This is a genomic window from Burkholderia sp. NRF60-BP8, assembly GCF_001522585.2.
GTDB lineage: Bacteria > Pseudomonadota > Gammaproteobacteria > Burkholderiales > Burkholderiaceae > Burkholderia.
In genome coordinates this window covers 1,932,520-1,989,105 of record NZ_CP013373.1, presented here as the reverse complement: position 1 = coordinate 1,989,105, position 56,586 = coordinate 1,932,520, and the positions used below count along the sequence as shown (strand labels likewise).

The window sequence follows — 56,586 nt, the reverse complement described above, 5'->3', positions numbered from 1 at the left end:
ATGATGGGCCTGCCGATCGCGAAGCTCGTCGTGGCGACCAACGAGAACGACGTGCTCGACGAGTTCTTCCGCACCGGCGCGTATCGCGTGCGCAGCGCCGAGAACACCTATCACACGAGCAGCCCGAGCATGGACATCTCGAAGGCATCCAACTTCGAGCGCTTCGTGTTCGACCTGCTCGGCCGCGATCCGGCCCGCGTGATGCAACTGTTCCGCGACGTCGAGGAGAAGGGCGGGTTCGATCTCGCGGCGAGCGGCGATTTCGCGCGCGTCGCCGAATTCGGTTTCGTGTCCGGCCGCAGCAGCCACGCCGACCGTATCGCGACGATTCGCGACGTGTTCTCGCGCTACGACACGATGATCGATACGCATACGGCCGACGGCGTGAAGGTCGCGCGCGAGCATCTGGAGGCCGGCGTGCCGATGGTCGTGCTCGAGACGGCGCAGCCGATCAAGTTCGGCGAGACGATCCGCGAAGCGCTCGATCGCGAAGCCGAGCGGCCGGCCGCATTCGACGGGCTCGAGGCGCTGCCGCAGCGCTTCGAGGTTGTGAAGGCCGATGCGCAGCAGGTGAAGGACTTCATCGCCGCCCATACGGGCGCATGACGCGCGGCCGGGCCTGCGGGCCCGGTCGTGCAGGACGGCCGGAATGCCGATTCGTCGAACGGATCGGGTTCCGGCCGTTTCGTTTGGCCCGCGGCATCGCAGGTGGCGCGAAACGCGTGCCAAATCCGCGGGTTCGCGCCGATCACAGTCTTCGCATGTCCGCCATATCGCACGCCCGCGTGGCGGCGTCGCTACAATGACGTACTGACTCCAACGATTCCCGATTCCATCGATGTCGAACCCGAATCCCGCGGCGCCGCGCGCGCCGATGCTGTCGACCGCCGAGGCGCTCGCCGCGCTGCTCGATGCCGCGCAGCCGCTGCCCGGCGCCGAAACCGTCGCCACGCTCGACGCGCTCGGCCGCGTGCTGGCGGCCGACGTGAGTTCGCCGCTCGACGTGCCGCCGATGCATACGAGCGCGATGGACGGTTATGCGGTGCGCGTCGCCGACCTGCTGCACGGCGATCGACGCTTGCCGGTGTCGCAGCGCATTCCGGCCGGCCATCCGGCCGCGCCGCTCGCGGCCGGCACGGCCGCGCGGATCTTCACCGGCGCGACGGTGCCGCCCGGCGCCGATGCCGTCGTGATGCAGGAGCAGACGTCGGCCGACGGCGACGCGGTCGAGATCCTCCACACGCCGAAGGCCGGCGAATGGATCACCGCGCAGGGCGCGGACATCCGGCAGGGTGCGGTGATCCTGCCGGCCGGCACGCGGCTCACGCCGCAGGCGCTCGGCCTGGCCGCATCGGTCGGCTGCGCGCAACTGTCGGTCGCGCGGCGGATTCGCGTGGCGGTGTTCTTCACCGGCGACGAACTGACGATGCCCGGCGAGCCGCTGAAGCCCGGTGCGATCTACAACTCGAACCGCTTCACGCTGCGCGGGCTGCTCGAGCGGCTCGGCTGCCACGTGACCGACTACGGGATCGTGCCCGACTCGCTGGCCGCGACGCGCGACACGCTGCGCGAGGCCGCCCGCGATCACGACGTGATCCTGACGAGCGGCGGCGTGTCGGTCGGCGACGAGGACCACGTGAAGCCGGCCGTCGAGGCCGAAGGGCGGCTCGCGCTGTGGCAGATCGCGATGAAGCCCGGCAAGCCGCTCGCGTACGGCGCGGTGCGCCGCGGCGACGAGCGCGCCGACGCGCATTTCATCGGGCTGCCCGGCAATCCCGTCTCGAGCTTCGTCACGTTCCTGCTGTTCGTGCGGCCGTTCCTGCTGCGCCTGTCCGGTGTGCGCGACGTCGCGCCGCGCGCGTTGTCGCTGCGTGCCGATTTTTCGCAGAGCAAGGGCGACCGGCGCAACGAATTCCTGCGTGCGCGCGTCAATGCGGCCGGCGGCCTCGACCTGTTCCCGAACCAGAGCTCGGCCGTGCTCACGTCGACGGTCTGGGGCGACGGCCTGATCGACAATCCGCCGCAGCACGCGATCAGCGCAGGCGAGACCGTGCGTTTCATCCCGTTTTCCGAATTGCTGTCGTAACGCGGCGGCTCCCCGAACCATGAAGATTCAGCTGAAATTTTTTGCAAGCGTGCGTGAAGCACTGGGCGTGGCCGACGAAGAAGCCGACGTGCCGGACAGCGTGACGACCGTCGGCGACGTGCGCGCGTGGCTGCGCGTGCGCGGCGGCGCGTGGGCCGACACGCTCGCCGAAGGGCGCGCACTGCGCATGGCCTGCAACCACGAGATGACCGACCCCGACACGCGGCTTACCGAAGGTTGCGAGGTCGCGTTCTTCCCGCCGGTGACGGGCGGTTGAGGCTTGCAAGGGGCCCGGGCAAGCGCTGAAGCGCTCACTCGGGTCGACCGCGAAGCATGGGACCCGAGTAAGCGCTAAAGCGCTAACTCGGGTCGACAGCGATGCATGGGACCCGAGTAAGCGCTAAAGCGCCAACTCGGGTCGACAGGAGCAGACGATGGCTATGGTGCGAGTCCAGACCGACGATTTCGATCTGAATGCCGAAGTGGCGGCGTTGCGCGCGCGCAACCCGAAGATCGGCGCGGTCGCGTGCTTCGTCGGCACGGTGCGTGACCTGAACGAAGGCGATGCGGTCGCCGTCATGGAACTCGAGCACTATCCGGGCATGACCGAGAAGGCGCTCGAGAAGATCGCGGCCGAGGCCGGCCGCCGCTGGCCGGGCATCGACGTCGCGATCGTGCATCGGGTCGGCAGGCTGCTGCCCCTCGACCAGATCGTGATGGTCGCGACGGTCGCGTCGCACCGCGGCGATGCGTTCGCGTCGTGCGAGTTCGTGATGGACTATCTGAAGACCGAGGCGCCGTTCTGGAAAAAGGAAACGACGCCGGACGGCGAGCGCTGGGTCGATGCGCGCAATACCGACGACGCCGCGCTCGCGCGCTGGGGCCTCGAGTCGGGCAACACGCCGCGCTGAGCGCGGCACCCGGGCGATGCGGCGACGTGCCGCATGCACGCCATCGTCGTGCGTGACGGGCGTTACGCGTCCGGGTCGACGCCGCGCCCGATGATCTTCGTCGGAAACGGCTCGCCGCGGGCGCGCGACGGCAACCCATGCGGATCGTCGTCCGTGTCGCGGCGGCGCGGCGCGATCGCGTCGAGGAGCGCCTGCTGCTCGGGTGGAATCCGGTAGTCCCAACCGAACCGGCTCAACTGCAGGCTCTGCGCGATCCGCAATGCGGGCTCCATGAAACGGATCGCCGCGGGCGGCGCGTAGCGCGCGTCGACGGTCTTCAGGAACAGCGACAGCCAGCGGCTGAAATGGGCCGGCTCGATCCCCTCGAGCGGCTGGTGCGCTTGCTGCACGTTGCCGCGATAGCCCTTGGTGCCGAGCACGAGGCTCGACCAGAACGTCACCATCTTCGGCAGATGATCGTCCCAGCGCCCGGCCAGCTTCGCGTCGAACACGGGCCCGAGCAGCGGATCGGCGCGCACGCGGTCGTAGAACGCGTAGACGAGGTCGCGGATGTTGTCTTCGGTCGGCTCGGCGTCGCGAGGGCGGGCCGGTGCGGGTTCGGGCGAGGCGGGCAGGGCAGTCATGACAAAAAAGGGGCCGGTGGATCGGGGCGGCGGCGCGGGAGACGAGCAGGACGCCGGCCGGATTTTGACGCAAAATAGCGTCCTGTAACCCCTGAAAACGTGTAGATACTGCGCATCTTATTGCGCGCACGCGCTTCCGGCAACCCGCGGCCGCGCCACGGCACCATCATCGGCCCTGCACGCATCGAGAGCCGCCCGGCTGAGGTAATCGGGGCACGATCGATCTTTTCCGTATTCGCTCATGAGACTCACCGACTACACCGACTATTCGCTACGCGTGATGCTGTACCTGGCCGTGCGCGGTGACGGGCTCGCGACGATCCAGGAGATCTCGGACGCCTACGGCATCTCGAAGAACCATCTGATGAAAGTCGTCCAGCGACTCGGCGAACTGGGCTGGGTCGACACCGTTCGCGGCCGCAACGGCGGGTTGCGGCTGTTTGCCGATTCGCTGGAACTGACGGTCGGCCAGGTCGTGCGGGCGACCGAGAACGACTTCGCGCTGGTCGGCTGCTTTTCGCCCGACGGCAGCGAGTCGCGCGGCTGCGTGATCGAGCCGCAGTGCCGGCTGAAGGGCGTGCTGGCGGCCGCGCGCGATGCGTTCTTCGCGGAACTCGATCGTCACACGCTCGGCAACCTGGCCGAGCCCGCGTCACCGCTCATGGCGCTGCTCGGCATCCGTCCGGTCGCGCTCGTGCGTTCCGCACCAATGCCGGACGACGCGCCGGCCGCCGCCGAGCCGTCGTCGAAGGCCCACTGACACACGGGCGCCGCGCGCCGACTCCGCCCCCTCATCACACCGCTGGACCGTTTTCAGGCTATCCGGCAATTTTTGCGCTGAATCAACCCGAATTTCGCTTGAAAGCCGCATGACCATCCTCATCTTGGTGGTAATCGAAAATTGGAGGTCTCGACTAAATGAGAATCGACAAGCTCACCACCAAGTTCCAGGAAGCACTCGCGGACGCGCAAAGCCTTGCGGCCGGCCGCGACAATCAATACATCGAACCCGTTCACGTGCTGGCGGCGCTCGTCGCGCAGCAGGACGGCTCGGCCCGCTCGCTGATGTCGCGCGCGGGCGTGCACGTGCAGGCGCTGCAAGGCGCGCTGAACGAAGCGATCTCGCGCCTGCCGCAAGTGACGGGCACGGGCGGCGACATCCAGATCGGCCGTGAGTTGGCCGGGCTGCTGAACCAGGCCGACAAGGAAGCGCAGAAGCTCAACGACACGTTCATCGCGAGCGAGATGTTCCTGCTCGCCGTGTCCGACGACAAGGGCGAGGCCGGCAAGCTCGCACGCCAGCACGGCCTCACGCGCAAGTCGCTCGAAGCCGCGATCGCCGCGGTGCGCGGCGGCTCGCAGGTGCACAGCCAGGACGCGGAAAGCCAGCGCGAGGCGCTGAAGAAATACACGGTCGACCTGACCGAGCGCGCCCGCGCGGGCAAGCTCGATCCGGTGATCGGCCGCGACGACGAAATCCGCCGCTCGATCCAGATCCTGCAGCGCCGCACCAAGAACAACCCGGTGCTGATCGGCGAGCCGGGTGTCGGCAAGACCGCGATCGTCGAAGGGCTCGCGCAGCGGATCGTCAACGGCGAAGTGCCCGAGACGCTGAAGGGCAAGCGCGTGCTGTCGCTCGACATGGCCGCGCTGCTCGCCGGCGCGAAGTATCGCGGCGAGTTCGAGGAGCGCCTGAAGGCGGTGCTCAACGACATCGCGAAGGACGAAGGGCAGACGATCGTGTTCATCGATGAGATCCACACGATGGTCGGGGCAGGCAAGGCCGAAGGCGCGATGGACGCGGGCAACATGCTGAAGCCGGCGCTGTCGCGCGGCGAGCTGCACTGCATCGGCGCGACCACGCTCGACGAATACCGCAAATACATCGAGAAGGACGCCGCGCTCGAGCGCCGCTTCCAGAAGGTGCTCGTCGACGAGCCGAGCGTCGAGGCGACGATCGCGATCCTGCGCGGGCTGCAGGAGAAGTACGAACTGCACCACGGCGTGGACATCACCGACCCGGCGATCGTCGCCGCGGCCGAGCTGTCGCATCGCTACATCACCGACCGCTTCCTGCCCGACAAGGCCATCGACCTGATCGACGAAGCCGCTTCGAAGATCAAGATGGAAATCGATTCGAAGCCCGAAGAGATGGACAAGCTCGACCGCCGTCTGATCCAGCTGAAGATCGAGCGCGAAGCGGTGAAGAAGGAGCAGGACGAAGCGTCGCAGAAGCGCCTGCAGCTGATCGAGGAAGAGATCGACCGCCTCGGCCGCGAATATGCGGACCTGGAGGAGATCTGGACCGCCGAGAAGGCCGCGGTGCAGGGCAGCGCGCAGCTCAAGGAAGAGATCGAGAAGGTGCGGGCGGACATCGCGCGCCTGCAGCGTGAAGGCAAGCTGGAAAAGGTCGCCGAGCTGCAGTACGGCAAGCTGCCGCAGCTCGAGTCGCAACTGAAGCAGGTCACGCAGGCCGAAGAGCAGGAGCAGCACAACCCGACCCGCCCGCGCCTGCTGCGCACGCAGGTCGGCGCCGAGGAAATCGCGGAGGTCGTGTCGCGTTCGACGGGCATTCCCGTGTCGCGGATGATGCAGGGCGAACGCGAGAAGCTGCTGCACATCGAGGAAAAGCTGCACGAGCGCGTGGTCGGCCAGGACGAAGCGATCAGCGCGGTGGCCGATGCGATCCGTCGCTCGCGCGCAGGTCTCGCCGATCCGAACCGTCCGTACGGCTCGTTCCTGTTCCTCGGCCCGACGGGGGTCGGCAAGACCGAGCTGTGCAAGGCGCTGGCGTCGTTCCTGTTCGATTCGGAAGAGCACCTGATTCGCATCGACATGAGCGAGTTCATGGAGAAGCACAGCGTCGCGCGGCTGATCGGCGCGCCGCCGGGCTATGTCGGCTACGAGGAAGGCGGCTACCTGACGGAAGCCGTGCGTCGCAAGCCGTACAGCGTGATCCTGCTCGACGAGATCGAGAAGGCGCATCCGGACGTGTTCAACGTGCTGCTGCAGGTGCTCGACGACGGCCGCATGACCGACGGGCAGGGGCGCACGGTCGACTTCAAGAACACGGTGATCGTGATGACGTCGAACCTCGGCTCGCAGGTGATCCAGGCGATGACGGGGGCGCCGCAGGAAGAGATCAAGGACGCCGTGTGGCTCGAGGTGAAGCAGCATTTCCGTCCCGAGTTCCTGAACCGGATCGACGACGTCGTCGTGTTCCATGCGCTCGACCGCAGCAACATCGAGTCGATCGCGAAGATCCAGCTCGCGCGCCTGCACGACCGGCTCGCGAAGCTCGACATGGCGCTCGACGTGTCGCCCGCGGCGCTCGAGCAGATCGGGAAGGTCGGCTACGATCCGCTGTTCGGCGCCCGGCCGCTGAAGCGCGCGATCCAGCAGGAGATCGAGAACCCGGTCGCGAAGCTGATCCTCGCCGGCCGCTTCGGCCCGAAGGACGTGATCCCGGTCGACGTCAACGACGGCCAGTTCGTGTTCGACCGCGTCGTTCACTGATCGCCTGCCGATCGGCAGCGTGCCCGGTTCGCACCGGGCGCAAAAACGAACACCCCGCCTCGGCGGGGTGTTTGCTTATGGAGCGGCCGAACGGGCCGTCCGGTCGCGGCGGGCGCTCAGGCCTGCTTGTTGCCGCCGAACATGCCGGCGAGCTGCGTGAGCGTGCCGAGCACGTTCGACGTGTCGACCTGGCCGCCGGCCGGGACTTCGCCGTTCGGCGTCGCATGGTTCACGACGTGCGGCAGCACCTGCGCGAGGATCGACGAGGCCTGCGCCGGATCGATGCCGACCTTGCTCGCGAGCGAGCCGATGACGTCCGAGCCCAGCACGTTCTGCAGCGTGTCCGGCGAGATCGGCTGGTTTTCGCCGTTGCCGACCCACGAACCGATCACGTCGCCGGCGCCGCCGGCCTTGAACTTCTCGATCAGCCCGTTCAGGCCGCCCGGCTGGTTGTTGATGAATTCGAGCGCGGTCGCGATCAGCGCGCTTTGCGAGTTGCCGCCGGCCTGGCCGCCGATCAGACCGCCAACGATGTCGAGGAGACCCATGGTTCTTCACCTTCACTGAAAAGGGCGCCGTGACGACGGCGCCCGTTGAACGAATGCCGCGCGCACGCCGTCGCGCGCGCGGCGCACATCAGGCGCCCGACGCCGCGGCGGCGGAGGCTGCCTTGTCCTTCTTGCTCTTCTTCTTACCCTTCGTCGCCTTCGTAGACGACGCGGCCGCCGGTGCGCTCGCACCCGCGTCGGCGGATGCCGCGGCAGCCGCTGCCGCCTTTTCCTTCTTCGATGCACGCTTGGTCTTGGCCGGCTTGGCCGCCGCTTCCGGTGCGCTCGCCGTCGGCGCGGGCGCCGCGGTCGTCGTGCCGGCCGTCGCGGTCGTGGACGTCGATGCGGTGCCTGCCGACGTCGTGGTCGACGTGGTCGCGGACGTCGTCGCGGCCGGCTTCGACAGCTTCACGCCCTTCGGCGGCGTCGACGCGCCGCCGATCGTCAGGCCGTTTTCCTCGAGATGCCCGACCGACTTCGTGCCGAGGCCCTTCACGCGGTTTGCGAGATCGTCGGCGTCCTTGAACGGGCCGTTCTTGGTGCGTTCGTCGATGATCGCCTTCGACTTCACGGGCCCGAGACCCTTCACGGATTCGAGCGCGGCCTGGTCGGCCGTGTTGACTTCGACGGCCGCGGCGAGGCCGGCGGCGAGCGACAGCGATAGCGCGACGAACAGCATCAGCAGCTTTTTCAGCATGGCAAGGGCTCCCTGGTTCTGACGGATGAATGGCTGTTGCAACGGACGACGGGGCGCGAGATGGCCGGGCGTCGCCGTTAAGCATAGGACAAATGCGTGCCCTTTTTAAGACAAGCTGACCGAATCTTGCTGAAGGCTTGCGGTGCTGTAAAGGCCGAAACCGATGCCATGCGCCGATTTTGACCATTCTTTACGGTGTCGCCGGTTGTCGCGACGCTGGCCGTTCGACAACGCTTGACTTAGAGTGAACTCTAACTCCTAACCTTGTTCCTGCCATGTCGAAAACCGTTTCCCAACCCACCGCCGCCGGTCCGCTGACGATCGGGCAAGTCGCCGAACTGACGGGCGTGTCGACGCACACCTTGCGGTATTACGAGCAGGCCGGCCTGCTGCGCGCGATTTCGCGCACGGCGGCCGGGCACCGGCTCTATGCGCCGGCCGACCTCGACTGGCTGGACTTCGTGATGCGCCTGAAGGCGACCGGCATGCCGATCGCGCAGATGCAGGCGTTCGCGGTGCTGCGCGAGCAGGGCGAATCGACGTTCGGCGCGCGGCGCGACTTGCTGGTCGCGCATCGCGACGCGGTGCGCGCGCATATCGCGGAGCTGCAGGCGAGCCTCGATGCGATCGGCGAGAAGATCGCGTACTACGAGGCGCGGGAACGGGAAACGGCACGACGGGCGAATCCTTCTCACGCTTTATCGGAACAGGACGGACACGATGGAACAACTCGTTGAGGATCGCTACACGCGCGGCTGGAACAAACTCAAGGAAATCGACGGCGAAGTGGGCGAACGCGTGATCGCGGCGCTTGCGCCGATCGCGCCGGACTTCGCGCGGCTGCTGGTCGAATTCAGCTTCGGCGACATCTACAGCCGGCCGCAACTCGACCTGAGGGCGCGCGAAATCGCGACGATCGCCGCGCTGGCCGCGCTCGGCAACGCGCAGCCGCAATTGAAGGTGCATATCGAGGCCGCGCTGAACGTCGGCTGCACGCGCGACGAGATCGTCGAGGTGTTCATGCAGATGGCCGTGTACGCGGGGATGCCGGCCGCGCTCAACGCGCTGTTCGCCGCGCGCGAAGTGTTCACGCGCCGCGACGAGGCGGCCGGCGTGGCGGACGACGCGAACGAAGCGGCCGGGCAGCCCGCCTGACGAAGCGTGCGCGCGTGCGTCACGCACGGTGCGGCGCGACGATCCGGTACTTCGCGATGCGCCGGTACAGTGTCGCGCGCGACATGCCGAGCGCGCGGGCGGCCGCGTCGGGCCGCCAGCGATGCGCGGTGAGCGCGGCGACGATGCGGCCGCGCTCGTCGTCCGGCAGCGCGCCCGCCGGGGCGCCGCCGAGTTGCGCGGCGAGGTCGGCCGGCAGGTCGCGCCGCGTCACGCGCGCGGCGTCGCATACCGCGCACGCATAGCGCAACACGTTGCGCAGTTGGCGCACGTTGCCCGGCCATGGGTACGCGGCGAGCTGTTCGGCGAGCGTCGCGTCGAGCGTGAGCACGTGGCCGGTCGCCTGCGCTTCCTCGGCGAATACGGCGGCGATCACGTCGCGCACGTCCGCGCGTTCGCGCAACGGCGGCAGGTCGAACGTCGCGCCGCTCAACCGGTAGTACAGGTCTTCGCGGAACGTGCCGTCGGCCACCATCCGGGGGAGATCGCGGTGGGTCGCGCAGATCACGTCGAGGTCGACGCGCACGGGCGTATCGCTGCCGAGCGGCACCACCTCGCCGTCGGCCAGTACGCGCAACAGACGCGTCTGCAGCGCGAGCGGCATGTCGCCGATTTCATCGAGAAACAGCGTACCGCCGTCGGCGAGCGCGATCTTGCCGCGCGCGCCGTGCTTGCGTGCGCCGGTGAACGCGCCGGCCGCATAACCGAACAGTTCGCTCTCGATCAGCGCTTCCGGCAGCGCGCCGCAGTTGACGGCGACGAACGGCCGCGCGCGCCGTGCGCCGGCGTCGTGGATCGCGCGGGCGAACACTTCCTTGCCCGCGCCGGTTTCGCCGAGCACGAGGATCGGCAGCCGCTTGCTCGCGACCCGCAGCGCGAGTTCCGCCTGTTGCGCGATGCGCGGGTCGCTGCTGTTCAGGAACGGCGTGAGCGCGCCGACGTGACGCGGCACGGCGGTGCCCGGGCGGCGCGATGCCGCGCCGGGTTCGCGGCCGGCGCGCCGTAGCGGCGCACGCAGCCGCGCGTAGAGCGGCGCGCCGGTCGCGCGCAGCCGCAGCGCGACGATCGCATCGAGCCGCGCGGCGTCGCGCAGCGGCATCTCGGTCGCATCGAAGATCTCGTCGATATGGCGCGGCTCGCGCAGCGCCGGCAGCGCGTCGCGCGCGTGCCGGTTCGCGGCGACGATGTTGCCGCATTCGTCGAACGCGATCAGCCACTCGGGCTGCGCCTCGACGTAGTGACGGTTCGGATGCCCGAACAATATCCAGTGCTGCGCGGTGCTGTGCACGAAGTAGCCGTCCTCGATCAGCGCCGCGCTCTGTCGCACGAGCTGGTAGACGAGGCGCTGGCTGTCGCGGCCGTCCGGCGAGTGCACGGCCGACGCGTCGAGCACGCCGATCAGTTCGCCGCCCGGCGAGAAGATCGGCGCCGCGCTGCACGTGAGCGTCGTGAACGCCGCGCGAAAGTGATCGGTCTTGTGCACGGTGATGGGTGCGAGATCGGTCAGCACGCTCGCGACGCCGCAGGTGCCTTCCTCGCTTTCCGACCAGCACGAGCCGATGTGCAGCCCCGCGTGACGGAAGTCGTTGCGGCGTTCGCGGTCGATCCGGTAGTCGATCGTCACGCCGTGCGCGTCGGTCAGCATCACGCAGTAGTCGGCGACGCGGATCATGTCGTGCAGCCGCGTCAGGCACTGGCCCGACGCGCGCAGGAAGGCTTCTTCCTTGTCGCGTACTTCGCGCAGCTCCGCCGCGGTCAGCACGCGCGGGCCGATCGACGAAGCGGGGTCGAGACGGTAGCGCTCCAGCGACCGCTGCCACGACGACACGAGGCGCGCGGAATCCGCCGGCGCGGGCAGGCGTCCGGCGAGCGCGCCAAGGACACGGTCGGCGTGCTGGGCCTGGGGGACGGCGTAGGGCATGGTCGGCTCCGGTTCCGTACGGCGGGATGTCGCCGTTCTTGTAGCACATCCGGTCCGGCGGATCACATTGCATCGCAGCACGCGATGCGCGTGAGACGGTCGTCTCACCGATATCGCAGCACGTCTCGCGCCATTGAGACGGCCGGATGCATGGCGTGCGGCCCGACGCCGCCTGCGCGACGCCGCGCGAACGCTGGGTTTGCGGCGGAACGTCGCGCAGGCGCGAGCGCCGCGCAGGCGCGAGCGCCGCGACGATCGCGTTCGCCCTATCGGCGACGTGAGACGTCCCGGCGAATTCGATGCGCGCCGTGTCGTCACGGTCGCGCATTCCGAACCCGCGCAGGCCCGCCGCGCCAGTGCGGACGCGGGTTTCGCGGCCGTCGCACGCACGATGGCACGCCGCTTGCAGAGATGAGGGCAAGCCGGCGCGATTGCATCGGCAACGACGATCCGCCGCCCGTCGATGGCGGCGGACGAAACAGGCGGAGCCGGCGCGTGCCAATGCGCGGGCCCTGTCGACTGGATGGAGACAAACCCGTGACGACGCCCGTTACCGTCGGCGTGATCGCGAACCCCGCGTCGGGGCGCGACATCCGCCGCCTCACGACGCATGCATCCGTGTTTCCGACCGCGGAGAAGGCGAACATGATCGTGCGCCTGCTGGCCGGCCTCGGCGCGATGGGCGTCGAGCGCGTGCTGACGCTGCGCGACCGCACGGGCATCGCGACGCTGCTGCTGCGCGCGATCGACACGCATCGCGCGGTCGCGCCGCACGAGCGCTGGCCCGAGGTCGAATTCGTCGACCTGCCGATCACCGATACCGTCGCCGATACGCAGGCCGGCGCGGCCTATCTGCACCGGATGGACGTGTCGCTGATCGTCGTGCTCGGCGGCGACGGCACCCATCGCGCGGTGGCCGCGCATTGCGGCGCGACGCCGCTCGTCGCGCTGTCCACCGGCACCAACAACGCGTTCCCCGAACATCGCGAGGCGACCGTCGCCGGCGTCGCGGCAGGGCTCGCCGCGAGCGGCGCGGTGCCGGCCGAGGTCGCGTTCGTGCGCAACAAGCGGCTCGTCGTGCGCTGTGTCGCGGGCGCGCAGCCGGGGCGCGAAGAGATCGCGCTCGTCGACGTGTGCGCCGCGCGGCAGCGCTTCGTCGGCGCGCGCGCGATCTCCGGCTCCGACGACATCGACTCGCTCTACCTGACGTTCGCCGAACCGGACGGCATCGGCCTGTCCGCGCTCGGCGGCGCATGGGCGCCGTTGGAACGCAGCGCGCCGCACGGGCTTGCGATGCGGTTCGCGCAAGCCGGCAACGCGGCCGGCACGCCGCTCGTCGCGCCGATCGCGCCAGGGCGCGTCGACCGTGTCGTGATGCGCAGTTGCGAGCGGCTCGAGCCGGGTGCGTGGCACGCGGTTCCGTTCGAGCGCGGCACGCTTGCGTTCGACGGCGAGCGCGAGATCGAGGTCGCGCGCGGGGATCGCTACGAGATTTCGCTCGATTGGCGCGGGCCGTTGACGGTCGACGTCGGCCGCACGCTGCGCTACGCATCGTCGCGGCAATTGCTGCGCGACGCCGGTGCGCGGCACGAGTGAACGCCAAAGTCCGCCGCCGCGGCATGGCCGGGGCGGCATTCGCAGTCAGACCTACCCAGGAGACACACATGACCGCTTCGACCCAGCTCAGCAGGGACACGCTGCTGGACGCCTATCGGCTGATGCGCACGATCCGCGAATTCGAGGAACGCCTGCACGTCGAATTCGCGACCGGCGAGATTCCCGGCTTCGTTCACCTGTACGCGGGCGAGGAGGCGTCCGCCGTCGGCACGATGCTGCACCTCGGCCTCGACGACTACGTGGCCACCACGCACCGCGGCCACGGCCATTGCATCGCGAAGGGCGTCGACGTGCACGGGATGATGGCCGAAATCTACGGCAAGAAGACGGGTGTCTGCCACGGCAAGGGCGGCTCGATGCACATCGCCGACCTGTCGATGGGAATGCTCGGCGCGAACGGGATCGTCGGCGCGGGCGGCCCGCTCGTGTGCGGCGCGGCGCTCGCGGCCAAGCACAAGAAGACGGGCGGCGTCGGCGTGTGCTTCTTCGGCGATGGCGCATCGAACCAGGGCGTGATCTTCGAATCGATGAACCTCGCGTCGGTGTGGCGGCTGCCCGCGATCTTCGTCGCCGAAAACAACGGCTATGCGGAAGCGACGTCGTCGAGCTGGTCGGTTGCGACCGACAACATCGCCGATCGGGCAAACGGGTTCGGGATGCCGGGCGTGATCGTCGACGGCTTCGACTTCTTCGCGGTGCACGAGGCGCTCGGCGAGGCCGTCGAGCGTGCGCGCAACGGCGGCGGCCCGACGCTCGTCGAGGTGAAGTTCACACGCTATTTCGGCCACTTCGAGGGCGATGCGCAAACCTACCGCGCGCCGGGCGAAGTGCAGAAGCTGCGCGACGAGAAGGACTGCCTGAAGCATTTCGAAACGCGCGTCGTGCGCGCCGAAGCGCTGACGACCGACGACCTGCGCGCGATCGACGCCCAGGTGAAGGCGCTGATCGACGACGCGGTCGCGCAGGCGAAGGCCGCGCCGCTGCCGGATGCCGCCGACCTGCTCGCCGACGTCTACGTGTCGTATCCGTGAGCGCGGGCTGACCACGCTGCCGACACGGCGAACCGAACATTCCAGGAGACAGACATGGCAAGGAAGATCACTTATTCGCAGGCGATCAACGAGGCGCTCGCGCAGGAAATGGCGCGCGACGACAGCGTGATCGTGATGGGCGAGGACAACGCGGGCGGCGCGGGCGCGCCGGGCGAGGACGACGCGTGGGGCGGCGTGCTCGGCGTGACGAAGGGGCTGTTCCACAAGTTTCCGGGCCGCGTGCTCGATACGCCGCTGTCGGAGGGCGGCTACATCGGCGCGGCGGTCGGCGCGGCCGCGTGCGGGATGCGGCCCGTCGCGGAACTGATGTTCGTCGATTTCATGGGCGTGTGCTTCGACCAGATCTTCAACCAGGCCGCGAAATTCCGCTACATGTTCGGCGGCAAGGCCGTGACGCCGGTCGTGATCCGCGCGATGTACGGTGCCGGCCTGCGCGCGGCCGCGCAGCACTCGCAGATGCTCACGTCGCTGTTCACGCACATCCCGGGGCTGAAGGTCGTGTGCCCGTCGACGCCGTACGACGCGAAGGGGCTGCTGATCCAGGCGATCCGCGACAACGATCCCGTGATCTTCCTCGAACACAAGCTGCTCTATACGCGCGAGGGCGACGTCCCGGAGGAATCCTATGCGATTCCGTTCGGCGAGGCGAACGTGACGCGCGACGGCGACGACGCGACGATCGTCACGTACGGCCGGATGGTGCATCTCGCGATGGACGCGGCCGCGACGCTCGCGAAGGACGGCATCCAGTGCGACGTGATCGACCTGCGCACGACGTCGCCGCTCGACGAGGAAACGATTCTCGAGAGCGCCGGGCGTACCGGGCGCGTGGTGGTCGTCGACGAAGCGAACCCGCGCTGCTCGATCGCGACCGACATCGCCGCGCTCGTCGCGCAGCGCGCGTTCCGCTCGCTGAAGGCGCCGATCGAGCTCGTCACCGCGCCGCATACGCCCGCGCCGTTCGCCGGCGTGCTGGAAGACCTGTATATCCCGTCCGCCGATGCGATTGCGCAGGCGGTCCTGAAGACGAGGAGCTGACACGATGTCGATTCACATGATCACGATGCCCAAGTGGGGGCTGTCGATGGAGCAGGGGCAGGTCAACGGCTGGCTGAAGGCGATCGGCGAACGCGTGACGAAGGGCGACGAGGTGCTCGACGTCGAGACCGACAAGATCTCGTCGGGCGTCGAGTGCGCGTTCGACGGCACACTGCGCCGGCAGGTCGCGCAGGAGGGCGAGACGCTGCCCGTCGGCGCGCTGCTCGGCGTCGTCGCGGCCGCCGATGCGAGCGACGCCGACATCGATGCGGCGATCGCCGACTTCCAGCGCGATTTCGTGCCGAGCGCGGCTACCGACGAGGCGGCCGGCCCGCAGCCGGAGAAGGCGCAGATCGGCGGCCGCACGATCCGCTTCCTGAAGCTGGGCGACGGTGCGGGCACGCCGGCCGTGCTGATCCACGGCTTCGGCGGCGACCTGAACAACTGGCTGTTCAATCACGCGGATCTCGCCGCGCACCGGCCGGTGTGGGCGCTCGATCTGCCCGGCCACGGCGAGTCGGGCAAGGCGGTCGAGACCGGCAGCCTCGATGAACTGGCCGACGCGGTGCTCGCGCTGCTCGATGCGCAGCACATCGAGCGCGCGCATCTGATCGGCCATTCGATGGGCGGCGCGGTCGCGATGACGGCGGCCGAGCGTGCGCCGCAACGCGTCGCATCGCTCACGCTGATCGCGAGCGCGGGGCTCGGCGCCGACATCAACCGCGCGTACATCGACGGCTTCGTCGCCGGCAACAGCCGCAACACGCTGAAGCCGCACCTCGGTGCGCTGTTCGCGGACAACGCGCTGGTCACGCGGCAGCTCGTCGAGGATCTCGTCAAGTACAAGCGGCTCGAAGGCGTGCAGGCCGCGCTCGAGAAAATCGCGCATGCCGCGTTCGACGGCGCCACGCAGCGGCGCGTGTTCCGCGACCGGCTCGCGGCGCTTGCGCCGCGCACGCTCGTGATCTGGGGCGAGCGCGACCAGGTGATTCCCGCGCAGCATGCGCAGGGTTTGCCGGACGGCGTGCGCGCCGAGGTGATCGCCGGCAGCGGCCACATGGTGCAGATGGAGGCGGCCGCCGACGTGAACCGCCTGATCGCCGCGTTCCTCGGAGACTGACGATGGCCGCCGCGCTCGAACGACCCAGCCTCACGGCGCTCGGCCAGCCCGGCGCGCGAAGTCGCGACAAGCTCGCGCGCATTCCGGTGCGCGTCGAGCCCGCGGCCGGCGCGGTCTTGCCGAAGCCGTCGTGGCTGCGCGCACGGCCGATGATGAGCGCGGCGGTGGCCGACATGGCCGCCGTGTTGCGCGAGCATCGGCTGCATTCCGTCTGCGAGGAGGCGATGTGTCCGAACATCGGCGAATGCTTCGCGCAGCGCACCGCGACCTTCATGATCATGGGCGGGCTGTGTACGCGGCGGTGCGCGTTCTGCGATGTCGCGCACGGCCGTCCCGAGCCGCTCGATCCCGGCGAGCCCGCGCGGCTGGCCGACGCGGAGGCGGCGCTCGGGTTGCGCTACGTCGTGATCACGTCGGTCGACCGCGACGACCTGCGCGACGGCGGCGCCGCGCATTTCGCCGCATGCATCGCGGCGGTGCGCGCGCGCGTACCGGGCATCGGCGTCGAGGTGCTGACGCCGGACTTCCGCGGCCGCGCGGCCCGTGCGCTCGACGCGTTGTCGTCGGCGTGGCCCGACGTGTTCAATCACAACATCGAGACGGTGCCGTCGCTGTACCGGGCGGCGCGGCCGGGCGCCGACTATCGCGGCTCGCTCGAGCTGCTCGCGCAGGCGAAGGCCGCGCGGCCGACGCTCGTGACGAAATCGGGACTGATGCTCGGGCTCGGCGAGCGCGACGACGAGGTGCGCGACACGCTGCGCGACCTGCGCGCGCACGAGGTCGACGTGCTGACGCTCGGCCAGTATCTCGCGCCGTCGGCGCACCATCTGCCGGTGCGGCGCTACGTGAGTCCGGACGCCTTCGCCGCCTGGCGCGACGAGGCGCTCGCGCTCGGTTTCAGGGAAGTCGTCGCCGGCCCGCTCGTGCGGTCGTCGTATCACGCGGCCGACGTGCTGGAGGACGCGTAGCGCGCCGCACGTCAGGCCGCGGCGGTGGCGGGCGCGCGGCCGATGTGGCGCAGGTACAGCACGAGCCCCGCGCCCGCCAGCATCAGGCTGACCGTGTTCGCGAACCAGAAGCCGCGCGCGCCGATCAGCCACGCGGGCGCGATGCCGCCGACGTCGAAGCCGAGCACGTAGCCGCCGCTGAGTCCGACGCCCCACAGCGCGACCGCATAGATCACGGTCGGCACGACCGCCACCTTGTATGCGCGCAGCACGAACGCCGACGTGACCTGCAGCGCATCGAACACGTGGTAGCACGCGACGATCGCGACGAGCGGCATCGCGGCCGCGGCGACGGCCGGGTTCGGCGTATAGCCGCCGATGATCAGCGGGCGCAGCGCGAACACGAGCACGCCGTAGGCGGCCGCCACGCCGCACGCGAACATCACGCTGTGCCGGCCGAGCAGCCGGGCTTCCTCGACGCGTCCGGCGCCGAGCGCGCGCGCGACCAGCGTCGACGCCGCCACGCCGATCGACAGCGGCGTCATGTACAGCACCGCGCCGATGTTGCCGGCGATCTGGTGGCCGGCGAGCGTCGTCGTGCCGAACTGCGCGATGAACAGCGCCATGCACGTGTAGGACGTGACTTCGATCAGGTACGACAGACCCATCGGCACGCCGAGTTTCAGGATCGCCTTCTGGCGCGCCCACACGGGCCAGCAGAAGCGCGAGAAGATCGCGAGCGGCGCGAACACGTCGAGCTTCGCGAGCAGCGCGTAGCCGATCAGCGCGAGCGCCCAGTTGATCAGCGTGCTGGCGAGGCCGCAGCCGGGGCCGCCGAGCGCCGGTACGCCGAAGCCGCCGAAGATGAACCACACGTTCAGCGGAAACTTGAGCAGCAGCGCGCCGATCTGCAGGATCATCGCGAGCCGCGGCTTGCCGGCCGCGTTGGTCAGCGCGTTGTAGATGCGGAAGACGAGGCTGGCGGGCAGCCCGTACGACAGGATGCGCAGGTAGTCGACGGTGCGGTCGTGCAGCGCGGCGGGTGCGTGCGCGACGCGCAGCAGCGGTTCGGGAAAATGCAGCAGCAGGAAGCCCGGAATCGAGAGCAGCAGCGCGAGCCACAGCGCCTGGCGCACTTCCTCGCCGATCTCGGCATAGCGCCGCGCGCCGTACAGCTGCCCGGTGATCGGCTGCAGCGCGGACAGGATGCCCGTCAGGCCGATGTAGATCGAGACGTAGATCGACGAGCCGAGCCCCAGCGCGGCGAGATCGACGGCCGAGTAGCGGCCGACCATCGCGGTGTCGATCACGCCGAACGCGATGATCGCGAGCTGGCCGACCAGCACCGGCCACGCGAGACCGACGATCCGGCGGATGTCGCCGAGCATCGTCAATCGGCCGCCTGGCGGCGCGGCGGACGCCGCTTGACGGGCGTCTTCGGCCGTTCGATGCGCTCGTACAGGCGGAAGCGCTCGTCGCGGTCGGCGACGCGGCGGCCTTCCCAGACGAGACGCCACACGTATTGCGACATCGCGCTCGGCTCGCCGAAGTCGGCGCGGTCCTGGCGCAGGATCACGTCGCAGTCGCCGGAGAAATCGAAGTGCATGTTGCCGAAGTACGCGAAGGTCGCGATCTGCGCGTCGCCGAGCCGCACCGGCGAAATGCACTCGTAGTCGGACGGCAGGTGTACGGCGATCTGTTGCGCGACGTCGCGATAGGTGCGGCCGTAGTTGACGATCGGCAGCCACAGCGTCATCAGCAGCACCCACATCAGCGTGGTGCCCGCGCTCGACAGCACGACGCTGCGCCACAGCACCTTCGGCTGTCGCGAGACGCGCCAGCGCACGAGGAAGCACCAGCACACGGTGACGATCACCGCGCAGACGAACGACAGGATCTTGAAATGCGGCTCGTAGCCGGGCACGAGGCGCGCGAGGTTGCGCGCGAGCGGATGCGGGAAGCCGGTGAGCGACGCGAGCCACACGAGCCACACGAAGGTGCCGAGGATCGTGAAGCTCAGCACCGCGAACCAGTCGATCGCGTTGATCGCGCCGCGCTTGAGGGTCGGCAGCGCGAACGTCGCGAGCACCGCGAGCGGCGGCAGCAGCAGCATGTACATGCGGTTCGACTGCTGGCTTTGCAGGATCACGAGCGCGACGAGCGGCACGGCAACCGACAGCGGAATCGCGATGTGCGCACGGCGGCGCATGCCGGCCCAGCTCCACCACGCCCAGATCGCGAGCGGCCACGCGGGCCACGTGAACAGCGGCAGGTTCTTCGCCGCATAGCCGAGCACGGCCGTCGGCGGGCCCGAAAAGCGCATCAGGCTGCCGTGAATCCACTGGTTGAAGAACCAGGCGGCGTCGTCCGGCGCCGCGACGAAGGCGGCGAGCGGCCAGAGCGCGAAGATCGCGGCCGCGAGCGGCACGCCGACCAGCGGCAGGCGCAGGTTGCGCATCTCGGGCGTCACGAGCCACAGCGCGGCCGTGCCCGCGAGCAGTGCGACGACCAGCACCGGGTTGCCGGACAGCGCGACGAGGCCGATCGCGAGGCCCCACCACAGTGCGCCTTGCAGCGGCTTGTCGATGCCGCGCACGATCCCGTAGACGAGCATCGCGATCCACGCGAACTGCGCAAGCTGCGGCGTCGTTTCGTGCCCGCGTTCCGCGAGGCCGAAGCAGGCGACGAGCACCAGCAGCGCGCCGTCCGCGAGCGTGCGGCCGTAGTCGCGCGGTTCGGGTTCGCCGCCGAATGCGTATTTGAACGGTTGAACCTCGGCGCGCCGGCCGAGGAGGTAGGCCGCGTACCAGACGAACGCGCACGCGACGCAGAACAGCACGCCGGTGTCGACGCGCGACGCGTTGCTCGCGTCGACCCACGGGCCGAGGCCGCGGATCGACAGCGCGCCGAGCCAGTAGCCGAGCGGCCCGTCGGTCGTGATGAATTTGCCGACCAGGTTCGGCAGCAGCCAGTCGTGCCAGCCGCCCTTGGCCATCGTCCACATCACGCCGAAGCCCGCCGCATCCTCGTTTTTCCACGGGTCGCGACCGAACAGGCCGAACGCCGCGTAAACGCAGCAGAGCGTGAGCAGCAGCCAGCGCGGCAGCGCGCGCGTGGCGGAGGCGGTGAGACGGACGACAGGCTTCATGCAGATGAGCGATTTGTTATGGGCGGGCGGCCGGTGCGGTGGCGCGCGGTCGAGCCGGTTTCGAGCATCCGGCATTGTAGTCGCGCCCGCTGTTGTGCGTCAGGTCGTTGCCCGGGCGCGGGATGGCGCTTCCCGGCGAGCAGAGACAAAAAAGGGCAGCCTGGGCTGCCCTTTCGTGCGGTACCGGTGCGTTGCAACCACCGGATCGGTGCAAAGCTTACTTTGCTGCAGCCTTGCCGTTCGCGCGTGCGCCGAACTTGTTCTTGAACTTCTCGACACGGCCTGCCGTGTCCATGATCTTTTGCTGACCCGTGTAGAACGAGTGCGATTCCGACGACACTTCGATCTTGGCGAGCGGGTAGGTCTTGCCTTCGTGTTCGATGGTTTCACGCGTCTGGATCGTCGAGCGCGTGATGAACTTGAAGCCGTTCGACATGTCTTGGAAGACGACTTCGCGGTAGTCCGGGTGAATGCCAGGTTTCATGATTTTCCTTGGTGATAGCGGTAGCCAACCCGCCGCTTGCCGTGTCGAGCCGCCCCGATGGGAGCGATTCGGCCGCCGTCAAGCCCGGCGCGAGCCACTTGCCTAAGGTCGAAAAACGGCGATTATGCCAGAAAATCAGACGGTTGACGAATAATTTTCATCGCGCGTCGAGTGCGCCGGTGCCGGCCGGATCCTGCCGGTAGTAGCGCGCGAGCAGCCGGTACAGCTCCGGAAATTCGGACTCGAACGCTTTCGGCCGCACGAACAGCGCCTCGCTGCACACCGCGAAGAATTCCGACGGGTGATCGGCCGCATAGGGATCGATCAGCGAGTCCCGCTCGAAGCGCGCCCACGCGCGGTCCGGCACCGCGTCGACGCGCGCGCAGAACTGGTCGTACGCGTGTTCGAACACGTCGGCCCACGCCTGCGCGTCGAGATGCGGCGCATGCCAGCGGCGAAAAAGGGGCGGATAGCCGTCGGCCGCGCCGTTGACCATGTCGATCTTGTGCGCGAACTCGTGGATCACGACGTTGTACGCGTCCCGACCGTCCGTCATCTGCGCGTCTTCCCACGACAGGATCACGGGGCCGCCTTCCCAAGCCTCGCCGCTCGCATCCTGCTCGACTTCGTGGACGACGCCGTCCTCGTCCTGCACGGTCTTGCGGATCACGAATTCGCCCGGATACACGACGACGCCGACCCAGCCGTCGTACAGCGACAGGTCGAGATTCAGCACGGGCAGGCAGGCCTGCGCGGCGATCGCGACGATCATCGCGTCGGTCAGCTCGAGCCCGTGCGCGGTCGAAAACGACTTCCTCGCGATGAACAGGCTCGTCAGCTCTCGCAGCCGGGCCAAATCGGCGGGCGGCAGCGCGTCGAGAAACGGCAGCCGCGCGACGGTGTCCTGCCACAACGCATCGGAAATCGGGTGGCTGCGCAGCGCGCGGTCGCGGCGGCGGTCGTCGAACCAGCGGGTCAGTTTCGAAAGCATGGAGGCGGCGGACGAAAATCCAAAGCCTGTCTTTTAACTCAATCGATCTGTTTTTGCCATGCCGCGAAGAGGCCGCCGACGAGCGCCACGCCCGCGAGGAAGTAAAAGCCGTCGAGCGACGTGAGGAACGACGCCTGTTGCGCCACCATCCGCGCGATCGACGCGATCGCGAGGCCGTGCGCATCGTTCGGCGCGTGGCCGGCGGCCGCAAAGCTGCGCGTCAGCGCATCGACGGTCTGCTGGAACAGCGGATCGAACGCGTTCGCGCGCTCGACGAGCCGTGTCTGGTGCACGGCCAGCCGATGCTGCTCGACGATGATCACCGACGACGTCGCGAACGAGATCGTCAGTTGCCGCACGATGTTCTTCAGCCGGTAGCCGTGCGTGTATTCGTCGATCGCGAAAATCCGGAACGTGAGGTTCGCGACCGGCAGCACGATGAACAGCAGCAGCAACCCGCGCAGCAGCAGCGGGACGATCAGCGCGGCTTCGCCGACCTGCGGCGTCATCCGCGTCATCCACAGCGCGGCCGTGACGGCGATCGCGAACCCCGGCACGACGAACCACTTCTTGTGCGTGACGAATTTCGCGTAGCGCAGGTAGGCGAACAGCGCGGTGGCCGAGATCAGCGACATCGTGCCCACCAGGCGCCCGGCGTTCTCGACCGGATAGCCGAGCCCGCCCTCGAGGAACCGCGACGTCAGATAACTGAAGCCCGTCGTCTCGTAGTAATAGAACATGTAGAGCAGCAGCCCGATCTGGAACGTCCGCTCGCGAAACGCGTGCAGCCGCACGAGCGGCGTCGGGTGATGCCACTGGTGATACGCGAACCACGCGAGCGCGCCGAGCCCCGCGATCGTCAGCACGATCAGCATCGGCGAGCCGCTGTAGAGCTGGTAATGCACCTGCTGCAGCACGATCTGCAGCGCCCCTTGCGCGAGCGCGAACACGACGTACGGCCAGAAGTGTCCGGAGCCGCGTTCGTCGTCCGGCGTGCGGCCCGAATCGGGCAGCGTGAGCAACGCGAGGATCGCGAACGCGATGCCGGCCGGCGCGGTGCACGCGAACAGGGCGCGCCACGTCGAATGCGCGACCAGCAGCCCGCCGACGATCGGGGCGAGCGCGCTGCCGAGCAGGATCATGATCAGGAAAGCGCGCGTCGCGGGCGGCCGTTCCTGCGGCTTGAAGCTGATCTGGATCAGGATCCGGCACGCGCCCATCATCGGGCCGATGAAATAGCCCTGGAAGCCGCGCGCGAACGCGAGCGCCAGCGACGTGTCGGCCAGCGCCGCCGCGATCGCGCCGAACGAGAACATCAGCATGCAGCCCGCGACGTAGCGGCGATGGCCGAGCCGGTCGACCCACCATTGCTGCTGCAGGATGCCGAGCACGGCCGCGACCGCGTAGGCGCTCGACGACCAGACGAGTTCGTCGGGCGACGCGTTGATGCCGCCCGCGATGTAGCTCGCGAAGAACGAGAACACGGCGTTGTCGAAGTAGTCGATGCCGGTGACGAGCGCGAGGGCCCACGGGAACAGATCCCCGCGCAGGTTCGCGCGGCTCCATAGCGGCGGCCGGCCAGGCACCGCGTTCATTCGCGATCCTTGCGTGCGGCCCGCGTGCCGGCTTCGGCCCGCCGCTGCGCGATCAGCGCGTCGGCGTTTTCGCCGGCGAGGCGCCGTTCGACGTAGTCGATGTCGTGTTGCAACTCCTTGCGCAGCGCGACGGCCTCCTTCAGCTCGCGCTGAACGGCCGCGATCCGTCGGTCCAGCGTATCGATCTGCCCGGCGAGGCCGGCGCGGATCTCGCGCAGCGACGCCTCCGAATAGCGGCGCCGGCCGTCGCCTGTTTCTTCCAGCGGGCGCTTCAGCATTTCGGTGATGCCGTGCAGCGAGAAGCCGAGCGCACGCAACCGCAGGATGCGCGCGAAGCGCTCGAGGTCGGCTTCGTCGTAAAGGCGGTAGCGGCCTTCGCTGCGCGACGGCGTAACGAGCCCGCGCTCTTCGTAATATTTGAGCGTGCGCGGCGTGACGCCGAGCCGCGACGCGGCGTCGCTGACGGTCAATAGCGTGGTGGAGGCATCGTTCGGCATCGGTCGGGGAGGTTCGACGGGGACAATGACGCGATTATAGATCAACCTGTACGTTCACGTTCAGGTTGCGACCGAAAAACGGCCGCCGGCAGGATGTGCGGGCGGCCGTGTCGCGGAGCGGGGGCGATCAGCCGCCGCGGCGCATCAGGTCGAAGAACTCGGAGTTGCTCTTCGTTTGGCGGATCTTGTCGAGCAGGAATTCCATGGCCTCGACTTCGTCCATGTCGTGAATGAACTTGCGCAGCACCCAGATCTTCTGAAGGATCTCGGGCTTGATCAGCATTTCCTCGCGACGCGTGCCCGACTTGTTCAGATTGATCGACGGGTAGACGCGCTTTTCCGCGAGGCGGCGCTCGAGGTGCACTTCCATGTTGCCGGTGCCCTTGAACTCTTCGTAGATCACGTCGTCCATGCGGCTGCCGGTTTCGATCAGCGCGGTGCCGATGATCGTCAGCGAACCGCCTTCCTCGATGTTGCGCGCCGCGCCGAAGAAGCGCTTCGGACGCTGCAGCGCGTTCGCGTCGACACCGCCCGTCAGCACCTTGCCCGATGCCGGAATCACGGTGTTGTACGCGCGCGCGAGACGCGTGATCGAGTCGAGCAGGATCACGACGTCGTGCTTCATTTCGACGAGGCGCTTGGCCTTCTCGATCACCATTTCGGCGACCTGGACGTGACGCGTGGCCGGTTCGTCGAACGTCGACGCGATCACTTCGCCGGCGACCGAGCGCTGCATTTCGGTCACTTCTTCCGGGCGCTCGTCGATCAGCAGCACGAACAGGATCACGTCCGGGTGGTTCTGCTTGATCGCGTGCGCGATGTGCTGGAGCATCACGGTCTTGCCCGACTTCGGCGACGCGACGAGCAGGCCGCGCTGGCCCTTGCCGATCGGCGCGATCATGTCGATGATGCGGCCGGTGACGTTCTCTTCGCCGCGCATTTCGCGTTCGAGCGACAGCGGCTTGTTCGGGTGCAGCGGCGTGAGGTTCTCGAACATGATCTTGTGTTTCGAGGCCTCGGGCGGCTGCCCGTTGACTTTGTCGACCTTCACCAGCGCGAAGTAGCGCTCGCCGTCCTTCGGCGTGCGGACTTCACCTTCGATGGTGTCGCCGGTGTGCAGGTTGAAGCGACGGATCTGCGACGGGCTGATGTAGATGTCGTCGGTGCTCGCGAGGTACGACATTTCCGGCGAGCGCAGGAAGCCGAAGCCGTCCGGCAGCACTTCGAGCGTGCCGTCGCCGAAGATCGTCTCTCCCGTCTTGGCGCGCTTTTTGAGAATGGCGAACATCAACTCCTGCTTGCGCAGGCGGTTCGCGTTTTCGATCTCCAGGCCATTGGCCATTTCGATCAGTTCGGACACGTGCAGAGACTTGAGCTCGGATAAATGCATACGGAGAACCCGCCAGGGAGGAGATGCGACGAAAGAAAATAAGGGAGGAGGGCGAGCGGAAGCGCTCAGAGACTTAAATGCGTCTTGCCGACGTTTTTTAATTCTAGCATAGGCCGATTCGCGCTTGAGCGAGCGATCGGCGGCTTGACGACGGACGTGTTGCCGACTGACAACACGTCCGCGGAACTGCCGGTATTACAGGTGGCTGTCCAGGAATGCGGTGAGCTGCGACTTCGACAGCGCGCCGACCTTCTGCGCGGCGGCCGCGCCGTTCTTGAACAGGATCAGCGTCGGGATGCCGCGCACGCCGAATTTCGCCGGCGTGGCCTGGTTGTCGTCGACGTTGATCTTCGCGATCTGCAGCTTGTCGCCGTAGTCCTTCGCGACTTCGTCGAGGATCGGGGCGATCATCTTGCACGGGCCGCACCATTCGGCCCAGAAATCGACGAGAACGGGCTTGTCGGACTTGACGACGTCCTGTTCGAACGATGCGTCGCTGATGTGTTTGATCTGTTCGCTCATTGGGTCAATACCTCTTACGGTTCGGGGACTGCCTGCTTGCGCGTTGCGGCGTACCGGCCGCCATAGGCTGCCGGCCGCTGCGGCAGGTCACTCCGCCTTCCGGAAAGAGGGCGTAAGCGCTGCATGCCGCGGCTCGCGGGTCGTTCGGGCGTCATATTAGCCTAAATTGCTATCTGCTGCGGGCGGCGATAGTAGCCGCTACGCGAGTAGGGGTACGACGCGACGTTCGACCGTCGTGCCACGCAGGTGGAGGCCGGTCCGCGAATTACAAGGGGCGCGCCGAATTCTATGTGTCCGGTTGAACGACGCGCCGGTTTGCCCGGCGAGATTCGCATTGATGCGAACAAACGGTCGCTTTCGTCCGGAAGCGGTGATAGAATATGCCGTGACGGGCCTCCTCGCATGGTGGGGCGGTGAACCTGGTCAGGTCGGGAACGAAGCAGCCACAATCGTTTTCCGCCAGTGCCGAGGGTTGGGCTCGTCACCTTCCTTCTCGCCCCGTTCGCAGGGCGTTTTTTATTTCTGCGTCACACTCCGTTCGACCTGCGCGTTGCCCGCGGTCCGCACCGTTTCGCGTGTCGGCGCGACGCAGCGTTACTGATACAATTTCCCGATGACCTATCAAGTTCTCGCACGCAAGTGGCGTCCGAAGGATTTCGCTTCGCTCGTCGGCCAGGAGCACGTCGTCAGGGCGCTCACGCACGCGCTCGACGGCGGGCGTCTCCATCACGCCTATCTGTTTACCGGAACGCGCGGCGTCGGCAAGACGACGCTGTCGCGGATCTTCGCGAAGGCGCTCAACTGTGAAACCGGCGTCACGTCGCAACCGTGCGGCGTGTGTCGCGCCTGTCGCGAGATCGACGAGGGCCGTTTCGTCGATTACGTCGAGATGGACGCGGCGAGCAACCGCGGCGTCGACGAGATGGCCGCGCTGCTCGAGCGCGCGGTGTACGCGCCCGTCGATGCGCGCTTCAAGGTCTACATGATCGACGAAGTGCACATGCTGACGAACCACGCGTTCAACGCGATGCTGAAGACGCTCGAAGAGCCGCCGCCGCACGTCAAGTTCATCCTCGCGACGACCGATCCGCAGAAAATCCCCGTTACCGTGCTGTCGCGCTGCCTGCAGTTCAACCTGAAGCAGATGCCGGCCGGGCACATCGTGTCGCATCTCGAGCGGATCCTCGGCGAAGAGCGGATCGCGTTCGAGCCGCAGGCGCTGCGCCTGCTCGCGCGCGCCGCGCAGGGCAGCATGCGCGACGCGCTGTCGCTAACCGACCAGGCGATCGCCTATTCGGCGAACGAGGTGACCGAGTCGGCGGTGTCGGGCATGCTCGGCGCGCTCGACCAGACTTACATGGTGCGCCTGCTCGACGCGCTCGCGGCCGGCAGTGGCCCGGAAATCCTCGCGATCGCCGACGAGATGTCGCTGCGCAGCCTGTCGTTCTCGACCGCGCTGCAGGATCTCGCGAGCCTGCTGCACCGGATCGCATGGGCGCAGTTCGCGCCGGGCTCGGTGCTCGACGAATGGCCGGAAGCGGCCGACCTGCGTCGTTTTGCGCAGACGCTGAGCCCCGAACAGGTTCAATTGTTCTATCAGATCGCGACCGTCGGGCGCGCCGAACTCGGCCTGGCGCCGGACGAATACGCCGGTTTCACGATGACGCTGCTGCGGATGCTCGCGTTCGAGCCGGCCGTCGGCGCCGGCAGTGCGCCGGGCGGCCAGCCGTCCGTGCCGCCGCGTGCGGTGCCGGCGCCGCGCGCGGCCGCGGCGTCCGCCGCCGCTGCGGCGAAGCCGGTATCGGCCGCGCCCGCTGCCGCAGCACGGCCGCCCGCCGCGGCGCCGGCTGCGCCGGTCGCACGTTCGGCGCCGGCGCAATCGAGCGACGAAGTCGAGCGGGCGGCCGCCAAGCCGGCTGCCGTCCCGTCATCGGCGGAGTCGGCAGCACCGGCAGCGTCCGACGCACCAGCGATCGAGCCGCCGCAGCCGGAAGCGAAGGCGGCGCCCGCAGGCGACATGCCGCCTCCCGCGCGCAAGGAACCTGAGCCGCCTGCCGTTGCCGCCGTGCAGCGAAACGCCGAACCGGCTCCAGCGGTCGAACCGGCGCCGCGCACTGCATCGCCCGAGCCCGCCGCCACGCGGTCGACGGCACGCGCAGGCGGTGCGGCCGCCGCGCTCGACGTGCTGCGCAATGCAGGGATGCGCGTGTCGTCGGACCGCGGCCGCGCAGGCGCTGCCGCCAAGCCGGCGGCAGCCCAGCCGGCTGTCGACAAGCCGGCCGCGCCGCGTCCGGCCGTCCAGGTGCCGACGCCGCGTGCCGTTGCCCGTGCGCCGCAGGCAGCAGCCGATTCGCGTCAGCCGTCGCCGCCTTGGGAAGACATCCCGCCCGACGACTACGTGCCGCTCAGCGCCGACGAGATGTTCGGCGGTTCCGACGACGGCTTCGTGCCGGCATTCGACAGCGGTCCCGACGATGTGCGCGTGACGCCGAAGCCGGCGGACGCGCGTCCGGCCGCGCCGATCGACTCGCGCCCGTTGCCGCCGGCGATCGCGCTCGATCCGATCGGCTTCGACGGCGAATGGCCGGCGCTGGCCGCGCGGCTGCCGCTGAAGGGTGTCGCGTACCAGCTCGCGTTCAACAGCGAACTGACGGCCGTCGATGCGACCGCATTGAAATTGTCCGTGCCGGTGCCGCAGTATGCGGACGCCGCGCAGGTGGCGAAATTGAAGGCGGCATTGGCCGATGCGCTCGGCAAGCCGGTCGAGGTGAGCGTCGAGGTCGGGCCTGCGCGGCGCACCGCGGCGGCGCTCGATGCGGCCGCCCGCGCGGCGCGCCAGCGCGAAGCCGAACAGGAGATTCACGGCGATCCGTTCGTCCAGCAGCTCGTGCGCGAGTTCGGTGCACGCATCGTCGACGGCTCGGTGCGCCCGCTCGCCGATTCGGCGCCGGACGGCGCGCCGCCGACGCTGCATTGAACCGAGCGCCCCGCGACTGGCACAATCACGCCCCGCACAATGGCCGGCACGCGCCGCGTGCCGGTTTTCACACGATCCAGAAGGAGTATCCCCATGTTGAAAGGCAACCTCGCCGGACTGATGAAGCAAGCGCAGCAAATGCAGGAAAACATGAAGAAGATGCAGGAGCAGCTTGCACTCATCGAAGTCGAAGGGCAGTCGGGCGCCGGCCTCGTCAAGGTGACGATGACGTGCCGCAACGAAGTGCGCCGCGTGTCGATCGACCCGAGCCTGCTCGCGGACGACAAGGACATGCTCGAGGATCTCGTCGCCGCTGCGTTCAACGACGCGGTGCGCAAGGCCGAAGCAACGTCGCAGGAAAAGATGAGCGGGATGACGTCGGGCCTGCCGCTGCCCCCGGGCTTCAAGCTGCCGTTCTGAGCGCAGCGTCCTTGTCACTGTTTGCCGCCGTATGAAACAGCCGTCCGCCTTGTCCGCGCTCGTCGAAGCGTTGCGCGTGCTGCCCGGCGTCGGGCCGAAATCCGCGCAGCGCATGGCGGTTCACCTGATGCAGCACGACCGTGAGGGCGCCGAGCGGCTCGGCCGCTCGCTGCTGTTCGCGACCGAGCACCTGCAGCACTGCGAGAAGTGCAACACGTTCACCGAAGCGCGGATCTGCGAGGTCTGCAGCGACGAGGAGCGTGATCCGACGCTGCTGTGCGTCGTCGAGACGCCTGCCGACCAGATCATGCTCGAGCAGACGATGACCTACCGCGGGCTGTATTTCGTGCTGATGGGGCGACTGAGCCCGCTCGACGGAATCGGCCCGAAGGAAATCCATTTCGACCGCCTCGTGCGGCGCGCGTCCGACGGCGTCGTCAAGGAGGTCGTGCTCGCGACCAACTTCACGAACGAAGGCGAAGCCACCGCCCACTACCTCGGCCAGACGCTCAAGGCGCGCGGGCTGGCGGTCACGCGCCTCGCGCGCGGCGTGCCGGTGGGCGGAGAGCTCGAGTACGTCGACGCGGGCACCATCGCCCGCGCGATGCTCGACCGCCGCACGATGTAAGCCGGGCGCCGCCTGCCGGCGGCGTCGTTCCTCATGCCAGGGAGACACATGAGCGTCAGCCAGGGCCCGCTCGCGGGCGTCAAAGTGCTCGAATTCGGAACGCTGATCGCGGGGCCGTTCGCGTCGCGGCTGTTCGCGGAATTCGGCGCGGAAGTGATCAAGATCGAGGATCCGAACGGCGGCGACCCGCTGCGCAAGTGGCGCAAACTCCACCCGGAGCAGGGCGGCACATCGCTGTGGTGGTCGGTCCAGGCGCGCAACAAGAAATCGGTCACGCTCAATCTGAAAGCCGACGCCGGCAAGGCGATCGCGCGGCAGCTCGCGAGCGAGGCCGACATCGTGATCGAGAATTTCCGTCCGGGCCTGCTCGAAAAGCTCGGGCTCGGCTACGACGTGCTGTCGGCCGACAACCCGGGCCTCGTGATGGTGCGCCTGTCCGGCTACGGGCAGACGGGCCCGTACCGCGACCGGCCCGGCTTCGGTGCGATCGCCGAATCGATGGGCGGGCTGCGCCACATCACCGGCTATCCGGATCTGCCGCCGCCGCGCATCGGCATCTCGATCGGCGATTCGATCGCCGCGCTGCACGGCGTGATCGGCGCGCTGATGGCGCTCCATCACCGCAAGGTCAACGGCGGCGCGGGGCAGGTGGTCGACGTTGCACTGTATGAAGCCGTCTTCAACATGATGGAAAGCGTGGTGCCCGAGTACGGCGTGTACGGGATGGTGCGCGAGCGCACCGGCGCGTCGCTGCCGGGCATCGTGCCGTCGAATACGTATGCATGCCGCGACGGCAGCATCGTGATCGGCGGCAACAGCGATCCGATCTTCAAGCGGCTGATGAAGGCGATCGAGCGCGACGACCTCGCCGACGATCCCGCGCTCGCGCAAAACGACGGGCGCGTGCCGCGCACGCAGGAAATCGACGACGCGATCGCCGCGTGGCTCGCGCCGCGCACGATCGACGAGGCGCTCGCCGTGCTCAACGCGGCCGACGTGCCGGCCGGGCGCATCTACAGCGCCGCCGACATGTTCACCGATCCGCAGTTCGTCGCGCGCCAGATGATCCAGCATTTCAAGCTGGCCGACGGCACCGACATTCCGCTGCCGAACATCACGCCGAAGTTGTCGGACACGCCGGGCGAAACGCGCTGGCTCGGGCCCGCGCTCGGCGAGCACACCGACGAGGTGCTGCGCGGCCTCGGCTATGACGGTGAGGCGATTGCCGCACTGCGCGAGGCGGGCGCGATCTGAGCGCAACCGGCCTGGCGCTTCGCGCCGGGCTGCTCGGCGACGGCATCTCCGAGGAGATTTTCTCCGGGCGGAAAAGCCGGCGGCCCGGCGTTTTCCCCGGTGCGCAGAACGCCGCCGCACGGTGCGGCGGCGCATCGCGCGCCCATGCGTATACCCGCCCGTCCACGGTGGCCGGACTGTCGCTCTCGCGCCATCTTTCCTCGGTTACAATCGCCGGATGCGAATCTTACTCAGCAACGACGACGGCTATCTCGCCCCCGGTCTCGCCGCGCTCAGCGAAGCGTTGCAGCCGCTGGCCGAGCTTACGGTGATCGCGCCCGAGCAGAACTGCAGCGGCGCGTCGAATTCCCTCACGTTGTCGCGGCCGCTGTCGGTGCAGCGCGCAGCGGGTACGGGTTTCTTCTACGTGAACGGCACGCCGACCGATTCGGTGCACGTCGCGCTGACCGGGATGGCCGATGCGAGGCCGGATATCGTCGTGTCGGGCATCAACAACGGCCAGAACATGGGTGAAGACACGCTCTATTCGGGGACGGTTGCAGCCGCCACCGAAGGCATCATGTTCGGTGTGCCGGCCATCGCGTTCTCGCTGGTCGACAAGGGCTGGGCCCATCTGGCCGACGCCGCGCGCGTCGCCGCGGAAATCGTCGCGCACTACCTCGCGCACCCGCTGCCCGGCCAGCCGCTGCTGAACGTCAATATTCCGAACCTGCCGTACGACCAACTGAAGAGCTGGCAAGTCACGCGCCTCGGCAAGCGTCATCCGTCGCAGCCGGTGATTCGCCAGACCGACCCGCGCGGCGAGCCGATTTACTGGATCGGTGCCGCGGGCGAGGCGCTGGACGCCAGCGAGGGCACTGATTTCCATGCCGTCGCAAACGGTTTCGTGTCGATCACGCCGCTGCAGCTCGATCTCACGCATACGCAGATGCTGCCCGCGACGCGCGAATGGGCGCGCGCCGGAGGGCGGGCTTCATGAGCGGCGAGCGCGCGAAGCGGTTCCCGCTCGCGCTCGAAGATCTCAAGCGAGCGCCACGCAAGTCGGAAGGTCGGGCCGGTGAACGTCAGGCGGCGGGAGCGATGTCGAAGGCCGCCGACAAACCCGCAGCCGTGCTGAAACCGGTTGCGGTGAAGCCGGCCGCCGCGCGGGCGCCGCTGCCGGGTGTCGCCGCCGCGAAGCCGGCCACCGCACCGAAGCCGACCGTGCTGAAGCCGGCGCTGCCGAAGCCGGCTGCGCCGAGCGTCGCGCCGGCCGGCGCATTCGCGCTCACGTCGGAACGTGTGCGCGAGCGGATGGTCGAACGCCTGCGCGCGAACGGCGTGACCGATGCGCGCGTGCTGGACGCGATGGCCGCGGTGCCGCGCCACATGTTCGTCGATCCCGGCCTCGCGACACAGGCCTACGAGGATTCGGCACTGCCGATCGGCCACCAGCAGACCATTTCAAAGCCGTCGGTCGTCGCGCGCATGATCGAGCTCGCGATGGCCGGCCGCACGCTCGAGCGCGTGCTCGAGATCGGCACCGGTTGCGGCTATCAGGCCGCCGTGCTGAGTCACGTGGCACGCGACGTGTATTCGATTGAACGCATCAAGCCGCTTTACGAGCGCGCGAAGCTGAACCTGCGGCCGCTGCGCGTGCCGAACATCCGTCTGCACTACGGCGACGGGCGTGTCGGCCTGCCGTCCGCGGCCCCGTTCGACGCGATCGTGATCGCGGCCGCGGGGCTCGACGTGCCGCAGGCGCTGCTCGAGCAGCTCGCGATCGGCGGGCGGCTCGTCGCGCCGGTCGGCGCACAGAGCGGGCGGCACCAGGTGCTCACGCTCGTCGAGCGCGTCGCGCACGCGCAATGGCGAGAGTCCCGGCTTGATCGCGTTTTCTTTGTCCCTTTAAAATCCGGAGTGATTTGAAACCGATGAGTATGTTGCGCGCGATGCAAAACAACCGATCCAGGGAACCGCTCACGCTCGCCCAGCGCGCGATCTGTGTGGCTGCGTTCTCCACGTTACTGGCCGCCTGTGCGACGCGGCTCGACAACGCGCCCGTCGTCGACCGCTCCGGGTCGCTCGGCACGACCGCCGCACAGCCCGCGGTGCCGCTCGGCCCGCCGCCGCCGGGCTTCTACCGCGTGAAGCCGGGTGACACGCTGTACCGGATTGCACTCGAGAACGGGCAGAACTATCGCGACATCGCGTCGTGGAACAATCTGGCGAACCCGAACCAGATCGAAGTCGACCAGTTGCTGCGCGTGGCGCCGCCGGGCGGCGCTGCGGTCGCGGGCGTACCGGCTGCGGGCGCGCCGGCCACCGCGCCGATCGTCGGCGGTGCGGTCGCGACCGCACCGCTGAGCAGCGGTCCGGCCACGCCGGCCGGCACGTCGTCCGCGCTCGCCGCCACGCCGCCGGCTGCGGCCACTGGCTCGAGCGATACGGCGGCCGCGCCGAGCGGCCCCGTGACGTTCGCATGGCCCGCGCGCGGCCCCGTGCTGAACGGGTTCGACGATGCGAAGAACAAGGGCGTCAATATCGGCGGGACGGCCGGCGAAGCCGTGAAGGCGGCGGCAGACGGCCGCGTCGTTTACTCCGGCAACGGTCTGCGCGGCTACGGCAACCTCATTATCATCAAACACGATGCAACTTACCTCACGGCGTATGCACACAATCGCGCTTTGATGGTAAAAGAGGGGGACGCGGTAACGAAGGGGCAGAAGATCGCCGAGATGGGTAACAGCGATGCCGACCGCGTGATGCTGCATTTCGAGGTTCGCCGGCAGGGTAAGCCTGTCGATCCGCTGAAGTATTTGCCGCCTCAATAACCGAGACGACCATGCCGAAATCGAAGCGCCACGAGCCGCAAGCCGAGTCTGAGAAGATCAGTCGTGCCACGCAAGCATCGGTGGGGCGAGTAGCTGCTTCGACGGACGACGAAGACGACGTCGCGGAAAACGAACGTGAGCTCGAGGTACGCGACGGCGAAGCGGACGGTGGCGACGACGAGCGCGAAGGCCGCCCGGAAGCGGCGCCCGACGTCGACGATTTCCGCACGCTGCTGCAGGCCGAGCTCACGGCCGATACGATCCAGCATTACCTGAACCGCATCAGCGTGAAGCCGTTGCTGACCGTCGAGGAAGAGCAGCGCTATTCGCGCCTCGCGAAGGCCGGCGAATTCGAGGCGCGGCAGGTGATGATCGAGCGCAATCTGCGTCTCGTCGTCAGTATCGCGAAGGGGTATCTGAACCGCGGCGTGCCGCTGCTCGACCTGATCGAGGAAGGCAACCTCGGCCTCATGCACGCGATCGAGAAATTCGACCCGACGCGCGGTTTCCGTTTCTCGACCTATGCGACATGGTGGATCCGGCAGAGCATCGAGCGCGCGATCATGAACCAGGCGCGCACGGTGCGCCTGCCCGTGCACGTGATCCGCGAACTGAATCAGGTGCTGCGCGCGAAGCGCCACCTCGAAAAGAATTCGATGTCGACGGGCGAGGCGGCCGAGCGCCGCGAAGCCAGCATCGACGACATCGCTTATCTCACCGGCAAGACCGCCGAGGAAGTCACCGATATCCTCGCACTCAACGAACACACGGCGTCGCTCGACGCGCCGCTCGACCTCGATCCCGCGAGCAGCCTGCTCGACCTGCTGCCCGACGACCAGAGCCAGTCGCCCGACGCGGAGGTGCAGCACCGCGAGCTCGAAACGTTGACGCGCGCCTGGCTGTCACGGCTGTCCGACAAGCACCGGCACGTGATCGAGCGCCGCTTCGGGCTGAATCACATCGAACCGGCGACGCTCGAGGAACTGGCCGACGAGATGGGGCTCACGCGCGAGCGCGTGCGGCAGATCCAGCAGGAAGCGCTGGTGCGCCTCAAGCGGTTCTTCGCCTCCAACGGCGTGCGCAAGGACGCCGTTCTGTAACCGATGACTCCGATTCTCGTTTTTGACATCGAGACGATTCCCGATGTCGACGGCATTCGCCGTCTGGAAGAGCTGCCCGCGACGCTCGACGATGCCGTGGTGGCCGAACACGCATTCGCCGCGCGGCGCGAGAAGACCGGCAGCGATTTCCTGCCGCACCATCTGCAGCGGATCGCGGCGATCTCGTGCGTGTTCCGCGACAACAACGGTTTTCGCGTGCGCTCCCTCGGGACGCCGCAGGACAGCGAAGCCACGCTGATCCAGTCGTTCTACCGCGTGATCGAGAAATACACGCCGCAGCTCGTGTCGTGGAACGGCGGCGGTTTTGATCTGCCGGTCCTCCATTACCGCGCGCTCGTGCACGGCATTCCCGCCACCCGCTACTGGGATCTCGGCGAGGACGACCGCGAATTCAAGTGGAACAACTACATCTCGCGCTATCACTCGCGGCATACCGACCTGATGGACGTGCTCGCGATGTATCAGGCGCGCGCCAACGCGCCGCTCGATGTGCTCGCGAAGCTGTGCGGCTTTCCGGGCAAGCTCGGGATGGACGGCAGCCAGGTGTGGCCGGCGTTCCAGGACGGGCGGATCGACGAAATCCGCAACTATTGCGAAACCGACGTCGTCAACACCTACCTGCTGTATTGCCGGTTCCAGTTGATGCGCGGCGGCCTGACGCCGAGCGAGTACGCGGACGAGATCCTGCTCGTGAAGAACGCGCTTGCGCAGGAGCCGGCCGCGCACTGGGTCGAATACCTGGCGGGCTTCGACGCATAGCGCGGGCCGCTCGTGCCCGCAACCGGCGCGATCAGGCCAGTTCGAGCAGCACCGGCTGGTGATCGGACGCGCGTACGTTGCCGTCGACTTCGCAGCCGATGACGCGCGGCAACAGCGTGTCGGTCACGAACACGAAATCGCACGCGAGCGGCCCGTCCGCCCATTGCGCCGTATCGTAGACGCCGGCCGTCGGCGGCGGCGTACGACCGGGATGCCGTGCGACCCACGCGTCGACGAAACCCGGCGCGTCGGCGATCGGCTCCAGGAAGCGCCGGTACGCGTCGCCGTCGAATGCGCTGTTGAAATCGCCGCAGACGATCGCGTCGCGCGGTTGCCCGGTCGCGCTGAAAGGTCCCTCGGCGGTTTCGGCGGGAGCGGGTCGGTTCGCGTGCGCGCAGGCCTCGCGATGCCGGTCGCGCAACGCATCGACCTGCGCAAGTCGCTGGCGCGCCGAGTAATACTCCAGATGCGTGGTGACCACGCGCAATGCCCCGAAGGGCGCCTGCAACTCGACATCGAGCGCGACGCGCGGCATCGACGGCGCGCCGGCGTCGGCCGGCCACGGCAGCGATTGGCGCAGCACGCGCCCGACCGGCAGCCGCGTCGCGATTGCATTGCCGAACTGGCGGCGCGGTGCGCCCGGCCGGACGGCCGGCAGGTCGGCGCCGATGGCGTCGACGATCGTATAGCCGGGCAGCAGCGTCGCGAGTTCGGCGAACTGGTCGGTGCGTGGCCGGCCGGGCAGTGCGTCGAAGCCGCGCGTGACTTCCTGCAGGCACAGCACGTCGAAATCGCCGAGCTGGCGGATGGCCGCGACGGTACGGGAAAGATCGACGACGCCGTCCGCGTCCCGACCCCATTGGATGTTCCAGTCGATCAATCGCATGGTCGAATCTCCTGTTGGGCGGACTGTCGGGGCGTGGGCGTTGCCCCGACGCGATTTGCGGCCAGGCTCGCCGCAGGTGCATCCCGAAGCCGCCTTGCATGGACCGGGCGCACCACAGCGCTGTCCGTGCGCAAGTTCGACGCCTGCCTCATCCAAAGCGCGCGGCGGGGGCCTTCGTCGTCTACAATCTCGCCTTCTTCAACGTTTGTCAGGAAAAGCTGGTGTCCGAAGCCGTCCCCACTTCTGCGCGCAAATCGAAAAACGCGCCCGTCGCGCCCGGGCCCGCCCCGGTTCTCGAGATCGAATCGCTCGACATGGAAGCGCGCGGTGTCGGCCGCACGATGACCGAGGACGGTCAGCCGGGCAAGGTGATCTTCGTCGAAGGCGCGCTGCCGGGCGAGCGCGTGACCTATTCGAGCTATCGCCGCAAGCCGAGCTACGAACAGGCGACGGTAGTCGACATTCTGCGCCCGAGCGTGCTGCGCACGCAGCCGAAGTGCGAATTCTTCGGCACCTGCGGCGGCTGCTCGATGCAGCATCTCGACATGCGCGCGCAGGTGGCGGTCAAGCAGCGCGTGCTCGAAGACAATTTGTGGCATCTGGCGAAGCTGCGTGCGGAAACGATGTTCGCGCCGATCCACGGTCCGTCGTGGGGTTATCGCTACCGAGCGCGCCTGACCGTGCGCAACGTGGCGAAGAAGGGCGGCGTGCTGGTCGGCTTCCACGAGAAGAAGAGCAGCTACGTCGCCGACATGACGAGTTGCGAAGTGCTGCCGCCGCACGTGTCGGCAATGCTCGTGCCGCTGCGCCGGCTCGTCGAAGGGCTGTCGATTCGCGACCGGATGCCGCAGATCGAACTCGCGGTCGGCTCGTCGGTCACCGCGCTCGTGCTGCGCGTGCTGGAGCCGATCGACGCGGACGACGAAGCGCTGCTGCGCGCGTTTGCGGACGAGCACAACGTGCAGTTCTGGCTGCAGCCGAAGGGTCCCGACACGGTGACGCCGTTCTATCCGCTCGACGTCTCGCTCGATTACACGCTGCCGGAATTCGGCATCCGCATGCCGTTCAAGCCGACCGACTTCACGCAGGTCAACCACCAGATCAATCGCGTGCTGGTGGGGCGGGCGCTGCGCCTGCTCGCGCCGTCGCGCGACGATCGCGTGCTCGACCTCTTCTGCGGGATCGGCAACTTCACGCTGCCGCTTGCGCGGCTGTCGCGCGAAGTGATGGGCATCGAGGGCAGCGACACGCTGACCACGCGCGCGCTGGCGAACGCACGCGAGAACGGTGTCGACGGTCACACGACGTTCGCGTGCCGGAACCTGTTCGAAGTGACGGGCGACGACCTCCGCGCACTCGGCGCCTTCGACAAGTTCCTGATCGACCCGCCGCGCGAAGGCGCGCTCGCGGTATCGAAGGCGCTGGCCGAGATCGCGCAGAGTGGCACAGGCCCGCTGCCGAAGCGCATCGTCTACGTGTCGTGCAACCCGTCGACGCTCGCGCGCGATGCGGGCCTGCTCGTGCACGAGGCCGGTTACCGGCTGAAGGGCGCCGGCGTCGTGAACATGTTCCCGAATACGTCGCACGTCGAATCGATCGCGCTGTTCGAGCGCGACTGAGCCGGGCGCCGGACGTAAAAAAACCGGCCCGAGGGCCGGTTTTTTCATGGTGCGCCGCGAACGTCAGTTGCGGTTGCCGCCGAAGATGCCGAGCAGCGCGAGCAGGTTCGTGAACACGTTGTACAGGTCGAGGTAGATCGCGAGCGTGGCCGAGATGTAGTTCGTCTCGCCGCCGTTCACGACGCGCTGGACGTCGAACAGCATGTAAGCCGAGAAGATCGCGATCGCGAGCACCGACACGGTGAGCATCAGCGCCGGCAGTTGCAGGAAGATGTTCGCGACCGACGCGAGCAGGATCACGATCACGCCCATGAACAGCCACTTGCCGAGCCCGGAGAAGTCGCGCTTGCTGACGGTGGCGATCGTCGCCATCGCGGCGAAGATGATGCCGGTGCCGCCGAACGCGAGCATGATCAGCGACGGGCCGTTCGAGAAGCCGAGGATGAAGCTCAGCAGCCGCGACAGCATCAGGCCCATGAAGAACGTGAAGCCGAGCAGCACGAACACGCCGGCCGCGCTGTTCTTGGTCCGCTCGATCGCGAACATGAAGCCGAACGCGATCGCGAAGAACGCGAGCAGGCTCATCATCGGGCTCGTGGCCGCGAACAGCGAGAAGCCCGTCGCGACGCCGACCCAGGCGCCCAGCACGGTCGGCACCATCGACAGCGCGAGCAGCCAGTACGTGTTCCGCAGCACGCGGTTGCGCACCGCGGCGGTGCTGACGGAACCGCCGCGGCCGAAATTGTACGGATAGTCGTTCATGGTTTCTCCTAACATTGAACGCGTGGGCGTCCGGGGCCGGTTCGGCGCGCGGGATGTGCGGCGCAGCAAACCGGGGCAGCTATGGCTAAGATACGTTCCGTGCCGCGAGGTTTCAATGGCTCGACGGCACAAAACATATGGATTCTGAACCTTTCATTCGTGTAAGGGTTCAATCGCAATGATACACGGGATCGTGCTACAATAGCGGATTCATTTGAACCTGTAACTTCTTAATTTTTTGGAGTTTTTATGGCAATCGAGCGCACCCTGTCGATCATCAAGCCGGATGCGGTGGCAAAGAACGTGATCGGCCAGATCTACAGCCGTTTCGAAGGCGCCGGCCTGAAGATCGTCGCAGCGCGCATGGCGCACCTGTCGCGTGCCGACGCAGAGAAGTTCTACGCAGTTCACGCAGCGCGTCCGTTTTTCAAGGACCTCGTCGATTTCATGATCTCGGGCCCGGTGATGATCCAGGTTCTGGAAGGTGAAGGCGCGATCCTGAAGAACCGCGACCTGATGGGCGCAACGGATCCGAAGAAGGCGGAAAAGGGCACGATCCGCGCCGACTTCGCCGACAGCATCGACGCGAACGCCGTGCACGGCTCGGACGCTGCGGAAACGGCAGCGGTCGAAATCGCGTTCTTCTTCCCGGAAATGAACGTTTACTCGCGTTAAGCCCTGGCTGACAGCAAGTAGGCAGGATTCAGCGCACGCGGCAAGGCAGCACATCATGACGAGCGAAACTTCCGTCAATCTTCTCGACTTCGACGCCGAGGGTCTTGTCGCGTACTGCGGCAGCCTGGGCGAGAAGCCGTTCCGCGCCAAGCAGTTGCAGCGCTGGATCCACCAGTACAACGCCGGCGATTTCGACGGCATGACCGATCTCGCGAAGTCCCTGAGGGAGAAGCTCAAGGGCCGCGCATCGATCGTGATGCCGGACATCGTCAGCGATCACGTTTCCACCGACGGCACGCGCAAGTGGCTGATCGACGTCGGAAACGGCAATGCGGTCGAAACCGTGTTCATCCCGGAAGAGACGCGCGGCACGCTGTGCGTGTCGTCGCAGGCCGGGTGCGCGGTGAACTGCCGCTTCTGCTCGACGGGCAAGCAGGGCTTCTCCCGCAACCTGTCGACAGCCGAAATCATCGGCCAGCTCCGGATGGCCGAATTTGCATTGCGAGCGTCGCTGGGCCGCGCGCCCGGCCCGAACGGCAAGGCCGAACGGGTCGTGACCAACGTGGTGATGATGGGCATGGGCGAGCCGCTCCTGAATTACAGCGCGGTCGTGCCCGCGATGCGGTTGATGCTCGACGACAACGCGTACGGCCTGTCGCGCCGTCGCGTCACGCTGTCGACGTCCGGCGTGGTGCCGATGATGGACCGCCTCGGCGCCGAGTTGCCGGTCGCGCTGGCCGTTTCGCTGCATGCGCCGAACGATGCGCTGCGCGACGAGCTGGTGCCGCTCAACAAGAAGTATCCGCTTCGCGAGCTGATGGCTGCGTGCCAGCGCTATCTGCAAGTCGCGCCGCGCGACTTCATCACGTTCGAATACTGCATGCTCGACGGCGTCAACGACACCGAAGCGCATGCGCGCGAACTGCTGGCCGTCACGCGCGACGTGCCGTGCAAGTTCAACCTGATCCCGTTCAATCCGTTTCCGGAATCGGGCCTCATCCGCTCGAAGCCGGAGCAGATCAAGCGCTTCGCGCAGGTCCTCATCGACGCGGGTGTCGTCACGACCGTGCGCAAGACGCGCGGCGACGACATCGACGCCGCGTGCGGGCAACTGGCCGGCGCGGTGAAGGATCGTACGCGCCTTGCGGAACGAACGGGCGCAGCAGGAAAAATCATCGAAGTTCGGGCAGTTTGACGGGGGCGCCTGGCCGGGGTGCCCGAACCCTTTGGCGGTGCAACACGCGAATAGCGATCGGTCGCGGCGCCTCGGCGCCGCGCATGGTATGAACCGTTGCGGATGCCGGCCGGCGGGAGCCGGCGGCAGCCGCCAGTGAAGAAGAATCGACGCGAGGACAAGGATGAGTGAGCCGCAGCCGTCTAACGGCGCAGAGACGAATGCCGCGAAGCCGGCACCGGCGGGACTGGAATCGCTGGCGGCGGTCGGCAGCCGGCTGGCGCAGCTTCGGGAGGCGAAGGGCTGGTCGGTCGACGACGTGTCGGCGCGACTCAAGGTCGCTCCGCAAAAGCTCCGGGCGCTCGAGGCTGGCGACATCAGCCATTTGCCCGGCGTGACGTTCGCGCTCGGGGTCGTGCGCAGCTACGCGAAGATGCTCGGCGTCGATCCGGAACCGTTCGCGCAGGCGTTGCGCCGCGAGCGCGGGGTGCCGGAAGTCGACCTGTCGATGCCTGCGTCGTCGGGCACGGATCTGCCGCGCGGCCGCGTGTCGATTCCGCTGGGCGGCTCGTCGCGCCACCATCCGTGGCTGTGGGGAACGGGGATCGTCATCGTCGCGGTGGTCGCCGTACTGATGTGGCACACTGGCGGCGATTCGTCGAGTCTGCTCGCACGCTTGAAGGGCAGCGACGCCGAACATGCATCGGCCGCGAGCGCGGCGGCGGCATCGTCGTCTGCCGAAGAAGCGGCTGCGAATGGCGCATCGGCGGCGGTTGCGAATGAGGTTCCGGCCCCGGCTGCTGCATCGGCTGCCCCGGCGCAGTCGATCGCGTCGGCCGTCCCGGCGCCCGCGGCCCCGGTCGCGACGGCTGCTGCATCGCAGCCCGTGGCGGCAACGGCGGCGGCAAGCACGGCCGCGCCGGCCCAGCCGGCGAGCGTCGTGGTGGCGGCAGGCCAGTCGATGGTCGAACTGAAGGTCAAGCAGGATTGCTGGTTCAGCGTGCGCGACAAGAACGGCAAGGAGCTGTTCTCGGCGCTGGTGCGCGCCGGCGAAACGAAGCAGGTTGCCGGTGACGGGCCGTTCAAGGTCACGATCGGCAACAAGGCCGGTCTCGACGCGGTTGCGTTCGACGGAAAACCGGTCGATCCGGCAAAATATTCGGCAGCGCGGGGTAACGTGGCGCGGTTCACGTTGCCCTGACGTCAAGCGCCGTGGCGAAGGCTTGCCGTCGATATCGGCAGGCCGTGAGGGCACGGCGCTTTTTCAATTCATGCGCCGTGTCGCGGCGCATTCCGCGTAAATGGATCTATCGATGCAATCCGAAGCTCAATCCCCACGCAGCAGTCAGATTTGTTCAACCGAACCGGTGTTCGGCGGGCATCAGCCGCGCCGTGTATCGCATGCGGTGGATGTCCGCTGGGGCGGGCAACTCGTGACGATCGGCGGCGACGCGCCGGTGCGCGTGCAGTCGATGACGAATACCGACACGGCCGATGCGATCGGTACGGCGATCCAGATCAAGGAACTCGCGAACGCGGGCTCCGAACTGGTGCGCATCACGGTCAACACACCCGAAGCCGCGGCCGCCGTGCCGGCGATTCGCGAGCAACTCGACCGGATGGGCGTGACCGTGCCGCTCGTCGGCGATTTCCACTACAACGGCCACCTGCTGCTGCGCGACTACCCGGGCTGCGCGGAGTCGCTGTCGAAGTACCGGATCAACCCCGGTAACGTCGGTCAGGGCGCGAAGCGCGACACGCAGTTCGCGCAGATGATCGAGGCCGCGGCGAAGTACGACAAGCCGGTGCGGATCGGCGTGAACTGGGGCAGCCTCGACCAGGACCTGCTCGCGCGCATGATGGACGAGAACGGCGCGCGCGCGCAGCCGTGGGACGCGCAGAGCGTGATGTACGAGGCGCTGATCCAGTCGGCGATCGGCTCGGCCGAACGCGCGGTGGAGCTGGGCCTCGGCCGCGACCGCATCGTGCTGTCGTGCAAGGTCAGCGGCGTGCAGGACCTGATCGCCGTGTACCGCGAACTCGGCCGCCGCTGCGGCTTCGCGCTGCACCTCGGGCTGACCGAGGCCGGCATGGGCTCGAAGGGGATCGTCGCGTCGACGGCGGCGCTCGGCGTGCTGCTGCAGGAAGGGATCGGCGACACGATCCGCATCTCGCTGACGCCGGAGCCGGGCGCGCCGCGCACGGGCGAAGTGATCGTCGGCCAGGAAATCCTCCAGACGATGGGCCTGCGCTCGTTCGCGCCGATGGTGATCGCGTGCCCGGGCTGCGGCCGCACGACGAGCACGCTGTTCCAGGAACTCGCGATGCAGATCCAGACCTACCTGCGCGAGCAGATGCCGGTCTGGCGCAAGGAATATCCGGGCGTCGAGAAGATGAACGTCGCGGTGATGGGCTGCATCGTCAACGGCCCGGGCGAATCGAAGCACGCGAACATCGGCATCAGCCTGCCGGGGTCGGGCGAGAACCCGGCCGCGCCCGTCTTCATCGACGGCGAGAAGGTCAAGACGCTGCGCGGCGAGCGGATCGCCGAGGAATTCCAGCAGATCGTCAGCGACTACGTCGCACGCAATTACGGCCGCACCGAGGCCCTGAACTAATTCGTCCACACACACGAACGATGACTGAACAGAAACGCAAGATCGAGAAGCTCACCGGCGTCAAAGGCATGAACGACATCCTTCCGCAGGATGCCGGCCTGTGGGAATTCTTCGAAGCTACCGTGAAATCGCTGCTGCGCGCGTACGGCTACCAGAACATCCGCACGCCGATCGTCGAACATACGCAGCTCTTCACGCGGGGCATCGGCGAAGTCACCGACATCGTCGAGAAGGAGATGTACAGCTTCACCGACGCGCTGAACGGCGAGAACCTGACGATGCGCCCGGAAAACACCGCGGCGGTCGTGCGCGCATCGATCGAGCACAACATGCTGTACGACGGCCCGAAGCGCCTGTGGTACATCGGCCCGATGTTCCGTCACGAGCGTCCGCAGCGCGGCCGCTATCGCCAGTTTCACCAGGTCGGCGTCGAGGCGCTCGGCTTCGCGGGTCCCGATGCGGATGCCGAGATCATCATGATGTGCCAGCGCCTGTGGGACGACCTCGGCTTGACCGGCATCAAGCTCGAGATCAATTCGCTCGGCCTTGCCGAGGAGCGCGCCGCGCACCGCGTCGAGCTGATCAAGTACCTCGAGCAGTTCGCGGACGTGCTCGACGAGGACGCAAAGCGCCGCCTGTATACGAACCCGCTGCGCGTGCTCGACACGAAGAATCCCGCGCTGCAGGAAATCGCGCAGAACGCGCCGAAGCTGATCGACTTCCTCGGCGACGAATCGCGTGCGCACTTCGAAGGGCTGCAGCGCCTGCTGCTCGCGAACAACATTCCGTTCAAGATCAACCCGCGTCTCGTGCGCGGCCTCGATTACTACAACCTGACCGTGTTCGAATGGGTGACCGACAAGCTCGGCGCGCAGGGCACGGTCGCGGCCGGCGGCCGCTACGATCCGCTGATCGAGCAGCTCGGCGGCAAGCCGACCGCCGCGTGCGGCTGGGCGATGGGTATCGAGCGCATCCTCGAGCTGTTGAAGGAGGAGGATCTGGCGCCCGAGCAGGAAGGCGTCGACGTGTATGTGGTGCATCAGGGCGAAACCGCGCGCGAACAGGCTTTCATCGCGGCCGAGCGCCTGCGCGACACGGGCCTCGACGTGATCTTCCACTGCAGCGCCGACGGCGCGCCGGCGAGTTTCAAGTCGCAGATGAAGCGGGCCGATGCAAGCGGCGCCGCGTTCGCGGTGATCTTCGGCGAAGAAGAGGTCGCGAACGGCACGGTGGGCGTGAAAGCGTTGCGCGGCGCGGGTGCGGAAGGGGAAAAGAACGTTCAGCAGACCGTACCGGTCGAAAGCTTGACCGAATTCCTAATCAATGCGATGGTTGCATCCGCCGAAGACGGCGACGACTGATCGCGCTCGCATTCGCTCGACAAGAAAAGCCTGAACAGGAAGGAATCGCTCGCCGATGAGTTATCACGACGAACAAGAATCGATTGAAAATCTCAAGGCGTGGTGGGCCCGCTGGGGCAACCTCACCACGTGGATCGTGCTCGCGGCGCTCGTCGTCGCGGCCGGTTTCAACGGCTGGAACTACTGGCAGCGCCGTCAGGCTGCCGAGGCGTCCGGGCTGTACGAGCAAGTCCTGAAGGCTGCCGCCGCGAACGACAAGGCAACGATGGCCCGCGCGGCTGCCGACATGGAAGACAAGTTCGGCAGCACGCCGTATGCGCAGATGACGGCGCTCGCGGCCGCGAAGACGCTGTATGCGGCCGGCGACGCGGCAGGCGCGAAGGCGCAACTGCAATGGGCCGTCGATCATGCCAAGGACGACGAGTACAAGCAGATCGCGAAGCTGCGCCTCGCGTCGCTGCTGCTCGACGAGAAGGCGTACGATGCAGGCCTCGCGCTGCTCTCGGGTACGCCGGTCGATGCATTCAAGGGCCTCGTGGCCGATCGTCGCGGCGATCTGCTGGCCGCGCAAGGCAAGACCGACGATGCGCGCGCGGCTTACAAGCTCGCGCTCGACGGCCTGTCGAAGGACGACCAGTCCGCGCGCCAGCTCGTGCAGTTCAAGCTGGACGCGCTCGGCGGCTGAATCCCGGTCCCCTCAACCTCTTAACTCTGCTTCGCTAACCGATGAATTTGCTGAAACGTTACGCTGTGCCCGTTGCCTGCGCGGCGGCTGTCCTCGCTCTGGCGGCTTGCTCGTCGTCGAAGGACGCGCGCCGCGTGCCGACGCCGCTCACCGAGTTCAAGCCTGTCCTGGACGTGCAACAGGTCTGGAAGGCGAGCGTCGGCAAGGGCGGACGCTACCTGTTCTCGCCGGTGGCCGTGGGCGACGCCGTTTATGCGGCGGGCGAAAACGGTTCGGTCGAGAAGATCGACGCGAAGACGGGCCAGACGCTCTGGCGCTCGAAGGTCGGTTCGGACCTGTCGGCCGGTGTCGGCAGCGATGGCAACCTGACCGCGGTCGGCGCGTTGAAGGGCGGCGTGTTCGTGCTGGGCCCGGACGGCAAGCAGCTGTGGAAGACCAGCGTGCAGGGCGAGATCTTCTCGCCGCCGCTCGTCGGTAACGGTCTCGTGATCGTCCGCACGATCGACGGCCAGGTGATCGCGTTCAACGCGCAGACGGGCGAGCAGAAGTGGGCCTACCGCAACCGTGCGGTGCCGCTGAACCTGCGCGTGTCGGCCGGCATGACGTTCGCGGGCGACGCGGCCGTACTGGCGGGCTTCCCGGGCGGCGGGCTCGTCGCGATCAACCTGCAGACGGGTGAGCCGTTCTGGCAGACTCCGGTGTCGTTCCCGAAGGGCGTGACCGAGGTCGAGCGCATCAACGACGTCAGCGGCCCGCCGACGCTCGTGGGGGCGGAAGCCTGCGCGGTGACGTTCCAGGGTCAGCTCGGCTGCTTCGATGCGAACTCGGGCCGTCCGCTGTGGGAAAAGCCGTTCTCGAGCCGCAGCGGCCTCGCGCAGGACGATTCGGTGGTCGCCGGCGGCGACGACTGGTCGGTCGTCACCGCATACGACGCGGCCACGGGCAACCAGCTCTGGCGCAACGACAAGCTGAAGAGCCGCGACGTCGGCGTGCCATATCTGCTCGGGCATGCGGTCGTGATGGGCGATTACAAGGGCTTCGTGCACTTCCTGTCGCGCGAGGACGGCAGCTTCATTGCGCGGATGAAGACCGACGGCAGCGCGATTACGGCGGCGCCGGTCCTCGCGGGCAATACGCTCGTCGTGCAGACGAAGGACGGCGGCCTGTACGGGTTCCGTCCGCGCTGACACGCAGGAAACCGGCGTGGCCGTGGCGTGGCGGGCAGGGCCCGCGCGTCGCGGCCGCGCGACTTGACGGCGGCCGGTGTTCCCGGCCGCTCGGTATTTGAAAGGCAGTTCGAGACGAAAGACGACGGCGCGCAACGCGCGCCGGGCGCGCGCATCCGGCGCGGCGCGAATTCGTGATATTTTCATTCAGCGCAGCCGCCCGCAGCAGCGGGCCTCCCGCTGCTGCGCTTCACCGTAGAAAACACAGATGAAACCGGTCATTGCCCTCGTTGGGCGCCCCAATGTGGGGAAATCCACGCTGTTCAACCGGCTCACGCGCTCGCGCGATGCGCTGGTCGCCGACTTGCCGGGCCTCACGCGCGATCGCCACTACGGCGAAGGGCGCGTCGGCGCGCGGCCGTACCTGGTCGTCGATACCGGCGGCTTCGAGCCCGTCGCGAAGGACGGCATCCTGCACGAGATGGCGCGCCAGACGCGGCAGGCCGTCGAGGAAGCCGACGTCGTCGTGTTCATCGTCGACGGCCGCAACGGGCTCGCGCCGCAGGACAAGTCGATCGCCGACTACCTGCGCAAGACCGGCCGGCCGATCTTCCTGGTCGTCAACAAGGCCGAGGGGATGAAGTACACGGCGGTCGCGACGGATTTCTACGAGCTCGGGCTCGGCGATCCGCGCGCGATCTCGGCCGCGCACGGCGACGGCGTGACCGACATGATCAACGAGGCGCTCGAAGTCGCGTACGCGGGCCAGCCCGAGGAAGCGGACGAGGACGATCCGTCGCGCGGCATCAAGATCGCGATCGTCGGCCGTCCGAACGTCGGCAAGTCGACGCTCGTCAACGCGTTGATCGGCGAAGACCGCGTGATCGCGTTCGACATGCCGGGCACGACGCGCGATTCGATCTACGTCGACTTCGAGCGTAACGGCAAGAAATACACGCTGATCGACACGGCGGGCCTGCGGCGCCGCGGCAAGGTGTTCGAGGCGATCGAGAAGTTCTCGGTCGTGAAGACGCTGCAATCGATTTCCGACGCGAACGTCGTCATTCTTCTGCTGGATGCGCAGCAGGACATTTCCGACCAGGACGCGCACATCGCCGGTTTCGTCGTCGAGCAGGGCCGCGCGCTCGTGATCGGCGTCAACAAGTGGGATGGCCTCGACGACCACGCGCGCGACCGCGCGAAAGCGGATTTGACCCGCAAGCTGAAATTCCTCGACTTCGCGAAATCGCACTTCATTTCCGCCGCGAAGAAGACGGGTATCGGCGCGCTGATGCGCTCGGTCGACGATGCCTACGCGGCGGCGATGTCGAAGCTGCCGACGCCGAAGCTCACGCGCGCGCTGATCGAGGCCGTCGAATTCCAGCAGCCGCGCCGTCGCGGCCCGGTGCGTCCGAAGCTGCGCTACGCGCACCAAGGCGGCCAGAATCCGCCGATCATCGTGATCCACGGCAACGCGCTCGATGCGGTGACGGAAACCTACAAGCGCTACCTCGAAAACCGATTCCGCGAAACTTTCTCGCTGACCGGGACTCCATTGCGCATAGAGTTCCGTTCGTCGAACAACCCGTACGCGGACAAGGGCTGAAGCATGTCCCGCAACGGCTAGGCCGCATGGCCTATGCCCGGGCGGGGCAGGCAAAATCGGCTATAGTGTAGCGATTGGCGCCGGATCTCTTTTTCTTCGCCGCCAATCCAGATCAACCTGCAAAAAAAGATGGAGTACGCCATGAGCAACAAAGGGCAATTGTTACAAGACCCGTTTTTGAACGCACTGCGCAAAGAGCACGTTCCCGTTTCGATCTACCTCGTCAACGGCATCAAGCTTCAAGGGAACATTGAATCGTTCGACCAGTACGTCGTGTTGCTCCGTAATACGGTGACCCAGATGGTTTACAAGCACGCCATCTCGACGGTCGTGCCGGCGCGCCCGGTGAATTTCCACCCGGACGCGGAAGCCTCGTCCTAACCTATCGCAGCGGCCGGCATCCGGTCGCCGCGAGCGACCGATGCCAGCCGCCTTATCTTGACACCCGATAATTTGATCAACGCAGCGCTCGTCGGCATCGATTTCGGCAAGACCGATTTCGAAGCCAGTCTCGAAGAACTCAGTCTTCTCGCCTCCAGCGCGGGGGCCCGTCCCGCCGTCACCCTCACGGGTCGTCGCTCAAGTCCCGATGCCAAGATGTTCATCGGCAGCGGCAAAGCCGAAGAACTGCGGCTTGCCTGCGACGCGCACAACGTCGAAATCGTCATCTTCAACCATGCGCTGGCGCCCGCCCAGCAACGCAATCTGGAGCAGGCGCTTAACAGGCGCGTGGTCGATCGCACGAGCCTCATCCTCGACATCTTCGCGCAGCGTGCCCGCAGCCATGAAGGCAAGCTGCAGGTCGAGCTCGCGCAGCTTCAATACCTGTCGACCCGGCTCATTCGCGCATGGACCCACCTCGAGCGGCAAAAGGGCGGTATCGGCCTGCGCGGCCCCGGCGAAACCCAGCTCGAAACCGACCGCCGGCTGATCGGCGAACGCATCAAGATGCTGAAGTCGCGGCTCGACCGGCTGCGCCGCCAGCACAGCACGCAGCGCCGGCAGCGCGCGCGCAGCGGCACGATGTCGGTGTCGCTCGTCGGCTATACGAACGCGGGCAAGTCGACGCTGTTCAATGCGCTGACGAAAGCGCAGGCGTACGCGGCCGACCAGCTGTTCGCGACGCTCGATACGACGTCGCGGCGCGTGTACCTCGGCGACGAGGTCGGGCAGATCGTCGTGTCCGATACGGTCGGATTCATCCGCGAGCTCCCTCACCAGCTCGTCGCGGCGTTTCGCGCGACCCTCGAGGAAACGATCCATGCGGATCTGCTGCTGCATGTGGTCGATGCGTCGAGCGCGGTCAGGCTCGAGCAGATCGAGCAGGTCAACGGCGTGCTGCACGAGATCGGCGCGGACACGATCCGGCAGGTGCTGGTGTTCAACAAGATCGACGCCGTGCCCGAGCTGGCGGCCCGCGGCGACGCGGTCGAGCGGGACGAGTATGGTAATATTTCGCGCGTCTTTTTGAGCGCGCGCACCGGTCAGGGTCTCGATACGTTGCGTGCCGCCATCGCCGAAATCGCCTCCGCGGAACACCTTTCCAGCGCGACGTTGCCCGACGCGCTCGATGGCACGTCCGCTGAATCGCACGAAGACCACACGATTTCCGAACACGGGCGCTAACCGGTCCCGGCCGGTTCGCCGGCGTCCAATCTGGTGAACAAACTCTGGTGAACGAATACAACGAGCGGAGTACCTGGCGGCGGATGCGCGCCTTGCTGTCGATCAACGATCCCCGCTGGGGACGCGGCGAAGGCAATGGCAAGGACGGATCCCGCCCCCGCGCGAACGAATCGAAGCGTCCGCCAGGCGGCGACGGCGACGGGCCGCCCGATCTCGACGAGATGTGGCGCAATTTCAACCGGCGCCTGAGCGGCCTGTTCGGCGGCAAGGGCGGCAACGGCTTCCGTCCCGACAACGGCCGGGCCGCACGAGTCGGCGTCGGCATCGTGATCGGCGTGCTGGTCGCGATTTATGCGGGCAGCGGGCTGTTCGTCGTACAGGAAGGTCAGACGGGCGTCGTGCTGCAACTCGGCAAGGTGTCGGGCACGGTCGGCCAGGGCGTGCACTGGCGCGCGCCGTATCCGTTCGCGTCGCACGAGATCGTCGACACGTCGCAGGTCCGCTCGATCGAGATCGGCCGCAATAACGTCGTGCGCCTCGCGAACGTCAAGGAAGCCGCGATGCTGACGCGCGATGCCGACATCGTCGACGTGCGCTTCATCGTCCAGTACCGGATCCGTTCCGCCACCGATTACCTGTTCCGCAGCGTCGATCCCGAGCGCAGCGTGTCGCAGGCCGCGCAGGCCGCGGTGCGCGCGATCGTCGGCACGCGCAGCGCGGCCGACATGCTGAACCAGGACCGCGATGCGCTGCGCGAGCAGCTTTCGAGCGCGATCCAGCGCGATCTCGACCGCTACCAGTCGGGGCTCGAGGTGACGGCCGTCACGATGCAGAGCGTCGCGGCGCCCGAGCAGACCCAGGCCGCCTACGCCGAAGTCGCGAAGGCGCGCGACGAGCGCGAGGCCGCGAAGCGCGCCGCGCAGGCGTATGCGAGCGACCTGCTGCCGAAGGCGCAGGGCGATGCGGCGAAGCTCGTCGACGAAGCGAAGGCATATGCCGATCGCGTGGTCACGGAAGCCGAGGGCGACGCGGACCGCTTCAAGCAGGTCTACGCGCAGTACTCGAAGGCGCCCGCGGTCATTCGCGAGCGCATGTACCTCGAGACGATGCAGGAAATCTATTCGAACGCGACGAAGGTGTTCGTCGGCAACAAGGGCGGTAACAGCGTCGTGTACCTGCCGCTCGACAAGCTCGTCGAGCGGGGCCGGCAAAACGCCGCGACGTCGGCCGGCGCGTCCGCCGCCGAGGCGGCGTCGGCACCGGCGGCCACGGCGCCGTCGGCGGCTGCAGCCGTGCCGGCGAGCGCCGCATCGGCCGCCGCCGCGTCAGGTGTCGACGTGTTGCGATCGCGCGACGCGTTTCGCAGCCGGTCGCGTGAAGACGATACGAAGTAACGGGGAGCGCAGAACATGAACCGAATCATTGCGCTCGTCGTCGCAATCGTGATCGTTGCCTTCGCGGCGTCGTCGACGGTCCTCACCGTCGATCCGCGCCATACGGCCGTGCTGTCGGGCCGCGACGGCACGCAGCCGGAACTCGCGGGCCCCGGCGTCCATTTCAAGCTGCCGCCGCCGCTGCAGACGGCGACGCTGATCGACACGCGCCTGCAATCGCTCGAGTCGTCCGATCCGCTGCAACTGGCAACCGAAGACAAGCACGACCTGCTCGTCGCGTATGCGGTGAAGTACCGGATCAGCGATCCGATGAAATATTTCACCGCGACGGGCGGCGACCCGGCGGCGGCGAGCGAACGACTGTCCGGCACGCTGAAGAGCGCGCTCGGCGATGCATTCGGCAAGCGCGCGCTCGACGACGCCCTCGGCGGCCAGCGCGCGATCGCGGATGCGGCCCGCGATGCGGCGAAGGCGAGCGCGGCCGGTTTCGGCGTCGACGTGGTCGACGTCCAGCTCACGCGTGTCGATCTGCCGGCCGCGCAGACGGACGCCGTCTATCAACGGATGATCGGCGCGTTGCGCGATCAGGCGGCCCAGGTGCGTGCGCAAGGCGCGGCCGACGTCGAGCAGATCAAGGCCGATGCCGAACGCGAGCAGCAGGCCGTGCTCGCGAACGCGTACAAGTCCGCGCAGGCGATCAAGGGCGAGGGCGACGCGAAGGCCGCGACGATCGCCGCCGATGCGTTCGGCCGCGATCCGCAGTTCTATCAGTTCTACGCGAGCCTGCAGGCCTACCGGAATACGTTCAAGCGCAACGACATCATCGTCGTCGATCCCGACAGCGAGTTCTTCCGCTTCATGCGCAGCCCGACGGGCGGCGCGGCACCGGCGGCGCCTGCTCCCCGCAAACATTGACCTTGGGGCGCCGCGTCGAGCGGCGCCGTCGCTCGCATGGACCTGGCTGGCTCGTTGTTGCTCGCAGTAGCGCTGATGCTGATCATCGAGGGGGCGTTCCCCTTCGTGTTTCCCGTCGCCTGGCGCGACACGTTTCGTAGAATAGCCGAGCGGCCGCCGCATCATATCCGGATCGGCGGGCTGATCGTGATGGTGCTCGGGCTCGCGCTGCTGCTGCTCGCGACCTGACCGGCGCCCCGATCCGGACGGCGCATCCGCCGTTCGTTCCGCCCGATTTCGAAGTTTCGATTCAACTCGCGGCGCGCGTGTCGCGCCGTTTCCCGTCGTAGGACCGTACCGATGTCGACCTGGTTACTTCCCGAGAATATCGCCGACGTACTGCCGTCGGAAGCGCGCAAGATCGAGGAGCTGCGCCGCAGGCTGCTCGACCGCTTCCGTTCGTACGGCTACGAAATGGTGATGCCGCCGTTGCTCGAGTATCTCGAGTCGCTGCTGACGAGCGGCGGCGCCGATCTGCGCCTGCGCACCTTCAAGCTGGTCGACCAGCTGTCGGGCCGCACGCTCGGCCTGCGCGCGGACATCACGCCGCAAGTCGCGCGGATCGACGCGCACCTGTTGAACCGTCAGGGCGTGACGCGCCTCTGCTACGCGGGCCACGTGATGCATACGCGTCCGCGCGGCCTGCACGCGACGCGCGAGCAGATCCAGATCGGCGCCGAAATCTACGGCCACGCCGGGCTCGAAGCCGATCTCGAGATCCAGCAACTGATGCTCGACGCGCTGCATCTCGCGGGCCTGTCGCGCATCCGTCTCGACCTCGGCCACGCGGGCGTGCTCGCGGCGCTGCTGGCGCGCGACGCGCAGGCCGCCGAGCGTGGCGAGTCGCTGTACGACGCGCTGTCGGGCAAGGACGTGCCGCTGCTGAACGAACTCACCGACGATCTCGGCGCCGATACGCGCGCCGCGTTGCGCGCGCTGCCGAACCTCTACGGCGACGCGAGCGTGCTCGCCGAGGCGCGCACGCGCCTGCCGGTGCTGCCCGAAATCACGCAGGCGCTCGACGATCTCGCGCAGCTCGCGTCGCAGGCGAAGGGCGTCGAAGTCGCGATCGATCTCGCCGACCTGCGCGGCTATGCGTATCACAGCGGCGCGATGTTCAGCGCCTACATCGACGGCGTGCCGAACGCGATCGCGCGCGGCGGCCGTTACGACCACGTCGGGCAGGCCTATGGCCGGGCGCGGCCAGCGACCGGCTTCTCGCTCGACCTGCGCGAGCTCGCACGAATTTCGCCGGTCGAGGCGCGCGGCACCGCGATCCTCGCGCCGTGGGCGCAGGACGATGCGCTGGGCGCGGCCGTCGCGGCGCTGCGCGATGCGGGCGAGGTCGTGATCCAGGCGCTGCCGGGCCACGATCACGTGCTCGACGAATTCGCGTGCGATCGTTCGCTCGTCGAGCGCAACGGCGCGTGGGTGGTCGAACCCCGATAAAGAGGCGCTCGCGGGCCGTGCTTCGGCGTGCATATCGTTGAAGCGAAACGGAAAAATTCGGAATCGCCCGCGAACATAGGTAGAATACGTTTTTAACCAGCTAACGAATCAACATGTCTGCCAGCGCAGTGAACGTGACTCCCGGGCGCAATGTCGTCGTCGTGGGAACGCAATGGGGTGATGAAGGCAAGGGCAAGATCGTCGACTGGCTGACGGACCACGCTCAAGGCGTCGTGCGTTTCCAGGGCGGTCACAACGCCGGCCACACCCTCATCATCGGCGGCAAGAAAACGATCTTGCGCCTCATTCCGTCGGGCATCATGCGTGAAGGCGTCGCCTGCTACATCGGCAACGGCGTCGTCCTGTCCCCCGAAGCACTGTTCAAGGAAATCGGCGAGCTCGAAGAAGCCGGCGTGAACGTGCGCGACCGCCTGTTCATCTCCGAAGCCACGACGCTGATCCTGCCGTACCACATCGCGATCGACCAGGCGCGCGAAGCGCGCAAGGGCGCAGGCAAGATCGGTACGACCGGCCGCGGCATCGGCCCCGCGTACGAAGACAAGGTCGGCCGCCGCGCGCTGCGCGTGCAGGACCTGTTCGATGCGAAGACCTTCGCCGATCGCCTGCGCGAAAATCTCGATTTCCACAATTTCGTGCTGACCCAGTATCTGGGCGGCGCGGCCGTCGATTTCCAGGCCACGCTCGACACGATGCTCGGCTATGCCGACCGCCTGAAGCCGATGGTGGCCGACGTGTCGCGCCGCCTGTACGACGCGAACAATGCGGGCCAGAACCTGCTGTTCGAAGGCGCGCAAGGCACGCTGCTCGACATCGACCACGGCACCTATCCGTTCGTCACGTCGAGCAACTGCGTCGCAGGTGCGGCGTCGGCCGGCGCGGGCGTCGGTCCGCAGAAGCTCAACTACATCCTCGGCATCACGAAGGCGTATTGCACGCGCGTCGGTTCGGGCCCGTTCCCGAGCGAACTGTACGATGCGGACAACCCGCAGCGTCAGGACCAGATCGGCGTCACGCTCGCGAACGTCGGCAAGGAATTCGGTTCGGTCACCGGCCGTCCGCGCCGCACCGGCTGGCTCGATGCGGCCGCGCTGCGCCGCTCGATCCAGATCAACGGCGTGTCGGGCCTGTGCATGACGAAGCTCGACGTGCTCGACGGCCTTGACGAAGTCAAGCTGTGCGTCGGCTACCAGGTCGACGGCAAGGACGTGGACATCCTGCCGCGCGGCGCGGTCGATGTCGCGCGTTGCGAACCGGTGTACGAGACGTTCGCCGGCTGGAAGGAAAGCACCGTCGGGATCAATACGTGGGACGCGCTGCCGGCGAACGCGCGGGCATACCTCGCCCGCGTCCAGGAAGTGGCCGGCGTGCCGGTCGACATGGTGTCGACGGGCCCGGATCGCGACGAAACGATCCTGCTCCGCCATCCGTTCAAGGTGTAATTCCCAGATGACGCAGCAAATCACGATGACGGCGGCAGACTTGATGACCGATCCGCGCAACGACGACAAGAACCTGTGGGTAGGCTGGGACGAGTATCACCGGCTGATCGAGCTGCTTGCGCTCCAGGTGCATGCCTCGGGCTGGAAGTTCGACCAGATCCTGTGCCTCGCGCGCGGCGGCCTGCGCGTCGGCGACCAACTGTCGCGCATCTACGACGTGCCGCTCGCGATTCTCGCGACGAGTTCGTACCGGGAAGCGGCCGGCACCGAGCAGGGCGAGCTCGACATCGCGCAGTACATCACGATGACGCGCGGCAACCTGGCGGGCAACGTGCTGCTGGTCGACGATCTCGTCGATTCGGGCGTCACGCTCGCGCGCGTGCAGGAGCACCTGAAGGAGCGCTATCCGTCCGTGACGGCCGTGCGTTCGGCCGTGCTCTGGTACAAGGGCTGCTCGAAGGTCAAGCCCGACTATCACACGCAGTTCCTGCCGACGAATCCGTGGATTCATCAGCCGTTCGAGGAGTGGGATACGGTCCGGCCGCACAACCTCGAGGCGTGGATCAAGCGCGGTCGCGCACAGCGCGACGGTTCGGGCGCGTAAGCGGCCGGCCGGATCGAAGGAAAGCCTTGTACGGCGCCGCTTGCGGCGCCGTTTTTCATTGGCGCGCCGGGGCGCAGCGCGGGCCGCGCTGTGCACCCGATAGGCAGGCGGCGCGGCGCCGGCTATGATGGCAGCCCTGCCACAGGTCGCGCCGGATTGCATGCGCAGCGTGGATCACGTGGCTTCACGGCAACACGGCAGGGCGGTGTTTCACGGGGGCGCGAGTAGAATAGCGCTCGTTTTGTCCGACCCGGACCCGATTATTACGTTTCATATGAACGACACGACTCACGCGACCGACGCCGCACACGCGCCGCATTCGACGCAACAACACTCGATGCGGGCGCTAGCGATAGCAGCCATCGGCGTCGTGTTCGGCGACATCGGCACCAGCCCGCTGTATTCGCTCAAGGAGGCGTTCAGCCCCGCGCACGGCATTCCGCTGACCGAAGGGTCGATTCTCGGCGTGATCTCGCTGCTGTTCTGGGCCATCGTGCTGGTGGTCGGCGTCAAGTACCTGCTGTTCGTGATGCGGGCGGACAACAACGGCGAAGGCGGCGTGCTCGCGCTGATGGCGCTGTCGCTGCGGCCGCTCGACTCGAAAACGCGGGTCGCGGGTGCGCTGATGGCGCTCGGGATATTCGGCGCGTGCATGTTCTACGGGGACGCGGTGATCACGCCGGCGATCTCGGTGATGTC

Annotated in this window: 54 protein-coding genes and 1 other RNA gene (2 of these 55 cut by a window edge); 41 read left to right on the top strand and 14 right to left on the bottom strand. The window is 67.5% G+C overall.

Features of this window, described 5'->3' with window-relative positions:
• The 4 genes from thrC to WS54_RS22595 form a co-directional block, all read left to right on the top strand.
• Window positions 1–606, top strand: the final stretch of a protein-coding gene (gene thrC, locus WS54_RS22610; RefSeq protein WP_059781012.1) for a threonine synthase. Its footprint begins 846 nt before the window's first position; the window shows 606 of its 1,452 coding nt (coding positions 847–1,452); the start codon falls outside the window, past its left edge; it ends in the stop codon at window positions 604–606.
• 232 nt (window positions 607–838) lie between these two features.
• Window positions 839–2,086 (top strand): molybdopterin molybdotransferase MoeA, encoded by a 1,248-nt coding sequence (locus WS54_RS22605; RefSeq protein ID WP_059781015.1) that lies wholly within the window; start codon window positions 839–841, stop codon window positions 2,084–2,086.
• A 19-nt stretch (window positions 2,087–2,105) separates the two neighbouring features.
• On the top strand, window positions 2,106–2,363 hold the full coding sequence (moaD, locus tag WS54_RS22600; protein ID WP_050013225.1) for a molybdopterin converting factor subunit 1: 258 nt from the start codon (window positions 2,106–2,108) through the stop codon (window positions 2,361–2,363).
• Window positions 2,364–2,520: 157 nt separating this feature from the next.
• Window positions 2,521–2,997: a molybdenum cofactor biosynthesis protein MoaE gene (locus tag WS54_RS22595; RefSeq protein WP_059781017.1), complete on the top strand. Its 477-nt coding sequence runs from the start codon at window positions 2,521–2,523 to the stop codon at window positions 2,995–2,997.
• A gap of 62 nt (window positions 2,998–3,059) precedes the next feature.
• On the opposite strand, the gene WS54_RS22590 is transcribed toward WS54_RS22595, so the two are convergent.
• A complete protein-coding gene (locus WS54_RS22590) occupies window positions 3,060–3,620 on the bottom strand; it encodes a group III truncated hemoglobin (protein WP_059781019.1) in 561 nt (186 codons plus the stop codon).
• A 241-nt stretch (window positions 3,621–3,861) separates the two neighbouring features.
• Here WS54_RS22590 and WS54_RS22585 point away from each other — a divergent pair, with 241 nt between their 5' ends.
• Window positions 3,862–4,380, top strand: a complete 519-nt coding sequence (locus tag WS54_RS22585) for an Rrf2 family transcriptional regulator (RefSeq protein ID WP_059781021.1) — start codon at window positions 3,862–3,864, stop codon at window positions 4,378–4,380.
• 158 nt (window positions 4,381–4,538) lie between these two features.
• Window positions 4,539–7,136, top strand: a complete 2,598-nt coding sequence (clpB, locus tag WS54_RS22580; RefSeq protein ID WP_034207470.1) for an ATP-dependent chaperone ClpB — start codon at window positions 4,539–4,541, stop codon at window positions 7,134–7,136.
• Window positions 7,137–7,252: 116 nt separating this feature from the next.
• Here the strand turns inward: clpB and WS54_RS22575 are convergent, their stop codons facing one another.
• Both WS54_RS22575 and WS54_RS22570 read right to left on the bottom strand, forming a co-directional pair.
• A complete protein-coding gene (locus tag WS54_RS22575; protein WP_059781024.1) occupies window positions 7,253–7,684 on the bottom strand; it encodes a YidB family protein in 432 nt (143 codons plus the stop codon).
• An 88-nt stretch (window positions 7,685–7,772) separates the two neighbouring features.
• A complete protein-coding gene (locus WS54_RS22570) occupies window positions 7,773–8,381 on the bottom strand; it encodes a ComEA family DNA-binding protein (RefSeq protein ID WP_034207468.1) in 609 nt (202 codons plus the stop codon).
• A gap of 275 nt (window positions 8,382–8,656) precedes the next feature.
• Here WS54_RS22570 and WS54_RS22565 point away from each other — a divergent pair, with 275 nt between their 5' ends.
• Both WS54_RS22565 and WS54_RS22560 read left to right on the top strand, forming a co-directional pair.
• Window positions 8,657–9,118: a MerR family transcriptional regulator gene (locus tag WS54_RS22565; RefSeq protein WP_034207467.1), complete on the top strand. Its 462-nt coding sequence runs from the start codon at window positions 8,657–8,659 to the stop codon at window positions 9,116–9,118.
• Window positions 9,102–9,536: a carboxymuconolactone decarboxylase family protein gene (locus WS54_RS22560; RefSeq protein ID WP_059781026.1), complete on the top strand. Its 435-nt coding sequence runs from the start codon at window positions 9,102–9,104 to the stop codon at window positions 9,534–9,536. The genes WS54_RS22565 and WS54_RS22560 overlap by 17 nt, the downstream gene beginning before the upstream one ends.
• A 19-nt stretch (window positions 9,537–9,555) precedes the next feature.
• Here WS54_RS22560 and WS54_RS22555 read toward each other — a convergent pair whose 3' ends face one another.
• On the bottom strand, window positions 9,556–11,475 hold the full coding sequence (locus WS54_RS22555) for a sigma-54-dependent Fis family transcriptional regulator (protein WP_059781029.1): 1,920 nt from the start codon (window positions 11,473–11,475) through the stop codon (window positions 9,556–9,558).
• A gap of 537 nt (window positions 11,476–12,012) precedes the next feature.
• On the opposite strand from WS54_RS22555, the gene WS54_RS22550 reads away from it, so the two are divergent.
• The 5 genes from WS54_RS22550 (at window position 12,013) to lipA (ending at window position 17,270) form a co-directional block, all read left to right on the top strand.
• Entirely contained in the window at window positions 12,013–13,071 is a 1,059-nt protein-coding gene (locus tag WS54_RS22550; protein WP_059781031.1) for an ATP-NAD kinase family protein, read from the top strand.
• Between the two features lie 68 nt (window positions 13,072–13,139).
• Window positions 13,140–14,123: a thiamine pyrophosphate-dependent dehydrogenase E1 component subunit alpha gene (locus WS54_RS22545; protein ID WP_059781033.1), complete on the top strand. Its 984-nt coding sequence runs from the start codon at window positions 13,140–13,142 to the stop codon at window positions 14,121–14,123.
• 54 nt (window positions 14,124–14,177) lie between these two features.
• Entirely contained in the window at window positions 14,178–15,182 is a 1,005-nt protein-coding gene (locus WS54_RS22540; protein WP_034207461.1) for an alpha-ketoacid dehydrogenase subunit beta, read from the top strand.
• A 4-nt stretch (window positions 15,183–15,186) separates the two neighbouring features.
• Window positions 15,187–16,302: an acetoin dehydrogenase dihydrolipoyllysine-residue acetyltransferase subunit gene (locus WS54_RS22535; protein ID WP_059781035.1), complete on the top strand. Its 1,116-nt coding sequence runs from the start codon at window positions 15,187–15,189 to the stop codon at window positions 16,300–16,302.
• A gap of 2 nt (window positions 16,303–16,304) precedes the next feature.
• A complete protein-coding gene (gene lipA, locus WS54_RS22530; protein WP_059781038.1) occupies window positions 16,305–17,270 on the top strand; it encodes a lipoyl synthase in 966 nt (321 codons plus the stop codon).
• 11 nt (window positions 17,271–17,281) lie between these two features.
• Here lipA and WS54_RS22525 read toward each other — a convergent pair whose 3' ends face one another.
• From WS54_RS22525 to trxA, 8 genes are all read right to left on the bottom strand, one after another.
• On the bottom strand, window positions 17,282–18,637 hold the full coding sequence (locus WS54_RS22525) for an MATE family efflux transporter (RefSeq protein WP_059781040.1): 1,356 nt from the start codon (window positions 18,635–18,637) through the stop codon (window positions 17,282–17,284).
• A gap of 2 nt (window positions 18,638–18,639) precedes the next feature.
• Entirely contained in the window at window positions 18,640–20,472 is a 1,833-nt protein-coding gene (locus WS54_RS22520; RefSeq protein WP_082725069.1) for an ArnT family glycosyltransferase, read from the bottom strand.
• Window positions 20,473–20,614: 142 nt separating this feature from the next.
• Window positions 20,615–20,881, bottom strand: a complete 267-nt coding sequence (locus WS54_RS22515; protein WP_011549676.1) for a type B 50S ribosomal protein L31 — start codon at window positions 20,879–20,881, stop codon at window positions 20,615–20,617.
• Between the two features lie 157 nt (window positions 20,882–21,038).
• On the bottom strand, window positions 21,039–21,872 hold the full coding sequence (locus WS54_RS22510; protein ID WP_034207456.1) for a zinc-dependent peptidase: 834 nt from the start codon (window positions 21,870–21,872) through the stop codon (window positions 21,039–21,041).
• A 38-nt stretch (window positions 21,873–21,910) separates the two neighbouring features.
• On the bottom strand, window positions 21,911–23,467 hold the full coding sequence (locus WS54_RS22505) for an MFS transporter (protein WP_059781043.1): 1,557 nt from the start codon (window positions 23,465–23,467) through the stop codon (window positions 21,911–21,913).
• A complete protein-coding gene (locus WS54_RS22500; RefSeq protein WP_059781046.1) occupies window positions 23,464–23,964 on the bottom strand; it encodes a MerR family transcriptional regulator in 501 nt (166 codons plus the stop codon). Before WS54_RS22500 ends, WS54_RS22505 begins: the two co-directional genes overlap by 4 nt.
• 127 nt (window positions 23,965–24,091) lie before the next feature.
• On the bottom strand, window positions 24,092–25,354 hold the full coding sequence (gene rho, locus WS54_RS22495; protein WP_006478662.1) for a transcription termination factor Rho: 1,263 nt from the start codon (window positions 25,352–25,354) through the stop codon (window positions 24,092–24,094).
• A 195-nt stretch (window positions 25,355–25,549) separates the two neighbouring features.
• Window positions 25,550–25,876: a thioredoxin TrxA gene (trxA, locus tag WS54_RS22490; protein WP_006402348.1), complete on the bottom strand. Its 327-nt coding sequence runs from the start codon at window positions 25,874–25,876 to the stop codon at window positions 25,550–25,552.
• 387 nt (window positions 25,877–26,263) lie between these two features.
• Between trxA and ffs the strand changes: the two genes are divergently transcribed.
• The 10 genes from ffs (at window position 26,264) to WS54_RS22440 (ending at window position 35,848) form a co-directional block, all read left to right on the top strand.
• Window positions 26,264–26,362: signal recognition particle sRNA small type (gene ffs / locus WS54_RS22485), an RNA gene on the top strand.
• Window positions 26,363–26,489: 127 nt separating this feature from the next.
• On the top strand, window positions 26,490–28,853 hold the full coding sequence (locus WS54_RS22480; protein WP_059781049.1) for a DNA polymerase III subunit gamma/tau: 2,364 nt from the start codon (window positions 26,490–26,492) through the stop codon (window positions 28,851–28,853).
• Window positions 28,854–28,946: 93 nt separating this feature from the next.
• Entirely contained in the window at window positions 28,947–29,273 is a 327-nt protein-coding gene (locus WS54_RS22475; RefSeq protein WP_006482124.1) for a YbaB/EbfC family nucleoid-associated protein, read from the top strand.
• A gap of 31 nt (window positions 29,274–29,304) precedes the next feature.
• Window positions 29,305–29,901 carry a recombination mediator RecR gene (gene recR, locus WS54_RS22470; protein WP_034207452.1) on the top strand — a complete coding sequence of 199 codons (597 nt, stop codon included), beginning with the start codon at window positions 29,305–29,307 and terminating at the stop codon, window positions 29,899–29,901.
• 48 nt (window positions 29,902–29,949) lie between these two features.
• Entirely contained in the window at window positions 29,950–31,155 is a 1,206-nt protein-coding gene (locus WS54_RS22465) for a CaiB/BaiF CoA transferase family protein (RefSeq protein ID WP_059781050.1), read from the top strand.
• Between the two features lie 217 nt (window positions 31,156–31,372).
• A complete protein-coding gene (surE, locus tag WS54_RS22460; protein WP_059781052.1) occupies window positions 31,373–32,134 on the top strand; it encodes a 5'/3'-nucleotidase SurE in 762 nt (253 codons plus the stop codon).
• The gene (locus tag WS54_RS22455) at window positions 32,131–33,063 is read left to right on the top strand and encodes a protein-L-isoaspartate(D-aspartate) O-methyltransferase (RefSeq protein WP_059781098.1); all 933 of its coding nucleotides are present in this window, start codon (window positions 32,131–32,133) and stop codon (window positions 33,061–33,063) included. Before surE ends, WS54_RS22455 begins: the two co-directional genes overlap by 4 nt.
• A gap of 5 nt (window positions 33,064–33,068) precedes the next feature.
• On the top strand, window positions 33,069–33,968 hold the full coding sequence (locus tag WS54_RS22450; protein WP_059781055.1) for a peptidoglycan DD-metalloendopeptidase family protein: 900 nt from the start codon (window positions 33,069–33,071) through the stop codon (window positions 33,966–33,968).
• 11 nt (window positions 33,969–33,979) lie between these two features.
• Window positions 33,980–35,068: an RNA polymerase sigma factor RpoS gene (gene rpoS / locus WS54_RS22445; RefSeq protein WP_034207448.1), complete on the top strand. Its 1,089-nt coding sequence runs from the start codon at window positions 33,980–33,982 to the stop codon at window positions 35,066–35,068.
• Window positions 35,069–35,071: 3 nt separating this feature from the next.
• On the top strand, window positions 35,072–35,848 hold the full coding sequence (locus WS54_RS22440; protein ID WP_059781057.1) for a 3'-5' exonuclease: 777 nt from the start codon (window positions 35,072–35,074) through the stop codon (window positions 35,846–35,848).
• A gap of 31 nt (window positions 35,849–35,879) precedes the next feature.
• Here WS54_RS22440 and WS54_RS22435 read toward each other — a convergent pair whose 3' ends face one another.
• Window positions 35,880–36,734 carry an endonuclease/exonuclease/phosphatase family protein gene (locus WS54_RS22435; RefSeq protein WP_059781060.1) on the bottom strand — a complete coding sequence of 285 codons (855 nt, stop codon included), beginning with the start codon at window positions 36,732–36,734 and terminating at the stop codon, window positions 35,880–35,882.
• A 221-nt stretch (window positions 36,735–36,955) separates the two neighbouring features.
• On the opposite strand from WS54_RS22435, the gene rlmD reads away from it, so the two are divergent.
• Window positions 36,956–38,353, top strand: a complete 1,398-nt coding sequence (gene rlmD / locus WS54_RS22430; protein WP_082725070.1) for a 23S rRNA (uracil(1939)-C(5))-methyltransferase RlmD — start codon at window positions 36,956–36,958, stop codon at window positions 38,351–38,353.
• A gap of 63 nt (window positions 38,354–38,416) precedes the next feature.
• Here the strand turns inward: rlmD and WS54_RS22425 are convergent, their stop codons facing one another.
• Window positions 38,417–39,115: a Bax inhibitor-1/YccA family protein gene (locus WS54_RS22425; RefSeq protein ID WP_034207445.1), complete on the bottom strand. Its 699-nt coding sequence runs from the start codon at window positions 39,113–39,115 to the stop codon at window positions 38,417–38,419.
• Window positions 39,116–39,364: 249 nt separating this feature from the next.
• On the opposite strand from WS54_RS22425, the gene ndk reads away from it, so the two are divergent.
• The 17 genes from ndk to WS54_RS22330 form a co-directional block, all read left to right on the top strand.
• Window positions 39,365–39,790: a nucleoside-diphosphate kinase gene (ndk, locus tag WS54_RS22420; protein ID WP_040144283.1), complete on the top strand. Its 426-nt coding sequence runs from the start codon at window positions 39,365–39,367 to the stop codon at window positions 39,788–39,790.
• 55 nt (window positions 39,791–39,845) lie between these two features.
• A complete protein-coding gene (gene rlmN / locus WS54_RS22415; RefSeq protein WP_059781063.1) occupies window positions 39,846–40,985 on the top strand; it encodes a 23S rRNA (adenine(2503)-C(2))-methyltransferase RlmN in 1,140 nt (379 codons plus the stop codon).
• Window positions 40,986–41,148: 163 nt separating this feature from the next.
• Window positions 41,149–42,165 (top strand): helix-turn-helix domain-containing protein, encoded by a 1,017-nt coding sequence (locus WS54_RS22410; protein WP_059781065.1) that lies wholly within the window; start codon window positions 41,149–41,151, stop codon window positions 42,163–42,165.
• A 112-nt stretch (window positions 42,166–42,277) separates the two neighbouring features.
• Window positions 42,278–43,582 (top strand): flavodoxin-dependent (E)-4-hydroxy-3-methylbut-2-enyl-diphosphate synthase, encoded by a 1,305-nt coding sequence (gene ispG / locus WS54_RS22405; RefSeq protein WP_034207441.1) that lies wholly within the window; start codon window positions 42,278–42,280, stop codon window positions 43,580–43,582.
• A 20-nt stretch (window positions 43,583–43,602) separates the two neighbouring features.
• A complete protein-coding gene (gene hisS / locus WS54_RS22400) occupies window positions 43,603–44,943 on the top strand; it encodes a histidine--tRNA ligase (protein ID WP_034207440.1) in 1,341 nt (446 codons plus the stop codon).
• 55 nt (window positions 44,944–44,998) lie between these two features.
• Window positions 44,999–45,628 carry a tetratricopeptide repeat protein gene (locus tag WS54_RS22395; RefSeq protein WP_059781068.1) on the top strand — a complete coding sequence of 210 codons (630 nt, stop codon included), beginning with the start codon at window positions 44,999–45,001 and terminating at the stop codon, window positions 45,626–45,628.
• 41 nt (window positions 45,629–45,669) lie between these two features.
• Window positions 45,670–46,815 carry an outer membrane protein assembly factor BamB gene (bamB, locus tag WS54_RS22390; protein ID WP_034207438.1) on the top strand — a complete coding sequence of 382 codons (1,146 nt, stop codon included), beginning with the start codon at window positions 45,670–45,672 and terminating at the stop codon, window positions 46,813–46,815.
• Between the two features lie 247 nt (window positions 46,816–47,062).
• A complete protein-coding gene (gene der, locus WS54_RS22380) occupies window positions 47,063–48,400 on the top strand; it encodes a ribosome biogenesis GTPase Der (RefSeq protein WP_052100298.1) in 1,338 nt (445 codons plus the stop codon).
• A 141-nt stretch (window positions 48,401–48,541) separates the two neighbouring features.
• Window positions 48,542–48,781, top strand: a complete 240-nt coding sequence (hfq, locus tag WS54_RS22375; protein ID WP_006399927.1) for an RNA chaperone Hfq — start codon at window positions 48,542–48,544, stop codon at window positions 48,779–48,781.
• A 72-nt stretch (window positions 48,782–48,853) separates the two neighbouring features.
• Window positions 48,854–50,026 (top strand): GTPase HflX, encoded by a 1,173-nt coding sequence (gene hflX, locus WS54_RS22370; RefSeq protein ID WP_179949341.1) that lies wholly within the window; start codon window positions 48,854–48,856, stop codon window positions 50,024–50,026.
• Between the two features lie 47 nt (window positions 50,027–50,073).
• Window positions 50,074–51,420, top strand: coding sequence for an FtsH protease activity modulator HflK (gene hflK, locus WS54_RS22365; protein WP_059781071.1), 1,347 nt, complete (start codon window positions 50,074–50,076; stop codon window positions 51,418–51,420).
• 15 nt (window positions 51,421–51,435) lie between these two features.
• Window positions 51,436–52,335: a protease modulator HflC gene (hflC, locus tag WS54_RS22360; RefSeq protein ID WP_034207434.1), complete on the top strand. Its 900-nt coding sequence runs from the start codon at window positions 51,436–51,438 to the stop codon at window positions 52,333–52,335.
• A gap of 36 nt (window positions 52,336–52,371) precedes the next feature.
• The gene (locus WS54_RS22355) at window positions 52,372–52,563 is read left to right on the top strand and encodes a DUF2065 domain-containing protein (protein WP_034207433.1); all 192 of its coding nucleotides are present in this window, start codon (window positions 52,372–52,374) and stop codon (window positions 52,561–52,563) included.
• 111 nt (window positions 52,564–52,674) lie between these two features.
• The gene (locus WS54_RS22350) at window positions 52,675–53,823 is read left to right on the top strand and encodes an ATP phosphoribosyltransferase regulatory subunit (RefSeq protein WP_034207432.1); all 1,149 of its coding nucleotides are present in this window, start codon (window positions 52,675–52,677) and stop codon (window positions 53,821–53,823) included.
• Window positions 53,824–53,936: 113 nt separating this feature from the next.
• Window positions 53,937–55,283 (top strand): adenylosuccinate synthase, encoded by a 1,347-nt coding sequence (locus WS54_RS22345; RefSeq protein WP_034207431.1) that lies wholly within the window; start codon window positions 53,937–53,939, stop codon window positions 55,281–55,283.
• Window positions 55,284–55,290: 7 nt separating this feature from the next.
• Entirely contained in the window at window positions 55,291–55,887 is a 597-nt protein-coding gene (locus WS54_RS22340; protein ID WP_006485899.1) for a phosphoribosyltransferase, read from the top strand.
• A gap of 274 nt (window positions 55,888–56,161) precedes the next feature.
• Window positions 56,162–56,586, top strand: the start of a protein-coding gene (locus WS54_RS22330; protein ID WP_034207430.1) for a potassium transporter Kup. 1,492 nt of this gene lie beyond the right edge of the window; 425 of the gene's 1,917 nt are visible here — the first part of the coding sequence; its start codon is at window positions 56,162–56,164; its stop codon lies beyond the right edge, outside the window.

Bases quoted from the DNA above. Each gene is read 5' to 3' on its own strand.
- WS54_RS22605 (WP_059781015.1), top strand. From the start codon at position 839: ATGTCGAACCCGAATCCCGCGGCGCCGCGCGCGCCGATGCTGTCGACC.
- moaD (WP_050013225.1), top strand. From the start codon at position 2,106: ATGAAGATTCAGCTGAAATTTTTTGCAAGCGTGCGTGAAGCACTGGGC.
- WS54_RS22595 (WP_059781017.1), top strand. From the start codon at position 2,521: ATGGCTATGGTGCGAGTCCAGACCGACGATTTCGATCTGAATGCCGAA.
- WS54_RS22590 (WP_059781019.1), bottom strand. From the start codon at position 3,620: ATGACTGCCCTGCCCGCCTCGCCCGAACCCGCACCGGCCCGCCCTCGC.
- WS54_RS22585 (WP_059781021.1), top strand. From the start codon at position 3,862: ATGAGACTCACCGACTACACCGACTATTCGCTACGCGTGATGCTGTAC.
- clpB (WP_034207470.1), top strand. From the start codon at position 4,539: ATGAGAATCGACAAGCTCACCACCAAGTTCCAGGAAGCACTCGCGGAC.
- WS54_RS22575 (WP_059781024.1), bottom strand. From the start codon at position 7,684: ATGGGTCTCCTCGACATCGTTGGCGGTCTGATCGGCGGCCAGGCCGGC.
- WS54_RS22570 (WP_034207468.1), bottom strand. From the start codon at position 8,381: ATGCTGAAAAAGCTGCTGATGCTGTTCGTCGCGCTATCGCTGTCGCTC.
- WS54_RS22565 (WP_034207467.1), top strand. From the start codon at position 8,657: ATGTCGAAAACCGTTTCCCAACCCACCGCCGCCGGTCCGCTGACGATC.
- WS54_RS22560 (WP_059781026.1), top strand. From the start codon at position 9,102: ATGGAACAACTCGTTGAGGATCGCTACACGCGCGGCTGGAACAAACTC.
- WS54_RS22555 (WP_059781029.1), bottom strand. From the start codon at position 11,475: ATGCCCTACGCCGTCCCCCAGGCCCAGCACGCCGACCGTGTCCTTGGC.
- WS54_RS22545 (WP_059781033.1), top strand. From the start codon at position 13,140: ATGACCGCTTCGACCCAGCTCAGCAGGGACACGCTGCTGGACGCCTAT.
- WS54_RS22540 (WP_034207461.1), top strand. From the start codon at position 14,178: ATGGCAAGGAAGATCACTTATTCGCAGGCGATCAACGAGGCGCTCGCG.
- WS54_RS22535 (WP_059781035.1), top strand. From the start codon at position 15,187: ATGTCGATTCACATGATCACGATGCCCAAGTGGGGGCTGTCGATGGAG.
- lipA (WP_059781038.1), top strand. From the start codon at position 16,305: ATGGCCGCCGCGCTCGAACGACCCAGCCTCACGGCGCTCGGCCAGCCC.
- WS54_RS22525 (WP_059781040.1), bottom strand. From the start codon at position 18,637: ATGCTCGGCGACATCCGCCGGATCGTCGGTCTCGCGTGGCCGGTGCTG.
- WS54_RS22520 (WP_082725069.1), bottom strand. From the start codon at position 20,472: ATGCCGGATGCTCGAAACCGGCTCGACCGCGCGCCACCGCACCGGCCG.
- WS54_RS22515 (WP_011549676.1), bottom strand. From the start codon at position 20,881: ATGAAACCTGGCATTCACCCGGACTACCGCGAAGTCGTCTTCCAAGAC.
- WS54_RS22510 (WP_034207456.1), bottom strand. From the start codon at position 21,872: ATGCTTTCGAAACTGACCCGCTGGTTCGACGACCGCCGCCGCGACCGC.
- WS54_RS22505 (WP_059781043.1), bottom strand. From the start codon at position 23,467: ATGAACGCGGTGCCTGGCCGGCCGCCGCTATGGAGCCGCGCGAACCTG.
- WS54_RS22500 (WP_059781046.1), bottom strand. From the start codon at position 23,964: ATGCCGAACGATGCCTCCACCACGCTATTGACCGTCAGCGACGCCGCG.
- rho (WP_006478662.1), bottom strand. From the start codon at position 25,354: ATGCATTTATCCGAGCTCAAGTCTCTGCACGTGTCCGAACTGATCGAA.
- trxA (WP_006402348.1), bottom strand. From the start codon at position 25,876: ATGAGCGAACAGATCAAACACATCAGCGACGCATCGTTCGAACAGGAC.
- WS54_RS22480 (WP_059781049.1), top strand. From the start codon at position 26,490: ATGACCTATCAAGTTCTCGCACGCAAGTGGCGTCCGAAGGATTTCGCT.
- WS54_RS22475 (WP_006482124.1), top strand. From the start codon at position 28,947: ATGTTGAAAGGCAACCTCGCCGGACTGATGAAGCAAGCGCAGCAAATG.
- recR (WP_034207452.1), top strand. From the start codon at position 29,305: ATGAAACAGCCGTCCGCCTTGTCCGCGCTCGTCGAAGCGTTGCGCGTG.
- WS54_RS22465 (WP_059781050.1), top strand. From the start codon at position 29,950: ATGAGCGTCAGCCAGGGCCCGCTCGCGGGCGTCAAAGTGCTCGAATTC.
- surE (WP_059781052.1), top strand. From the start codon at position 31,373: ATGCGAATCTTACTCAGCAACGACGACGGCTATCTCGCCCCCGGTCTC.
- WS54_RS22455 (WP_059781098.1), top strand. From the start codon at position 32,131: ATGAGCGGCGAGCGCGCGAAGCGGTTCCCGCTCGCGCTCGAAGATCTC.
- WS54_RS22450 (WP_059781055.1), top strand. From the start codon at position 33,069: ATGAGTATGTTGCGCGCGATGCAAAACAACCGATCCAGGGAACCGCTC.
- rpoS (WP_034207448.1), top strand. From the start codon at position 33,980: ATGCCGAAATCGAAGCGCCACGAGCCGCAAGCCGAGTCTGAGAAGATC.
- WS54_RS22440 (WP_059781057.1), top strand. From the start codon at position 35,072: ATGACTCCGATTCTCGTTTTTGACATCGAGACGATTCCCGATGTCGAC.
- WS54_RS22435 (WP_059781060.1), bottom strand. From the start codon at position 36,734: ATGCGATTGATCGACTGGAACATCCAATGGGGTCGGGACGCGGACGGC.
- WS54_RS22425 (WP_034207445.1), bottom strand. From the start codon at position 39,115: ATGAACGACTATCCGTACAATTTCGGCCGCGGCGGTTCCGTCAGCACC.
- ndk (WP_040144283.1), top strand. From the start codon at position 39,365: ATGGCAATCGAGCGCACCCTGTCGATCATCAAGCCGGATGCGGTGGCA.
- rlmN (WP_059781063.1), top strand. From the start codon at position 39,846: ATGACGAGCGAAACTTCCGTCAATCTTCTCGACTTCGACGCCGAGGGT.
- WS54_RS22410 (WP_059781065.1), top strand. From the start codon at position 41,149: ATGAGTGAGCCGCAGCCGTCTAACGGCGCAGAGACGAATGCCGCGAAG.
- ispG (WP_034207441.1), top strand. From the start codon at position 42,278: ATGCAATCCGAAGCTCAATCCCCACGCAGCAGTCAGATTTGTTCAACC.
- hisS (WP_034207440.1), top strand. From the start codon at position 43,603: ATGACTGAACAGAAACGCAAGATCGAGAAGCTCACCGGCGTCAAAGGC.
- WS54_RS22395 (WP_059781068.1), top strand. From the start codon at position 44,999: ATGAGTTATCACGACGAACAAGAATCGATTGAAAATCTCAAGGCGTGG.
- bamB (WP_034207438.1), top strand. From the start codon at position 45,670: ATGAATTTGCTGAAACGTTACGCTGTGCCCGTTGCCTGCGCGGCGGCT.
- der (WP_052100298.1), top strand. From the start codon at position 47,063: ATGAAACCGGTCATTGCCCTCGTTGGGCGCCCCAATGTGGGGAAATCC.
- hfq (WP_006399927.1), top strand. From the start codon at position 48,542: ATGAGCAACAAAGGGCAATTGTTACAAGACCCGTTTTTGAACGCACTG.
- hflC (WP_034207434.1), top strand. From the start codon at position 51,436: ATGAACCGAATCATTGCGCTCGTCGTCGCAATCGTGATCGTTGCCTTC.
- WS54_RS22355 (WP_034207433.1), top strand. From the start codon at position 52,372: ATGGACCTGGCTGGCTCGTTGTTGCTCGCAGTAGCGCTGATGCTGATC.
- WS54_RS22350 (WP_034207432.1), top strand. From the start codon at position 52,675: ATGTCGACCTGGTTACTTCCCGAGAATATCGCCGACGTACTGCCGTCG.
- WS54_RS22345 (WP_034207431.1), top strand. From the start codon at position 53,937: ATGTCTGCCAGCGCAGTGAACGTGACTCCCGGGCGCAATGTCGTCGTC.
- WS54_RS22340 (WP_006485899.1), top strand. From the start codon at position 55,291: ATGACGCAGCAAATCACGATGACGGCGGCAGACTTGATGACCGATCCG.